This is a genomic window from Sphingomonas sp. SDUR79, from assembly GCF_056821745.1.
The window spans coordinates 1693565-1747394 of record NZ_JBPDIN010000001.1; the positions used below are offsets into that span (position 1 = coordinate 1693565).

Here is a 53830-nt window from a genome sequence, read left to right on the forward strand (position 1 = left end):
GGCCAGCACCGCGCGGGCGACGGCGGAATCGTCGACGATCAGGATACGAACGACATCGTCGCGCGGATCCGGCTGGATGCCGGCCGCCAGGGAGCTGCCAGACATTGGGACGTGTTCCTTAAGCGACGCCGACGATCTGGAGCTTGCTCTCCAGCGTTTCGCGGTCGAACGGCTTCATCACATATTCGTCGGCACCCGCCTCGATCGCTGCGCGGATATAGGCCATGCCGTTTTCGGTGGTGCAGAACACGACCTTGGGCTTGCTGGCGATGCCGCTGTCCTTGAGCGCGCGCAGGAAATCCATCCCGCTCATCACGGGCATGTTCCAGTCAAGCAACACCACATCGGGCGATGCCTCAAGGCACGCCTCGAGCGCCTCACGTCCGTCGCCGGCTTCGCGTACTTCAAAATTGAGCGTCTCGAGGATGTGCCGGGCGACCTTTCGGATCACCTTGGAGTCATCGACGACGAGGCAGGTTTTCATACGAGACACTTCCCGGTTCTGCGGAACTGATGCCAATATGGAAGAAATACGTAAGTAGGTCGTTAATTGCGGATCATGTGGTCGGCGCAACCAGTCCGGGGACCAGCGCCGCCAGATCGATGGTCAGGATCGGTTCGCCGTCACGCTCGATCAGCCCGCGGCCGGCCTGAGCCCACATGCCCGACAGCGGAACCCCGGCGGCAAGCGGCTGCGACACGAACGGCGCGACATCGTCGAGCGCATCGACCAGCATCGCATAATGATGGCCGTCGACCGGCGTGATCACCGCGCGACCGCCGGCGCCCTCACCTGGCTCCAGCCCCAGCGCCGCGCGGGTGTCGATGACCGTCACCACCCGGCTGCGCAGCGCCGCAAGCCCGCGGACATGGCCCTGCGCCCGCGGAACCGCGACGATATTGCCGATATCGACCACCGATTCGACCTGATTGGCGTCGATCGCGACCGACTGCCCGGCGATCTGCGCGATCAGGAACAGGTCTTCGCTCATCGCATGCCTCCCTGCGCCGCTGCGGCAATGGCGCCGAGCAGCGCCGCGCGATCATAGCGATAGATGGTTCCGTCGTTCCCGCCCCGCTTGCGGCTGCGCAGCCGCACGACCGGTGCCGCTGCGCCAATTTCCGGCTCTGCGTCCAGCGTGAGCACGACTTGGGCCGTCTCACCCGGCGGCAATGTGCTGACGACGCGATAGCCCGCGCCCTCCAGCAACGGCTGGACGAAGGTACCAAGCCACCCGGTGTCACCACCGCCCAACAGGCAGAGCGGCGCGATCGCGCCATCGGCATCGGCCTCACCATGTTCGCCAAACAGCCACATCGGATCGAGCAGCTCGACCGGCTCGCCATCGATCAACGCCACGCCCGCCACGGGACCCGGCGTCATCGCCGGCGCAATCTCCGCCGGCATCGGCACGATATCGGTCGGTTCGGCGATGGCATAGGCAATCTCGCTGATCCCGTCGCGCAGGCGCAGGATCGACCCGGTGCGTTTGAGGTCGGCGCCATCGACCGCCGCGACTGGCACGATCCGGTCATCCATGGTCAGGCGGAGGCGGCCCGCGCTACGATGGATCGCACCCGCGCCGACCTTCTCGATCCGGTCGACAACCTCCAGCGGTACGGCCCGTCGCGCGCCGTCCAGGTCGGCGAACACCAACGCCAGTGCGCCGTCGTCGAGCGCCGCATTCTCCTCCTCGACCTCGACCTCGCGGACCCGTTCAAAGTGCAGCCCGGCGTCGCGCGCGAGCCCCGCGCAATCGAGCAGCAGCATCGGGCAGCCGCTATCGGGCAAGGTCTGCCCGGCATAAATCCCCGTCGCCATGATCGCGGGCGCGGCGGGCTTGATCACCAATTCCTCATTGTCGAGCACATCGTCGACGCGCAGCGCATAGCTGCCCTCGCCCATGCTCACCACCGCAACCATCGGATGCGTGCCGGTCGGGACCGGCTTCAGCCCCAGCTGGTCGGCGAGCACGATCATCGGCAGCCGCCGGTCGCGCAACGTGACCACCCAGGCGCTGCCGATGCGATCGACGCGGATCGCGTCGCTCCGCTCGCTCACGATCTCCTCGATCGCCTGACGGGGGATCGCGAAGGACTGGCCGCCTGCCCCGACCACAATCGTCGGAATGATCGACAGGGTCAGCGGTACATGGATCAGGATGCGCAGGCCGTTGCCCGGATCATTGTGCAGCTCGACCCGCCCGCCAATCTGCTCGATCGCCGCGCGCACCACGTCCATGCCGACGCCGCGCCCGGAAATCTCGGTAACCACGTCCTTGGTCGACAGGCCAGGTTCGAAGATCAGCGCCAGCCTGGCACGCTCGCCCAGCGAGCGCAGTTCGCGCTCGTCGCGGCCATTGTCCGCCAGCTTGCGGATCACCCGCTCGACATCGATCCCGCGTCCGTCGTCGGTCACTTCGACCACGATCTGGTTGCCCGATTGGCGCGCGGAGACGGTCAGGCGGCCATTTTCGCGCTTGCCCGCCGCGCGGCGCTCGGCCGGATGCTCGATGCCATGGTCGATGGAATTGCGGATGATATGGACCAGCGGATCGCGCAGCACCTCGATCATCTCGCGGTCGAGCTCGACCTCGGCGCCCTCGACATGCAGCAGCACCGATTTGCCCAGACCCGCCGCCGTATCGCGCACCATGCGCGGCAATGCGGAAAACAGCGCATCGATCTTCTGCATCCGCGTGCGCGTCACCGTGTCGCGCAGGTCGGCAACGGTGGCCGACATGCGCTCGAGCGCGGCCTCAACCTGCGGATCGACTTCGGCGCTGCGCAGCCGGCGCGACAGTTCGTTGCGCGCGAGCACCATGTCGGACATGCCGCTCATCATGCGATCGAGCAGGTCGACATTGAGTCGCACGCTGCGGCTCTGCGCGCGCTGCGGCACCGGAGCCGTCGGCTGCGCCACCTCGGCGGTCCCGCCCGCCAGCGCGGCGATCAACAAATCCTCTTCGGTATCGTCCAGCGCGGCACCCGCGTCGATCGCCTCGACGATCTCGCCGATCCGGTCGACCACGCCCAGCACGGCATTGACCAGTCCACGGTCCGGCACACGTTCGCCCGCCCGCACATCGGCCAGCACATCCTCAGCCGCATGGCTGAGCCGCGCCAGCCGTGGCAGATCGAGAAAGCCGCAGCTGCCTTTTACCGTATGGACGAAGCGGAAAATGGCATCGAGCCGCTCGCGGTCCTGCGGCGACGCCTCCCAGGCGACGATCTCGCCCGACAGCGCCTCCAGCGTTTCGCGCGTCTCGGCAATGAATTCTTGTAGCAGATCGTCCACAGCCGCCCCCACACGTCCCTGCGGTCATGGCACCGGCACGGTTAACAGGCGGTTAGGACGCAACCCGTGCAGACCGAATATCCTCGGGCCGGACGCGCCAAGTAACGGATGCAACCAACGCGGTCGCCGAGCCGCATTTCCGCGTTACTCCCGTATTTGCACGGAGTCCCCACTCCGCAAAAATGCCTATACTCAAAATAGGATCAAGAGTGTCACGAGGTCGGCAAGGCTTCATCTCTTGCCGGAGGGGGATGACGATGTCGACGCGACTTGACCGGATGCGTCTCAATTGCCGACTGGTCACGCGCGTGCTTGGTGAAGAGGTGTTTGCCGCAACCCTCGATCTGGGTAACCGGCTCCCGTCCGAACTTGCCCGTGCGCGCATGGTGTGCATCCCGATCCTGATTTCGGTCACGCGCGACATGATCGATCGCAAGATGCGCGGCCCGGCGGTTGCGCGCGGCCCGTCGATCAACGCCATCGCCGCGTCGCTCGATCTTCCCTTTGAAACGGCGCGGCGCAATGTTCAGCGCATGGCCGATCTGGGCTGGCTCGCCATCGGCCCGAGCGGCGGAGTTGCGCTGCCCGAACCGATGCCCCGCGCGCTGGCCGAATGGTGCGTCGATCTGGGCCGAAGGCTGCGCCGTGCCGCCGCGACGATGGCGGCGCTGGGCGCGACCGACGCAGCATCGCTGGGTTTTGCGACCTGCGACAATGGCTGCACGCTCGCCGCGCTCGACCTGTTTCTGATCATGGCGGGCACGTCGAACCATTTCGGGCTGCGCTACACCGAGCTGCTGCTGGTCCATTTCGTCTGTTCGGCCAGCGTCGCGCATCTCAACGAACAGCCACCGGGCACGGCCCCCTTCGCGCGGGTCGATACGGTGCCCGACGATACCGAACGCGCATTCGTGCCGATGGCGGAGTTGGCGCGGCTGCTCGGCATTTCCCGATCGACCGTCTACCGGCTCGTATCCGATGCGGAGCAAGCCAATCTGTTCGAGCGCCGCGGCAACGGCGTGCGGGCATCCGACCAGTTTCTCACCAGCGCCCCCTATGTCGAGGCGCTGGAGCTGGTCGCAGGACGCACTGCGACCCTGTTATCGCGGGTCGAGCGGCACCGCTGCGGCATTGGCTGCACCGCGCTGGACCATGTCCTGCGCCGCCCCCGCCCCTGGCGTCAGATTCCGACCCTTTCGAATTGCGCCCAGATCGGTTAATGGCTCGCTTCATGAGCAAACCCGCAACCCTCAACGCAATCGTCGTCGGCCTGACGACCTGACCTGCGGGCAAGCTGTGCCCGCCGGGGCGCAGCTTCATCGGCACCATTGCTCATTGGTCCCCTGAATCGGCGTCCCTTCCCTCTGAAGGAATACTCCGATGTCTCAGTTTTCTATCCACCCGACGCACCACGCGCCGCTCAAGCTGTGGGACAGCGCCGGACCGTTCGAGGCCGGCGCGATGCAGCAGCTGCGCAATGTCGCCTCGCTGCCGTTCATCTTCCGCCATGTCGCGGGGATGCCGGACGTCCATTGGGGCATGGGCGCGACCGTCGGTTCGGTGATCGCGACGCAGCGCGCGATCGTGCCCGCTGCGGTGGGCGTGGACATCGGTTGCGGGATGATGGCGGTGCGCACGTCGCTCACCGCCAGCCAGCTGCCCGACAGCCTCGCCGCGCTGCGTGCCGAGATCGAGCGCGCCGTGCCCAAGGGGATGGAGTCGAACCAGTCGGCCAACCACGCCAAGGGCGGCTGGGCGAGCACGCCGAACAGCGTGTCGCGCACCTGGTACGACCGGTTCGAGGACCGCTGGCGCAAGATCGTGGCGAAGAACCCCAAGGTCGACGGCAAGACCAGCGACCAGCTCGCCTCGATGGGCGGGGGGAACCACTTTATCGAGGTCTGCCTCGATGAAGAGCAGCGCGTATGGGTGATGCTTCACTCCGGATCGCGCGGCACGGGGAACCGGATCGGGACGTACTTCATCAATGCCGCGAAGGAAGCGATCGTGAAGGAGACGCTCGACTTCCATCTGGTCGACAAGGACCTGGCGTTCCTGACCGAGGGGTCGCAGCTGTTCGATGACTATATCGAGGCGATGCACTTCGCGCAGGATTATGCGATGGCGAACCGTGAGCTGATAATGGTCCGCGTGCTCGACGCGCTGCGCAAGCACGCTCCCGGCTTCAAGACCGACAAGGCCGCGATCAACTGCCACCACAATTACGCGACCCGGGAGCTGCATTTCGGGGAGCAGGTGTGGGTGACCCGCAAGGGCGCGGTGAGCGCCCGGGAAGGCGAGCTTGGGATCATCCCGGGTTCGATGGGCACGGGCAGCTTCATCGTCGAGGGGCTGGGCAATCAGGAGAGCTTCTGCTCCTGCTCGCACGGTGCCGGTCGCGTGATGTCGCGTGGGGCAGCGAAGAAGCTGATCAGCCTGGAGGACCACAAGGCGGCGATGCGCGGCATCGAGGCGCGGGTGGACGAAGGGGTGCTGGACGAAAGCCCGGCCGCCTACAAGGACATCGGCGCGGTGATGGACGCGCAACAGGACCTGGTCCGCATCCGCCACCGGTTGCGGCAGGTGGTCAATGTGAAGGGCTGAGGTTCTGCAAGGCCGTCACCCCGGCGTGAGCGCCGGGGTGACGGTCGAGCCATCAGAACAGCGACGGATAGGGAATCGGTCGTTTCAATTTGACCGCCGCTTCGTTGAGCTTGGCCTTCGTAAGGCGCAGTTCATCGGCCTTCAGCGCGATTGCGGCGCTGTCGCCGCTCGCGACTGCGGCGTCATATTCGCGTTGCTTGGCATAGACGGCGTTGAGCGCCTCAACATAGGCACTGTCATCCGGCGTCCAGGCAGGCTTTGCTGTCATCGCTTCAGTGAGCGCGGTCCCGACAGCGGTACCAGTCGCTGCGGATCGGGCCTTGAGCGCCTTCCCCAACGCCAGGCCGAACTGGTTGGGTTGGCGGATGACGACGAAGCGCAGCTTGACGTTGGTGGCACCGGCACGCTGTTCCTTGAACCCGTTCCGCGCCGTTTCTGCGGCGATCCGGTCCTGTTGCGCGTCTTGATAGACGATCTCCGCTGCGGCCAACGCCTCGCGCGTCTCGTCGGTGGACTTCGCGGCATCCCTGCGTTGCGCAGTTTTTAAGGACCGTTCCGCCGTGCGCTCCTCCGCTATGCGTGTCTCGACGGTGGTATACAGCGTGCTTGCGGCAGTGACTTGGGCGTCGACATAGCCTGTGGTCGGCCGACTTGGCATTACCACCGACGTGCTGGCGTACAGTGTTTTCCAGTCTAGCAACGTTCCCGGCTCCACCTTGGGCAGGATCATCCGGGCGCCCCCGAAGACCGTTCCGATGTCGCTTGCCGACGGCGCGGCGGGCGTCGCGAGCGAGACATGGAGTTCGGATGCCGCCAGCTTGTCCGGTGCCCCTTTCATTTTCTCGCGATACCAGACGAGCACGGGGCGCACGACAATGCCCTCCCGCGACCCCCACACCTGCGCTTCGATGTAGAGCGCGGGCATCTCGCGGATCCCAAAGCCATCCAGAGTATTCAAAAGATCCTTGGAGACGACGTTGTCACCGTCAGCGATCGGATCCTTGCCGGTGGCAGACACGATCGTGGTCCGAAGCGTCTCGATGTTGCGATCCGTGCCCAATTCAGACAGCTGCCCCTGTCCGGGGCTGTAGAGTATCAGGCATGTCGATTCTGCTGGCTCGAAACGTGGAGTGCTCACTTTCGGGCCCACCGGTTTGATATGGCCCAGCATGAAATGACTGGTGCCTTCGGCGACGATCCCCTTTTCCTTCGACGCTTCCTCCAGCGCCTCACCGATCGCATTAAGCCCGGAGCCGACCAGATCGCCGACGACCCCACCCACCAGCGTGGCGACGATACCGGCACTTTCCAGGGTCTTCGTCCGCTCCGTCTCGAGTGCGTCGGCGGGCGTGATCGGACAGGTCGGCGCGGTGAACATGCGAACCGACTGCACAGCTTCCGCGCGCGACGTCTGTGCCGCAACCGGCGTTGCGAACAGCGCCGCGATGGTCACTGTCGCCGATGTAGTCAGGCGAGCGGTAATGGGTCTCACGATCTTTCTCCTGAAAAACGTCCGGTCACCGAATCACACCCGCCGGAACCGCCAGTGTGTAGAAAACGCCGTTCATTCCGCACCCGGCGGCCAGTTGCTGGGGCCGACTGACCAATCCGACGACGTGCAGCGGCGCATCGGGCCGGGCAGGGTCGATCTGAAAGATCGGCGTGCCAGAGAATCCTTTCACGGTCTGACACGCGATCTGGACGCAGCGCTGAGACGAACTGACCGTCACGCACAGGCCCGCCCGTGGGAAGCGCAACCCACGCCGCCATTCGGAAGGAATGGCGATCGGGCCCGAGGCATGCCGATATGGCGCAAAATGCCCAACCAGCGTGACCGGCCCGATCGGGGGCTGTGCCACCATGGTGACCTCTGCAGCGCCGATCGCGTCCGCAGTCTCAATGCGGAGGCGGATCCAGTCGCCCGCGACGGTCCCTTCCGGCCCGGGTTTGTTTTCCACCGGTTCCAACCCGATTTTCCAGGGTCCGCCGGAACCCGACAGCGGACGCACGGTAACCTTTCCAGCGGCCAGATAGGGATAGACATCGTCATAGCAGTGCCGTGCCGTCGCCAGCGTCCGGTCGTTCCGCAACAGCGCGCCGCAAAAAGGTTCGCCCTTCACTTCAATGAGGCCGATCACCGTCAGGGCACCCTGCGGCCCGCCCATTGCGCCGCCAGTGTCAAAAATGCGCGGCTGAAGCGGTTCGGGGCCGCTTGCGCTCGCTCGCGGCAACAGACTGCCCAAACATTCCAGATCGAATGCGCGCGCGACCGCCTCGGATGGCAACAGATCGTCCAGATGCGCCTTAAAGGCGTCGGCCGCCGCGTTGCATCCGGGCGCGTCCTTCGCCCCCTGCTGGATAATCGCCTGTGCAGCCCGGAGGTCGTCGCGCCGTCTGCACGCAGCAGGCACGGTCGCACACTCCTTCCCCAATTTAACAATTTGGACATTAAGCGAGTTGATTGCCTGCGCTGGTTCGAATGTCCGCTGCATGGTCTTTAGGCGGTTTAGAATGCGTTCGATCAGCGTTCCCCCTTCGGGAACCGGCATTTGCTCCAGATCGAGCTCAGGAAATTGCGGCCGCCCGCCATCGAACCCTTTTGGCAGCGACAGCCCCTTGGGCAAATTCAAGTCCTTGGGAAGCTGCAAATCTCTCGGCACACCGCGGTCGGAGTCCAGGCTCAACCCGGTGGTTTGCGCACCAATTGCCGTCCACGCGAAAAGAAGGGTCGCGGATACGAAGGCAATGAATGCGATGATTCCGCGCACTGAGCTTCCCCGAATTCAGAACGCTGGTACGCGGGGCGATCATTGCCAGATTGGGTATGACAGTCAACCAGGAACGGCGCGGCTGCCGGGGAGAGTGAACCGAAATGGCGCGAACCGTCAGTCGGTCGGAAACACTGCCCCGACATGCGCCTCGCCGCGCTGTTCCGCCAGCAGCGCCTGGCGGTGTCGCTCGGCATAGCTGGCGCGCTGTTCATCGGTGCGGGTGCCGATACATGCGGGGCAGCTGACGCCCTCGACATAGTCCGCCGACGCTTGTCCCTCCGGGCTCACCGGCATGCGGCACGCGCGGCACAGGACATGGTCGCCGACCGCAAGGCCATGCTTCACCGCCACCCGCTCGTCGAACACGAAACATTCGCCGTCCCACAGGCTGCGATCCTGCGGCACCTGTTCGAGATAGGCGAGGATGCCGCCCTTGAGGTGATAGACCTGCTCCACCCCTTCGGCCTTGGCAAACGCCGTGGATTTCTCGCAGCGGATGCCGCCGGTGCAGAACATCGCGATCTTCGGCGTCCGCCCCGCCGCCTCGATCTCCGCGCGTTTGGCGCGGAACCAGTCGGGGAACTCGCTGAAGCTGCGCGTCTGCGGGTCGATCGCGCCACGGAACGTGCCGATCGCCACCTCATAATCGTTACGCGTGTCGATCAGTACCGTGTCGGGATCGGCGATCAGGTCGTTCCACTCGGTCGGCGCGACATAGTGCCCGACCCCCGCCAGCGGATCGATGTCCGGCTGGCCCATCGTCACGATCTCGCGCTTCAGCCGCACCTTCATCCGGTGAAACGGCATCGCGGCGGCGTGCGAGAATTTGACGTCGATGCCGGCACATCCGGGCAGCGCGCGGACATGCGCCAGCACTTCGTCGATCCCCGCATCGCTCCCCGCGATCGTGCCGTTGATGCCTTCGCGGGCAAGCAGCAGCGTGCCCTTTACCCCCTGCGCGACGCACAGGTCGAGCAGCGGACCCTTGATGGCCGCCGGATCGTCGAACCGGGTAAACTGGTACAGCGCCGCGACGCGGACTTGGCTCATCAGGCGACCTTGCCAATCACTGTACTTTAAACGCTGCCCCGAACAGCAGCACGTCGGCGTCGGGCGGCGACACCTGCAGCTCGCCCCCGCCCTGAGTCACCAGCTGGTGCACCAGATACGCCGCCGCCGCGCGCGGGGTCACCGGCGAGTCGCCCGTGTCACCGCTCAGCGCGCCGCGCAGCTCGCCGTCCAGCACGATGCGCGGCCCCTGCGCGCGCACCACGATCTCGACCATGTCGTCGCGCGCCTCGGCACCGATATCCAGCTGCCCGCCGCGCACCAGCGCATCGCCGCCGATCAGCGCGAGGTTGAGCAGCACCTTGATCACCTGCTTGGGCAGCACCGGATCCTCGACCATCCAGCCGATCGACACGCGGTGATTGTCGCCGAACAGCCCGTCGATCGCTGCCTGCGCCTCACGCGTATCGACGGTGTCGCCAAAGCCGCCCGCCGCGCCGAACGCCAGCCGGAAGAATTTCAGCTTGTTCGCACTCGCCTTCGCGCTTTCCGCCAGCAATTCAAGGCAGCGCGCGCGCATCTCGGGATCATGCTCGTCGGCGAGCAGCTCAAGGCCGTTGTTGAGCGCGCCCACCGGGCTCAGCAGATCGTGGCACAGGCGCGAGCAGAGCAGGCTGGCAAAATCGGTCGGCGAAATGTTCATGGCTCCCCTTTGGCCCAGCCGCGCCGCCGCTGCAAGCGCACCCTCTTCGCAAGCGGACCATTCGCAGCTAGCGTCCGCCGCAAATCGATTGGGAGATTCTGGATGCGGCATTGGATGACAGCGTTGACGGCACTAGCACTCACCACGACAGCGGCCCCCGCGCTCGCCCAGACCCGCGCTGCCCCCGCCGACGCGGTCAAGCTCGACACCAAGCGGATCGACGCGATGCTGGCGAAAATGGTCGGCGATGGCCGCGCGGTCGGCGGGTCGGTGCTGGTGTGGAAGGAGGGGCGCGAGGTGCATTTCGCCACGCGAGGCGTCGCCGATCGTGAGGCAAACCGCCCCTTCGCCCGCGACACGCTGGTGCAAATCTATTCGATGACCAAGCCGGTGACGGGCGTGGCCCTCATGCAGTTGTGGGAGCAGGGCAAGTTCCGCCTCGACGATCCGCTCGCGCGCTACCTCCCCGATTTCGCGAACATGCAGGTTCAGGACGGTACCGGCCCCGATGGCAAGCCGCTGTGGCGCGCCGCGAGCCGTCCGATCACGATCCGCGACGTGCTGCGCCACACCGCCGGTTTCGCCTATGGCGACGGCCCGACCGCAGCGCACAAGGCGTTCGCCGCCGCCGATCCGCTCAACCCGCAGAATACGCTGGCCGAATTCGGCCGCCGCCTGGCCAAGGTGCCCCTGCTCTCCGAACCCGGGACCGAATGGCATTACAGCGTGTCGGTCGATGTCCAGGCGCTGCTGGTCGAGCGCCTGTCGGGCATGAAGTTCACCGACTATGTCCAGAAGCACATTTTCGACCCGCTCAAGATGCGCGAAGCCGGTTGGCACCAGCCGATGGACCGCCTCCCCCGCTTCGCCGCCACCTATGTGAAGGGCGCGAACGGCATGACCCGCCAGCCCGAGGCGGCGATGCGCGAGCGCAACTTCCCCGGCGTGCCGCTGACGATGGGCGGCGCGGGCATCGTCGCGCCGATCGACGATTATATGCGCTTTGCCCGGATGCTGCTGAACGGCGGCGAGCTCGACGGCGCGCGCCTGCTCAAGCCCGCGACGATCCGCCTGATGGCGACCGACATGCTCGACCCGGCGATCAAGGAACGCGAGTGGCTGATGGGCAAGATCGACGGCGGCTTCGGCGTCAACTTCGCCGTCCGCACCGCCCGCCCAGCGACACCCGACCGCAATCGCGGCGCGGTCGGCGAATTCTTCTGGGATGGCGCGGCGAGCACGCTGTTCTGGGTCGATCCTGCCAACAACATGGCGGTCGTCTTCTTCGTCCAGACCTTCCCGTTCGACGGGACGCTTCACACCGATATCCGCAAGGCGGTCTATGGCGCGGACTATCTGGGGCCGAAGGGGGATTGAGTGCCCGTAAATCCTCCCCCGCAAGGGGGAGGTGTCAGCGCAGCTGACGGAGGGGGAGGAAGGGAGGCAGCAAGAGGCTCAATCACAAAGCCGTCCTCCCCCTCCGTCGCCTTCGGCGCCACCTCCCCCTGGCGGGGGAGGATTATCGTTGATCAAACCCCTCCCGCGCCTTGGCCACCGCGTCGAGGTTCGCCTCGGCCCAATGCCACACCCCGCAAAACGCCTCGCCCAGACTCTCGCCCAACGGGGTCAGCCGATAGTCGACGCGCGGCGGCACCACTGCATGCACCGTTCGTGTCACGAACCCATCGCGTTCCATCCGGCGCAGCGTCTGAGTCAGCATCTTCTGGCTGATCCCCGGAATCGCCTTCGACAGCTGCGTGAACCGCATCTCGCCGCCTTCATCGAGCGTTTCGAGCAGCAGCATCGTCCATTTGTCCGCGACCGCTCCGATCAGCTCATAAACCAGCGCATCGACCCGCGGATCGCTCGCATGCCATTCGCCATTGCCCATCCTCACACTCTCTTTTTGGTAAGTATAAATCTTTCGGGTGCCTTCTTTCGATACGATAGCGTGCCCCTAAATCCCCGTCACCACATCCCATGGAGACGCAGATGAAACAGTCCGGCAACACCATCCTCATCACCGGCGGCGGATCGGGCATTGGCGAGGCGCTTGCACATCGCCTGCACGATGCGGGCAACACCGTGATCGTCGCCGGCCGCCGCCGTGACGCGCTCGCCGCCGCCATCGCCGGTCGCGCGAACATGCACGCCATGACGCTCGACATCGACAGCGCCGAAGCGATCGAGACCTTCGCCGCCGAGCTGATCGCCGCCCACCCGGCGCTCAATGTCGTGATCAACAACGCCGGGGTCATGCGCTACGAGGATCTGTCCGCCAGCCGCGACCTCACCGATGCCGAGGCGACGATCACCACCAATTTGCTCGGCCCGATCCGTCTGACCAACGCGCTGGTCGATCGTCTGAAGGCGCAGGACGACGCGGCAATCGTCAACGTCACCTCCGGCCTTGCCTTCGTGCCGCTGGTTATCGCCGCGACCTACAGCGCGACCAAGGCGGCGGTCCACAGCTACACCCTCTCGCTCCGCGACGCGCTGGCGGGATCGGTGGAAGTGATCGAACTCGCCCCGCCCGCTGTCCAGACCGACCTCACCCCCGGCCAGCGCGAACGTCCCGCGTATCAGCCGCTCGACGACTTCGCAGACGAAGTGATGGCGCTGTTCGGGCAAAATCCGACGCCAAAGGAAATCCTGGTGGAGCGCGTAAAGCCGCTCCGCAATGCCGAGGCCGAAGGCCGCTTCGACGCGACGCTCGCGCAACTCACCGCGATGGTAAAGGCGGCGGCGGCCGAGCACGCCTGAACGCCGTTGGCGGGCGGGCTGCGGCGCGTGCCGATCGGGCACCACGCAGTCCGCCAGCCCCGGCGGCATCACCGCACGCAGGTCACCTCGGTCGCCTTTACAAACCCATATTCGGGTGGCCCGGCGCGCGAGACGACCCCAGTGCTGAATCCTGCGCGAACGCATTGGGCCTTGGCGATGCCGATGCAATTGCTGTCCGGGCGGCATTCGAAATTCACCACCATCCGAACCCCTTCGCCAGATCCGCCACCGCCGCCGCCCGATCCGGCGCGCAGCAACCGCTCGATCCGGTCGAGGCGCTGGACGATTTCCTGGTGCACGTCCTGCGCCTGCGCGGCCGGCGCAGCGGCCACGAGCAATATCGCCGCCATCGTCAAATTCCGTTGCATTCCTGCTCTCCCCTGCGACTCGAACACAGCCAAGCACGCCCGATGTGCAGGCACAACGGTCAGCACAGCTCCACCAACGCCTGCTCGAACCGTCCATGCAGTCCAGCATCCCCCGCACGCCATGCGGTGACCGCATCCCCCGCGACGATGACCCAGATCTTCCCGTCCGCCGCCGCCATTGCTGCATCGGTCGCGGACGGTGTCGCATCCCCGGACGGGTGCGAGTGCCAGTACCCGATCACCCGCTCCCCGCCCCCACGCTCGGCCTTCAGCGCCGCAATCAGCGCGCTCGGATCGATCTCGAACCGCCGCGTCGGATCGTCCGAAACATTGGCCTCGACGCTGGCCCGCTCGACCCCATCGGCCCCGAACAACAGCCCGCACGCCTCCAGCGGCGCGGCCTCCGCCGCCGCCTGGTGGAGTAGTGCGATAACACAGCTTGAAATCCGCAATCCCATTCCCATTTCTCTACAGCAATGAACCGGGGGGTAGCCACACTCGAAGCGCGGATCGCGGATGCAGCAGATGGCTGGCGGCTCGACCGGGCTTTGGCGGATGCGCTCCCCACGCTGTCGCGTGAGCGGATCAAGGCGCTGATCTCGACCGGCAACGTCACCGGCCCCGATGGCCTGATCCGCGATCCCAAGAAAAAGGCGCCCGGCGGCGCGCTGTTCACGCTCAACGTCCCCGACCCCGAACCCGCGCATAACGAGGCGCAGGACATCGCGCTCAACGTGGTGTTCGAGGATGAGCATCTGATCGTGATCGACAAGCAGGCGGGGCTGGTCGTCCACCCCGCTGCGGGCAATTTCGACGGCACCCTTGTGAACGCGCTGCTCCACCATTGCCAGGGCAGCCTGTCGGGCATCGGCGGGGTCGCGCGCCCGGGCATCGTGCACCGCATCGACAAGGACACGTCCGGCCTGATGGTCGCGGCGAAGACCGACCGCGCGCATGTCGGCCTTGCCCGCCAGTTCAAGGATCATTCGATCGACCGCCGCTATCGGGCGATCGTCTCGGGCCGACCGAAAACGTCAGGCGGATCCGTAGATGCACCACTTGCGCGCTCGCCGCAAAACCGCAAGAAGATCGCCATCCAGCCGGGTGGCAAGCGCGCGGTCACCCACTGGACGCTGCTTACGCCGCTGTATGAGGCAGCACTGGTCGAATGCCGGCTCGAAACCGGCCGCACGCACCAGGTGCGCGTGCACATGGCGTCGCTCGGTCACCCGTTGATCGGCGACCCGGTTTATGGTAGAACGAAGAAAGAACACCGGGAGGTATTGGAAACTATGGGTTTCCGCCGTCAGGCCTTGCATGCCGCCCGGCTGGGGTTCATCCATCCTATCAGTAGTAACGCTTTGGCGTTCGATAGCGAAATGCCTGCGGACATGCAGGAACTGATGGATAAGCTCATCGTATAAGTATCTGACTCGTCCAAAAGGAGGGTCGACCGGCATCCCCGCCTATAAAGGGGGGAAGCCCAGACAAAGGGAGTAAGTGACCATGGCCCGCGGAAGCAACGTCCCGGCGACGATCCCCGCCCTAGGTGGTGAGGCAAGCCTCAACCGCTATCTGGCGGAGATCAAGAAGTTTCCGATCCTCGCGCCCGAGCAGGAATATATGCTCGCGAAGCGCTTTCAGGAGCATGGCGACCCCGAAGCGGCCGCGCAGCTGGTCACCTCGCATCTGCGCCTCGTGGCGAAGATCGCGATGGGCTATCGCGGCTATGGCCTGCCGGTCAGCGAACTGATTTCCGAAGGCAATATCGGCCTGATGCAGGGCGTGAAGAAGTTCGAGCCCGATCGCGGCTTCCGCCTCGCCACCTATGCGATGTGGTGGATCCGCGCCTCGATCCAGGAATTCATCCTGCGTTCGTGGAGCCTCGTGAAGATGGGCACCACCGCCGCGCAGAAGAAGCTGTTCTTCAACCTGCGCCGGATGAAGGCCAAGCTCGACGCGTTCGAGGATGGCGACCTCAAGCCCGAGGATCTGGCGAAGATCGCCACCGATCTCGGCGTGACCGAGGAAGAGGTCACGTCGATGAACCGCCGCATGGCGATGGGCGGCGACACGTCGCTCAACGTGCCGATGCGCGAGGATGGCGAAAGCCAGTGGCAGGACTGGCTGCAGGACGACAGCGCCCTGCAGGACGAAGTCGTCGCCGAAGCGCAGGAAGCGGATGTCCGCCACTCCATGCTGATCGAGGCGATGGACGAGCTCAACGAGCGTGAGCAGCACATCCTGACCGAACGTCGCCTGACCGACGATCCCAAGACGCTGGAAGAGCTTTCGCAGGTCTATGGCGTCAGCCGCGAGCGCGTCCGCCAGATCGAGGTGCGCGCGTTCGAAAAGCTGCAAAAGGCGATGATGCGCCTGGCGGGTGACCGCCGGTTGCTGACGGTCGGCTGAGCGATCGACCGGGGGACGGGTGTCGCAGGACGATAGCGGAACGGGCGGATCGGCGCCGGGTTCGCCGCGCCCGGGCCCTCCGCTCGGCCCGCGCCCACTCCCCGACCTTGGCCATCTCGACGGAATCGGCATTCAGCCCGTGAAGCCCGCCAAACCCCGCAAACCGATCGGCCGCCGCATCCTCGGCTGGCTGTTCAAGGGTGCGCTGGCGTTCGTGCTGGTGTCGGTGGGGATGGTCACGCTCTACCGCTTCGTCCCCCCGCCCTTCACGCTGACGATGATGGGCGACATCTTCACCGGCCATGGCGTGACCAAGAAATGGGTGCCGCTCTCGCGCATCGACGCGGACATGGCCCGCGCCGCGATCGCAGCGGAGGACAGCAGCTTTTGCAGCCATGCGGGCTTCGACTATGACTCGATCGCCGCCGCCATGCTGCGCAACGCCCAGGGTGGAAAGGTGCTGCGCGGGGGATCGACGATCAGCCAGCAGACGGCGAAAAACGTGTTCCTGTGGCAGGGCGGCGGTTATTTCCGCAAAGCGCTGGAGGCGTGGTTCACCGTCCTGATCGAACAGATCTGGGGCAAGCGGCGAATCATGGAAGTGTATCTGAACGTCGCCGAGACCGGCATCGGCACCTATGGCGCCGAAGCGGGTGCGCGCCGCTATTTCAAGAAAGGCGCGGGCAACCTGACCCGCGCCGAGGCAGCGCGTATCGCCGCCGTCCTGCCTTTGCCCAAGAAGCGCGCGGCCACCGCCCCCAAGGGCTTTACCCGCCGCTATGGCAATTCGATCGCGGCGCGTATCGGCGTCGTCCAGCGCGACGGTCTGGACGCCTGCGTGCGCTGAACGCCCCTCCCTGAACGGGAGGGATTGGGCGTGGCGCGCGCATCTGGACGCCCAAAACGCCTTCAGGGAGAGGGCATGACGGATCGCCGAAGTGGCAAACGTCTGTCGACCCGCCATGCCCTCCCTGCGCCCCTCCTACACGGAAGAAGGGCGATTGGGTCTTATTTCTTTTCGGCAGGAACCGCCTCGTCGATCGCGTCGCCGGCCTTCTCGGCGGTTTCGCCCACGGCCTGAGCCGCTTCGGTGATCGCCGCGTCCTTGCGCGTCTCGGAATTGTTGCTCAGGAAGTAGAACGCGCCGACGACCACGATCACCAGCGCGATGATCCCCAGGATCAGCCCGCCGCCACCGCCGCGCCGTTCGATCACCGTGGTCGTGCCGCCGCCATTACGCTCGGTCACGCGCTCGGCAGTCACGCCATCGGTGCGTTCGACAATCCGTTCTTCAGCCATCTCTCATCTCCCAACAGGAACATTGGCGGCCCAACGCCGGGGCAAAAGCCATTGTTCCCGTTGTGAAATGTTCAGGTGTTATTTGAAGAGGTTACGGTGCAGCCCGCTCCCCCACAAACCTCAGAACGGCAGCTTGAACCCCGGAGGCAGCGGGATGCCGCTGGAAAGCTTCGACATTTCCGCCGACGCCGCCGCATCCGCCTTGGCCCGCGCATCGTTGAGCGCGGCGGCCACCAGGTCTTCCAGCATCTGCTTTTCCGACGGGGCGAGCAGCGATTCGTCGATGGTCACACCAATGATCCGGCCCTTGGCGCTCGCCTTGACCTTGACCAGCCCGCCGCCCGACGCGCCCTCGACCTCGATCCCGTCAAGGTTCGCCTGCGCCTTGGTCAGCTCGTTCTGGACGTTCTGCGCCATTGCCATGATGTCTTCGATACTCTTCACCCAAACCTCCTGTTTTCGCGGGTCCAGCCGATCAGCTCGGCATCGGGAAAGGCTTCGAGCGCGGCGGCAACCACGGGCGAGGCCAGCACCGCATCGCGCTCCGCCGCCTCGCGCTCCGCGCGCTCCTCGTTCAACGTCTTCTGGCCCGGCGCATCGGTGACACGCAGCGACCAGCGCTTGCCCAGCACGCGCCGCAGCGTGCTCTCGAAATCATGCACCAGATCGGCGGGCAACCCATGGCTGCTGACCTCAACCACCGGTTCCTCCAACCGGATCGGGCGGACAAGGTTCCGCACGCGCGCGGCAAGATGCTCCTCATGCGCCGCCGCCAGTCGTTCGACCAGTTCGGCCATGCTCCGCGGCGCGGGTGCCTCGGCGGGGGCTGAAGGCGTGGCAGCCGGAGCTGGGCCACCCATCGGCGCGCCCTCGGCAATCTTGCGGGCCAGCTCGCCCGGATCGGGCAGGGTCGAAGCGTGGATCACCCGCAGCAGCGTCATCTCGCACGCTTCGATCGGCAGCGCGGCGCGGATCACCTCGTCATGCCCCTTGAGCAGCAGCTGCCACAGCCGATGCAGCGCCGGGAAGCCGAGCTTCCCCGCCCATTCGGCCAGCGCCGCGCTCTCCTCGGTCGCCTGTCCCGGGATCACCGCATTGCCGAGCTTCGCCAGCGTCACGCGATGCACCATCTCCAGCAGCGACTTCAGCACCGCCTGCGGATCGACGCCCAGATCATATTGCCCGCGCAGCGCCGCCAGCGCGCCCGCTGCGTCGCCCGCGATCACAAGGGCGAACAGGTCGCGGATCGCATTGCGGTCGGACAGGCCGAGCATGTCGCGCACCGCATCGGCAGTGACCGCCCCGCCCTCCATCCCGGCATGCGCAATCGCCTGATCGAGGATCGACAGGCCATCGCGCGCCGACCCTTCCGCCGCGCGCGCGATCATCGCCAGCGCCTCGGGCTCGGCCTGGGCACCTTCCTTCTCCACCACCTCGCCGAAATGCGCGGCGAGCTTGTCCGCCGGGATGCGCCGCAGGTCGAACCGCTGACAGCGCGACAGCACCGTCACCGGCACCTTCTGCACCTCGGTCGTCGCGAACAGGAATTTCACATGCCCAGGCGGCTCTTCCAGCGTCTTGAGCAACGCGTTGAACGCGTTTTTCGACAGCATGTGGACTTCGTCGATAATGTAGATCTTGTACCGCGCACTCACCGCCGAATAGCGCGACGCATCGATGATCTCACGCACATCGTCGACACCGGTATGGCTGGCGGCGTCCATCTCGATCACATCGATATGCCGCCCCTCGGCAATCGCGCGGCACGGCTCGCACACCCCGCACGGATCGATCGTCGGCCCGCCCTGACCGTCCGGACCGATGCAGTTCAGCGCCTTGGCGATCAGTCGCGCGGTCGACGTCTTGCCGACCCCGCGCACGCCGGTCAGCAGGAACGCATGCGCCAGCCGGTCGCGTTTGATCGCGTTCCCCAGCGTCTGCACCATCGCATCCTGCCCGATCAGCTGGGCAAAGGTCTGCGGCCGGTATTTGCGCGCAAGCACGCGATACACGCTGTCGCGCGGCTGAGGCGGTTCGTCGAGGCCAAGGAATGAATCGGACATTGCGAAGGACCCTAGCGGGTCATGCGGCGCGCGTCATGTGGGGAAGGTGGGAGCCGGGACGACCCGACACGAAAATCGTTACGGCTGCTTCCTTCCGGATCTGACCGGGTTGGCGACGGTATCGTCCGCCCGACTCCCGCGGCGCAGATAGGCGCAGGCGCGCGTGAATGCAATGCCGTCGCTCGAGACCATATTGTCCGGCTGAAGTCGAAACTGCTCGCTAAAGCTGGACTGTAGCTGCGAAAACCGAAACCCAGGACCACCAATTTTATTGGCCTTGGTCACCGCTCGGGTTCGCTACAGGGGAGGTTATGGGAGGCGATGTGTCGGACGCAAACGAGACAGTTCTGAACAGACTGAGCGACGGCGAGCGCGAAATCCTGCGACTGCTAGGCGAAGGACACACCGCGAAGAGCATCGCGCAACGCACACGACGCTCTCTTTCTTCGGTCAACGAGCATTTGCGCCGCGCACGCCGCAAGACCGGTGCCAGCAGCAGCCGCGAGCTCGCCCGGTTGCTGCGCGACGAAAAATTCGTTGACGAGAAAGTCGGTCTACCTCTGACCGGGCCGACCTTGCAAAGCCAACGCCCCCGCCTCATTCGCAAGGGAGCCTTGGCCATGACCGTTCTGTTCTCCGCCGCAATCGCTGCGGCAGTGCTTCTACAACCAACAACGCAGTCGGAGCCCCCCGTCCGCGATCCGCTCCTTGAAAGGCTTTACCCCTACTCCGACACCGAACCGCGCGCGCTAGCGAAGCGGCTTCGCGGGGAAGGGCGTGCCGTTGCTTGGGCAGAACCGTCCGAAGCTGCGCTACGCGCATATTATGCCACGCTGTTCCGCTCAGGCGACGTCGAGCTGATCCAGATCGTCTGCGGATCGACGGTGTGTGAGGTCGTCGGCAAGCTCAAGGCAAGCGAACCAAAGGCGATCAACGCGGCAATGATGACATTGCAGGATAGCCGCGGCGGACCGGCGGGCTTGAGACATACGTCCGTGAGCTTCAGTCGCGAACTGTTCGCCATCCACTGGCTTCGCAAGCAGTGATCCCGCTTTGCTAAGGTGGCGCGCCAGCGACCAAGCGAGAGAGCGGTGACTCGCCATCAGGGCGCTGCTAAGCCGCTGCACGATGCGCATTTTGTTGCTGGGCGCCGGGGGGTTCATCGGCCGGCATATCCTGTCCGAATTGCTGGCGAGCGGGCATCAGGTGCGCGCGGTCGCTCGCGATGTCGCGCGGCTGCGCGAGGCCGAGCCGGGCGCGGAGTGGGTCGGACTCGACCTCGCCCGCGCTACCGATCCTGAGGGGTGGCGCGCGCATCTTTCCGGTATCGACTGCGTGGTCAATGCGGCGGGCGTGCTGCGCGGGCCGGAGATGCAGGCGGTGCATGTCGACATGCCGCGCGCGCTCCACGCCGCGTGCAAGCGCGCGGAAGTCCGCCGCGTCATCCTCATCTCCGCCGTCAGCGCGCGGCCCGATGTCGCGACCGACTATGCCGCGACCAAGCTGGCGGGCGAAGCGGCGTTGCGCGACTCGGGCCTGCGCTGGACGATCTTCCGCCCCTCGCTGGTGATCGCGGAGGGCAGCTATGGCGGCACCTCGCTGCTGCGCGGCCTCGCCGCCCTGCCCTTCGCACAGCCGCTCGCGGGGGACGGCGACTTCGCCTTCTCCCCGATCCATGCCGATGATCTCGCCCGCTCGGCCCGCCTGGCGTGCGAGGATTTGTGGTTCGTCGGCCAGAGCTTCGAGCCCGCCGGACCGGAAACGCTCACCCTGCGCGAGCTCATGACGCGCTACCGCACCTGGCTCGGCCTCGGCCCCAGCCGCTTCGTCCGTGTGCCGATGCCGGTGATGCGCGCGCTCGGCCGGATCGGCGACCTTACCGGGTCCGGCCCGGTATCGACCAACAGCCTCGCCCAACTCGTCGCCGGCAACGCCGCCGACGGCGCTGCCTTTGCCCAGGCAGTCGGCTTCCGCCCGCGCAGCGTGGCGCAGGCGCTGCGCGACCGCGCCGCCGGGGTGCAGGACCGCTGGCACGCGCGCTTGTTCTTCCTCGCCCCCGCGATCCGCTGGGGCCTCGCCTTGCTCTGGCTCGCCTCCGCGCTGCTCGGCCTGTTTGCAGGACGCGCGCAGACGCTCGAATGGCTCGCCGCGATCGGAGCACCGGAGGGTGCAGCACTCCCGCTCCAGATCGGCACCGGCCTGCTCGACCTCGCCATCGCCGCAATCGTTCTGCGCGACCGCACCGCGCGCACCGCGACCGCCGTCCAGCTCGCGGTCGTGACCGGCTACACGCTGGTCCTCACCCTCGGCCTGCCCACGCTCTGGGCCGATCCGCTCGGGCCGCTGCTCAAGAACCTCCCGATCCTGCTGCTGATCCTCGTCCATGGCGCGATCGGAGACCGGCGATGACCTATCTGCTGGTCAAATGGGTGCATATCCTGAGCTCCACCGTCCTGTTCGGCTTCGGCGCGGGGACGGCCTGGTATCTGTGGAACGCACACCGCAGCGGCGATCCCGCGACGATCGCCAGCGTCGGCAATATGGTGGTCCGCGCCGACTGGATCTTCACGGGCACCAGCGGCGTGGTTCAGCCGGTCAGCGGCCTGATCCTGCTGCACCTGCTCGGCATCTCGCTGACCGAAAGCTGGGTGCTGGCCAGCGTCGCGCTCTACCTGCTCGCCTTCGCCTGCTGGGTGCCCGTCGTCGGCCTGCAAATCCGCGCCCGCAACCTCGCCCGCGCCGCACTCGCCAGCGGCCAGCCGCTCGGTGCCGAGTATCACCGCGCGATGCGGCTATGGTTCATCCTCGGCTGGCCCGCCTTCCTCGGCCTCACCGCGGTCTTCTGGCTGATGGTCGCCAAGCCGCAATTATGGTGAGCGGTCAGGCGAACAACGCCCCGACCAGCTCCCCCACCTTCGCATGCGCGGCATTCGCCTTCGCCGTGTCCAGCCCCGGCGCGTCGAGGTAGCAGGCGATCAGGATCGGCTTGCGCCCCGGCGGCACCGCGATCGCGATCGTGTTGAAGTAACCCTCACCACTCGTCCCGGTCTTGTCGCCGACGCGCCAGTCCTTGGGCAGCCCGGCGCGCAGCCGCGCCTTGCCGGTGGGCGACGCCTCCATCCAGCCGGTCAGCTTCGCCCGCGACGCCGCCGACAGCACATCGCCCAGCAGCAACCGGTTCATCAGCCACAGCATCGCATCGGGCGTGGTCGTGTCGCGCACCTCGCCGTTGCGGACATTGTTGAGCGACGGCTCGTCGCGGTCCGACCGGGTGAGCTGATCACCCGCGTCGCGGATGAACTTGGTCAGCCCGCGCGGCCCCGAAACCTGCCCGAACAACAGGTTGGCGGCGCTATTGTCGCTCATCACCACGGCGGCTTCGCACAAAGCGTCGATCGACAGCGCGCCCTTGGCCAGGTTCGCCTTCACCACCGGCGCATAGTCGAGCAGATCGGCCTCACCGAACCGGATCTCGTTCGCGAGGTTCAGCTCGCCGCGATCGACCCGCGCCAGCACTGCGGCCACCAGCGGCACCTTGAACGTCGAGCACATCGCAAAGCGCGCCTCCGCCCCGTCCGAAAAGCGTCGCCCGGTGCCACTGTCATAGACCGCAACGCCCAGCCGCCCGCCGGTCTCGGCACGGATGCGGTCGAACGGCCCGACCTTTTGCGCAAAGGCAGGCAAGGCAGCGAGCGCGCTGGCGCCCGCAATCACGGTGCGGCGAGTCGTCATGGTCATCGTCCCTGCATATCACGATGTTCTGAAGGCAGGCTGACCGTCAGCCCGTCCAGCTCCGGCGTCAATACGATCTGGCACGACAATCGGCTGGTCCGTGTCGCCCCGACGGCCAGGTCGAGCATATCCTCTTCCTCCTCGCTCGCACGCGGCAGCCGCGCGAAATCCTCCGTAGCGACGATGACGTGACAGGTGGAGCACGCCATCTGCCCCTCGCACGTCCCCTCCAGCGGCATGCCCCGCGCCTGGCCGACCTCAAGCAGCCGGTCGCCCGCAGCCGCCTCGGCCTCGGCGGCGACAGCCCCATCGGGCGTCAGGAACCGCACCTTGATCATGCGGCGATCCGCTGCGCGCGGGCGGCGGCGTCAATGCGCTGGATGGCGTCCAACAGTTCCTCCTCATTGGTGTAGCGGCCAAAGCCCAGCCTGATGCTCGACCGCGCCTCGGCATCGGCCAGGCCCAAAGCCTGCAACACATGGCTCGGCCGACCCGATCCGCTGGCACAGGCCGACCCGGCCGAAAACGCGATGTCGCGCAGTTCCGACATCAGCCGCGCCACGTCCAGCCCCGGATAGCGCAGGTTGAGATTGCCGGGATAGCGCTCATCCCTAGACCCGTTGAGCGTCCAGCCCGCGCTGCCCAGCGCCTGAAACCCCGCGCGGAACAACTGCGCCGCATGCGCCCGATCCGCCCCAAACCGCTGCTTGGCCAGCGCCGCCGCCGCCCCAAACCCGGCACACAGGGCCGGCGACAAGGTCCCCGACCGCCCCCCCGGCTCCTGCCCGCCACCGTGCAGCAACGGCTCCAACGTCACGCCATCGCGCACCCACAAAGCGCCGACGCCCTTCGGCCCATGCACCTTGTGCGCCGACACCGCGACCAGATCGGCGCCGTCGGGGATCGCCACCCGCCCAAAGCCCTGCACCGCGTCGGTCAGCATCAGCGCGCCCGCCGCCCTGGCCAGTTCCGCCAGTGCCTCGACCGGCTGGACCACCCCGATCTCGTTATTGACCAGCATTGCCGCGACCAGCCCGGTCCCCGGCCCGATCGCGTCGCGCGCGGCATTGAGGTCGACCAGCCCCTCCGGCCCGACCGGCAGTACCGTCACATCACGCCCGCGCCGCGCCTCTGCCGCCACCGTGTCCAGCACCGCCGCATGTTCGGTCGCGATCGTCACGATCCCGCCGGTCGTGCCCTTGATCGCCCAGTTCAGCGCCTCGGTCGCGCCTGAGGTGAAGCTCACCGTCCCGCCAGCGGGCATCAGGCCCGCGACCTGTTCCCGCGCCACCTCGACCGCCGCCTTCGCCTTGCGCCCGGCGGCATGGGCCGAATGCGGATTGGCGAAATTCTCGGTCATCCACGGTGCCATTGCGGCCAGCGCCTCGGGCGCCAGTGGCGTCGTCGCCTGATAATCGAGATAGATCATGCCGCCCGCGCCCGCGCTTCCTCGGCGATCGTGCGCCACAATGCCGCGAACGCATCGACGTCAGCCTCGCTCGTCCCGCGCCCAAAACTCACCCGCACCACCTCACGCAGCGCCGGCTCGTCCCAGCCCATCGCGGTCAGCACATGGCTGGGGCGCAGACTGCCCGACGCACACGCGCTGCCCGCCGACACCGAAATCCCGGCGAGATCGAAGCGGATCAGCTGCGCCGCCGACGACACGCCCGGCATGCGATACGCGCCGATCAACGGGCTGCGCGGACTTGCCGCCCCGACCACCTCTACACCCGGCAACGCCGCCTCCAGCCGCGCGCGCAGTCGCGCCATCGCGCCCAAATCCTCCGGCACCGCCAGCGCGGCGGCGTAGCCCAAAGCGCCGGGCAAATTCTCGGTCCCCGCGCGATAGCCCTTTTCCTGCCCCCCGGTCGGGATCAGCTTGGCGAAATCGCGCACCAGCAGCGCCCCCATGCCCGGCGGCCCGCCGCGCTTGTGCGCCGACACCACCACCAGATCGGCCTGCTTGATCGCGGGATCGACCCCGGCCGGCATCTGCGCCGCATCGACGATCAACATGCCGCCCGCCGCATGGACGATGTCGGCAATCTCTGCGATCGGCTGACGCACGCCGGTTTCGCTGTTCGCCCATTGCACGCACAAAGCCGTGTCCGCCCCGACTACAGCCTTCAGCGCCTCGCGATCGATGGTGCCATTCGCATCGACCGGCAGCGTCCGCGCCCCCTCCGCCAGCCGCAGCACCGCATCATGCTCGACCGCCGTGATCAGCGTCGCCCGCGCCATGCTCCGCCGCAGCGCGATGTGCAGCGCCTCGCTCGCCCCGCTGGTGAAGATCAGCTCGTGCGGCCAGCCATAGGCGCCCGCCACCGCACGCCGCGCGCCTTCCAGCGCCGCACGCGCCGCGCGTCCCTCGGCATGCGGCGACGATGGGTTGGCCCAATGCGCCATGCCCGCGATCACTGCGGCCTGTGCCTGGGGCAGCATCGGCGTGGTCGCTGCGTGGTCCAGATAGATGCGGTCGGTCAGGAGAATCGTTCCAATTGCTTGTCGGGGCGTGAAGTCTATATAGCCTGCACCCGTTTCCGCGCTACCGCGCGCCCATCATAGAGCAGGTCCACTTTGCCCGAAGTCATCATTCCCGGTCCCGAAGGCCGCCTCGAAGGGCGTTTCGCCCCCGCCCCCCGTCCCCGCGCACCGGTCGCGATGATCCTTCACCCGCATCCCAATGCGGGCGGCACGATGAACAACCGCATCGTGCAGGAGCTGTACAAGACGTTCCAGCGCCGCGGCTTCGCGACGCTGCGCTTCAACTTCCGGGGCGTCGGCAAGAGCCAGGGCACGTTCGACAACGGCATCGGCGAACTGAGCGACGCGGCCTCCGCGCTCGACTGGGTGCAGAGCTTCCACCCCGAAGCCTCGACCACCTGGATCGCGGGCGTCAGCTTCGGCGCATGGATCGGCATGCAGCTGCTGATGCGCCGCCCTGAAATCCGGGGCTTCATCTCGGTCGCGCCGCCCGCGAACATGTACGACTTCACCTTCCTCGCCCCCTGCCCCAGCTCGGGCATCATCATCCAGGGTGAGGGCGACGAAGTGGTGACGCCGAACGCGGTGCAAAAGCTGGTCGACAAGCTGCGCACGCAAAAGCACATCACGATCCACCACGACACGATTCCGCACGCCAACCATTTCTTCGAACATGAAATGGACCAGCTGATGCGCAGCGTGGACAATTATCTCGACATGCGCCTCGACCCCAATTCGCCGATCCGGTGAGCGGGCCGGACCCAGCGACGATCGACAATGGCCTGGGCGCCTTGCTTGGACTTGCTGTTGGCGACGCGCTGGGCACGACTCTTGAATTCTCCGCACGCGATTCCCGGCCGCCGCTGACCGACATGGTTGGCGGCGGCCCGTTTTCGCTCGAACCCGGCCAATGGACCGACGATACCGCGATGGCGCTTGCGTTGGCGGAGACGCTTGCCGGGCATGACGTGTTCTATCCCCAGGCGTGCATGAATCGCTTTGTGGATTGGTACCGCTGGGGCGCACATAGCTGCACCGGAACCTGTTTCGACATCGGCATCACGACGCGGACCGCGATCGAGGTCGCTGAAGAAACTGGCGACCCATTTTCCGGGCCGACCCATTCACGCAGCGCCGGAAATGGATCGCTCATGCGACTTTCACCGGTCGCGCTGTGGGGCTGGGATCGTGACGCCGCGCTGGTCGCTCAGGTCGCCCGAGACCAGAGTCGCCTTACCCACGGCGCGGATGAATGCCTCGCCGCATGCGAAGGCTTCGCCGCGCTGCTCGTCCGGGCAATCCGTGGCGAACCGAAGGCCGAGCTACTCGCGCCGCAACAGGTCGATGCGCCCCGTGCCGTGGCGGAGATATTCGGCGGCGCTTGGCAGGAAAAGGCACGATCACAGATCAGCTCGAGCGGCTACGTCGTTCACAGCCTCGAGGCGGCGTTATGGTGTGTCGGCAACTCCGATGGGTTCGACGAGGCGGTCCTGCTCGCCGCGAATCTTGGGGATGACGCCGATACCGTCGCGGCGATCACCGGACAGCTGGCTGGCGCAATCTACGGGGCCGGGGCCATTCCCGCGACATGGCGCGCTCGGCTTGCGTGGCAGGATGAAATCAGCGCGGTCGGTCTGCGCCTCCTCACTGAGCGCTGACCGCCCGGGGCCTCTATCCTTTTGAACGCGACCGAAGCATGATCGCCCCATGAAGCAATCCACCGCGATCAAGATCGCCGCCGGCGTCGCCGCTGCCACCATCGGTGGCCTGTTCCTCTACTCCCGCGCCACGCGCCCGCCGGTGATCAACCCGACCGTGCCGCAACCGGCCAAACCGGTCGACCTCACCCGCTACACCGGCACCTGGTACGAACTCGCGCGGCACGAGAACCGCTTTCAAAAGGGCATGGATTCGGTCACCGCCGACTATGGCCTGGAACCGAACGGCAAGGTCAGCATCGTGAACAGCGGCATCCGCGCGGGCGAAACTGACCGGGACGTCAGCGAAGGCACCGCGATCGTCGTCGATGAAGACTCCAACGCCAAGCTCAAGGTCTCGTTCTTCGGCCCGCTCTACACCGGCGATTATTGGGTGCTCGACCATGGCGACGACTATGATTGGTCGATCGTCGGCGAACCGTCGGGCCGCTATCTCTGGCTCCTCGCCCGCGATCCCCGCCCAGACCCGGCGCTGCTCCAGACGCTGCTTACCCGGGTCGAGGAACTCGGCTACGACCGCTGGGCGCTGCGCATAACCCAGCAGGGGTGAGCACTACACCATCCAGATCAGCACGTTCCCGACCAGCACCACCGCGCACATGATCATCAGCACCCCCTTGGTGCGGTCCCTCTTGCGGATCATCGTCACCCCGCCCCACACCAGCACCACCGCCGCGATCAGCAGCAGCGACAGGGTCATGTTGGCGGCGGTCGATAATTCGGGGCGCATGCCCGCTTTCTGCCGTTCTTTCCCGCGCCCGTCGAGTCGCAGGGTGGTTAATGCGATTGACTCGCAAAACCCCGCCTGCCAAGGGCGCTGAAAGTTTAGCCTTTCCCCGCCCTAGCCAGAAAAGGTTGCGCCGCGCACCGCTGGCATCTAGCCGAGCCCGCAATGTCTGACCGTAACGCCATCCCCCTCGCCCCGTCCGCCGCGCTCACCGTGGAGACCGTGCTCAGCGTCCGTCACTGGAACGAGCATCTGTTCAGCTTCACGATCACGCGCCCGCAAAGCTTCCGCTTCCGCTCGGGCGAATTCGTGATGCTCGGCCTGCCCGGCGAAGGCCGCCCGTTGCTGCGCGCCTATTCGATCGCCAGCCCCGCCTGGGCCGAAGAGCTGGAATTCCTCTCGATCAAGGTGCCAGATGGCCCGCTGACGTCGAAGCTCCAGCTGATCCAGCCCGGCGACCAGTTGTTCCTCGGCCGCAAGCCGACGGGCACGCTCGTCACCGACGCGCTGCTGCCCGGCAAGCGGCTGTTCTTCCTCTCGACCGGCACCGGCCTCGCCCCGTTCTTGAGCCTCGCGCGCGATCCCGACGTGTACGAGATGTTCGATCAGGTCCAGCTGGTCCACTCGGTCCGCCGCGTCAGCGACCTCGCCTTCCGCGAAGAGCTGGAGGCGCAGCTCGCCGGCGATCCGCTGGTGCAGGATCAGGCGCTGGTCCAGTTCAGCTACCTGCCCACCGTGACGCGCGAGCCGTTCCCGACCAGCGACCGCATCGGCACGCTGATCGAAAACGGCGCGCTGTTCACGGGCCCCAACATGGCGGGCGAGAAGCGCCTCGACCCCGAAACCGACCGCATCATGCTGTGCGGCAGCATGGAGATGATCAAGGATCTCTCCGCGATGCTCGACGGCATGGGCTTCGAGGAAGGCTCGAACAGCAAGCCCGGCCACTACGTCATCGAACGCGCCTTCGTCGGCTGAGCCATAAAAATCCTCCCCCGCCAGGGGGAGGTGGCATGCGCAGCATGACGGAGGGGGAGGACGGCTGTGTCCCCTCGAATGTCGTGCTTCCTCCCCCTCCGTCGCCTTTGGCGCCACCTCCCCCTTGCGGGGGAGGATTGTTGGCGATCCCCGATTGCCGACCCAGCAATGGTAACGCTATCACCTCTCCGAACGATCATTCGGAGAGGACGGCGATGCCCCACACCCCCATCTCACGACGCAGCTTCATTGAGAGCACCGGTGCCCTCGCCGCCACGTTGACCGCGTCCGCCAGCGTCGCGACGCCCCTCCAATCCAGCACCGCCGCCCAGCTCAAGGGCCTGCCCCTGCCCCCGGGCGTGCGCCTCCCCGCCACCCCGCCACGCCGCAGGCGTGAGGACAGCGTCGGCGTCGCCATCGTCGGGCTGGGCGGCTATGCCCTCAACCAGATCATGCCGCGCATCGATCAGGCCGAGCGCATGCACATCACCGCGCTCGTTTCCGGCAATCCCGAAAAGCTCGCCCAAGTCGGCGACGCGTACGGCGTTCCCCCAGACGCGCGCTATTCCTATGCGGATTTCGACAAGATCGCGGCCGACGACCGCATCCAGGCGGTCTACATCATCCTCCCCACCGCCTTCCACGCCGACTTCACGATCCGCGCCTTTGCCGCGGGCAAGCACGTCCTGTGCGAAAAGCCGATGGCGCTCTCCAGCGCCGAGTGCGAAGCGATGATCGCCGCCGCCCGCCGCGCCAATCGCAAGCTGATGATCGCCTATCGCTGCCATTTCGAGCCATACAATATCGAAGCGATGCGGCTGATGCGCGAGAAGGCCGTCGGCACCATCCGCCTGATCCGCACCGACCAGTCCTACCGCGCCGGCCCGACGACCCCGGCCCAGAACTGGCGCTTCAACCGCGCGCTGGCCGGCGGCGGCCCGCTCGAGGATTACGGCATCTATGGCCTCCAATCCGCGCTCTATCTCAGCGGCGAGATGCCCGACAGCATCAGCGCCACGACCTTTCAGCCCAAGGGCGACCCGCGCTTCACCGAAATCTTCGCGCATGTCGCGACGCAGCTGACCTTCCCCTCGGGCGCAGTCGCCCAACTCGCCACCGCCTATGACAGTGCCGGAGCCAATTTCGCCCAGGTGCGCGGCACCGACGGCACCCTCATCATGGACCCCGCCACCGCCTATGCCGGGCACAAGATGCGGATCGAGGGCCGCAATGCCCGCGACTTCACCCCCGGCGATCCGACCACCCAGTTCGCCGGCCAGCTCAACCATTTCACCAATGCCATCCGGGATGGGTCCCCGATCCTCACCGGCGGCGAGATGGGCCTGCGCGACCTGCGGCTGATCGAGGCAATATACGCCTCGGCCCGCACCGGCCGGACGGTGAAGCTGATGCCCGATGGGCGGATGCGGGGGTAAACTGCCCCCCGCCAGGCTTTCACAGCCGCGTCACGATGGGCCGCTATCCGGGCTGGATGGCATCGCGAGATATTCGGCAGCGGTCTGAACGCCGCGCAATCCACATCCTGCGCCGCCATCGCTGGTAAAGAAGCGCGGCGCACCGGTGCTCTTTATCCCGCCAGCCAGCCACGCCCCTGAATTGCTTGAGGGGGGCACGCTTCTTACGCATGCGCCGGGCACATTGGCCGCGTCCTATGTCGCGCGCCTTGCCACGGACGGCACTCGCAAACTCGTCAGCAACGCCGCCAGCCAGATGCTCCTGCTGCGCTCCGGCCCCCTCGATCTGCCGGTGACCGTCGACGATGGAACGCTGGGCCTCTCCTATGTCAGCAGCCCGCACAGCGCCTATGTCCTCTATGCCCGTGATGAGATCGCGCTGCTCGGCCTCGGGCGTGCGCGGTTTGCAGCCGAGGCCGTGCTGCGAACGCTGAGCGGCTTGTTGCGAACAACACGGCTCAACCGCGCGGTGCATCTCGACAATTGGCTGCTCTCGACCAATCTGCACGGGGCATGGGAAGGCGGCGGCCTTGCCCAGATGCGCACGCTGCTGTCGGCGCGCTTTCCCGATCACTTTCTGATCATCCGTTCGCTTGATCCCTGGACCTGCCCGGCATTGCTGGACGCCGTCAGACAGGATGGCTGGACCCTGCTCCCCGCGCGGCAAGTCTGGGTGACAGATGATCTGGCGACGCAATGGCTCCCCCGCGGCCAGACGCGCGCCGATGCCAAGGCGCTGCGCCGGTCGGGATTGCAGACCGGACGCGCCGACAATCTCAGCGAACGCGACTGCGCGCGGATCGCTGATCTGTATCACCAGCTCTATGTCGGGCGTTACTCGGCGATCAATCCGATCTTCACGCCCGAATTTGTCCAGCTATCGTCCGCAATCGGCCTGCTGGCCTACCTCGTCGCGCGCGATGCTCAGGGTCAGATCATGGCATTCTCGGCGCTGCGCATCGCGGCCGGTGTTGGGACGGTGCCGCTGATGGGCTACGACATGACGCGCCCCCACACCGAGGGACTGTATCGGATCGCCAGCTATATGGCCACCGAAGCCGCGATGAACGCGGGTCTGCGCTTTCACGGTTCGGCCGGAGCGGGCGAGTTCAAGCGCAACCGCGGCGCGCGTGGGGTGATCGAATATATGGCGGTAGACGCGCGCCACCTCTCCCCCGGGCGCCGCGCCGGCCTTGCGGTGCTGGCCGCCGGATTGAATGCAATCATGAAGCCGATGCTGGAGCGGAATGGGTGGTAGCGGGCTGCGGGTCAGCGCTTGGTGAATGCACTAGCCGCTCCGATAGCGCGCGGACCACGACTGCGCGTCAGGGGCGCCGAACACGCCGGTGCCCCTGATTGCGGTTTCGTGATACGTACGATGCTACGCCGCGATCCGTGACATATGCCGAACAGATGCGCTGCTAGCGGCCCGCCTCTCCTCGACCGTGAACCGGGCGGCCTGTTCGGTGAGCGCCGCAACTTCACCGGTCAGGTTGCGCGCTGCGGCCGACGTTTGCTCGACCATCGCGGCATTTTGCTGAGTTGAATGGTCCATTGCGCCGATCGCGGCGGCGATCTGGGTGATCGCGCTGGACTGCGCCTGGTTGTCGCTCGCGATATCGCCGAGCAGCGTGTGGACCTCGCTCACATCGCCCGAGATATCGACCAGTGCCGCGTCCACCTTTTGGACCATCTCGACCGCTGCACCGATATCGGTCTGGGTGGCGGTCAGCTGGTCGCGCGCGCGTCCGGCCTCTTCCTCGGCCCGCATCGCCAGCGCCGAGACCAGATCGGCTACGACCGCGAACCCGCGCCCGGCTTCACCGGCACGCCCAGCTTCGACCGCGGCGTTCATCGCCAGAACGCGGGTCTGGAATGCGATCTTGTCGAGGCCTTCAATTACGCTGTCGATCCCCTTGGCCGAATCCGACACGCGGGTCATCGCCTGCACCGCCTCGTCCGCGACCGAACGCCCGCTGCTCACGGTGGCGATCGCGCCATCGGCACGCTCGACCGTCCGGGTTGCGGCGGCGGCGGTGGCCTTCAGCCGATCGTCCATCTGCGACACGGCGGCAGAGGTTTCCTCCAGGCTCGCGGCATTGGCTTCGGTGCGCCGCGCCAGATCCTCCGACGCATGGGTGATTTCATCGGACCCGGTCCGAATCGCATGCGTAGTTTGGGACACAGAGCCGATCAGCTCGCGCAACGACGCCAGTGCCGCGTTGAAATTGGTCTTCAGCTCCTGATAGCCGGCCGGAAAATCGGCCTTGATCGATGCCGTCAGGTCACCCTTGGTCATCGCCGACAGGCTGTCGCGCAGCGATGTGGTGACGATCTGCTGCTCGGCGGCAACGCGCGCATCGGCCTCGGCACGATGAACGGCGGCCATGCGGAACTGCTCCACCGCCCCGGCGATGTCGCCCAGTTCGTCGCCACGGTCGCGGAAGGGCACGGTCTGCTCACCGCCCTGCGCCAGCGTGGTGGTGACATCGGTCAGTTCGCGCAGCGGCGTCGCAATCGTGCGGGTCAGCAGCCACCCCATCAGCATCGCGACCAGCGCGGTGAGCGCGGCGCCGCCCCAAACCGCGATATTCGCGATCGTGGACATGCGATCCTGCGCGGCGTGCCGCTCGGCGATCACCTCGCCCTGACGCATCAGCATCTCGGCAGCCAGCTCACGAACGACCGGCAACTGCTTGCGCCCCGAAATCTCCTGCGCCCGCATCCGCGTTTCCGGGTTGGCGGCCAGGGTGATCAGCTCGGCAAAGCGGCGGTCGTTGAGGTCCTTCACTTCGGCCCGCAGCTTGGCGAAGCGCTCACGCTGCTCGGGCAGTTTGACGCGTTCGTCAAACTCCTTTGCGGCGGCCTCAAACGCGCCTTGATTGGCCCTATATTCATCGAGCAGTTCGCCACGCCCGAGCATGGCATAGCCGCGCAGCGCATTCTCCTGCTGGATCACGCTCTCAAGCATGGTCGAAACCAGTTCCTTGACCCGCAGGCTGTTCACATTCTCGTCCGCGCTACTCCGCATCGCGCCCAGCGACATGGCAATGACGCCGCCAGAGGCGCACACCATCAGGATCGCAAGCGTGAACGACAGCACGATCTTGCGCGCCATTTTCAGGTTCGAGAAATAGGTGATCAAGGCGCCCTCTACGGTTGAATGGCCGGAACGACCAGCTGCACACAGGCGCCGGCCGGGGGGCGCTCGCAAAGCACAACCCGCCCTTGTTATAGAAAAGAGCTAAAAGCCTCGGTCGCGAGCATACTGAAATAAAGCCAAACGTTACGATGGATGGGCACGACGGCGATGGGTAAACGACCCGGACAAGACGGCAAACCGCCCCCTTCCAATGTTGGAAATTCCCTGATCTAAACTGATCGGTGAACCCCAACCCGCCGCATCCCCCTCCCAAAGCCCCCGCGCCTGACACCAGTCGCGCAGGTGTCGCGTCGTCGTCGCGCGCGTATCGCCCGCGCGTCGCGCCAGTGTCGCGTCGTCGTCGCGCGCGTATCGCCCGCGCGTCGCGCCAGTGACGCGTCACAGTCGCGTCGCAGGTGTCAGGCGGTCGCAAACCTGTCCACTCAGCCCAAAAACCGGCATTTTTCGTCAGCTTCGTCGGAACACCCCCGCCCCGCCGTCAGTCATCCCCGCTCAGCACCCGGGCATAGGCTGCCGGATCGGCATTGCCGCCGCTCAGCACCACCAGCAGGTCGGGCCGCGCCTCGACCTTCCCGGCCAGCAGCGCCGCCAGCGCTACCGAACCACCCGGTTCGATCACCAGCCGCAGCCGCCGCGCCGCCCAGCGCTGTGCCGCCCGCACTTCCGCCTCGGTCACCCGCACGCCCGTAGCCCCGCGCCGCGACAGGACGTCGAAGGTCAGCGGGGAGACGCGCAGCGTCTGCAGCGAATCACAGGCCGTTGGCGGCGGGTTGTCGCCGACCGGCTCGATCCACCCCGCCTCCAGGCTGCGGCACATATCGTCCCAGCCCTCGGGCTCGACCACGGTGACCTGTGCCTCGGGCAGCGCCAGCGTGACCCCGGCGGCCAGCCCCCCGCCGCCGCACGGCACCACGACCCGCGCCGGATCGGGCAGCTTCATCTCGGCCGCTTGCGTCAGGACCTCTATCCCCAGGCTCCCCTGCCCCTCGATCACCCATGGGTCGTCGAACGGCGGGACCAGCGTGGCGCCACGAGCATGGGCGAGGTGCGCGGCGATCTTGTCGCGATTCTCGGTCATCCGGTCATAGCTGACCACCTCGGCACCCAGCGCCAGCGTCGCCTCCCGCTTCAGCGCCGGGGCGTCGCTCGGCATCACGATCACCGCCGGAACCCCGAGTCGCTTCGCGGCCCAGGCAACGCCCTGGGCATGGTTGCCCGACGAAAATCCGACCACGCCCCTGGCGCGGACGTCCGGGTCGATCGCAGTCAGCCGGTGCCAGGCACCACGGATCTTGAACGCGCCGATCGGCTGGAGCGATTCGGCTTTGAACATCACCGGCACGCCGCGAATTTCGGCCACAAACAAGGGCGTTGGCGGCAGGATCGCCGCCACCTTGGCTGCCGCGTCGCGCACCCCTGCCCGGGTCGGCTGTCGCAAAATCGTCACATCTCACCCCGCATCAATACGATAGTCCCGAAACTACTTTACAGGGGGGACCCCCGACCCTAAATGACCCCTCCGCTGCCCCATGGGACTTCCACCGCAAGGCAGTGTTTTTATCGTCTGCCGCAAGGCAATTGGAGGTCCCTTGAGTTGCACAAGCATCATAGCGCGCTGGGGCTAGCGAAAGCCCTTCGTCCCGTCGAGCCGGTAACGCTCGTTCGTCCGCACGCTGCAAAGCGCGCCGCCCGCTTCTTTGTCGAGAAGTTTCCGGGAACGGTGCTCTACGCGGTCAAGGCGAATCCGTCTCCTGAATTGCTCCAGATCCTCTGGGACAGCGGTGTGACGCATTATGACGTCGCGTCGATCGGCGAAGTGCGCATGGCGCGCCGTGCCCTGCCCAAGGCGACCCTGTGCTTCATGCACCCGGTCAAGGCCGAGGAAGCGATCGAGGAAGCCTATTTCGTTCACGGCGTCCGCACCTTCAGCCTCGACACGATGGACGAGCTGGAGAAGATCGTCCGCGCCACCCGTGGTGCGCAGGATCTGAACCTGTGTGTCCGCATCCGCGTGTCGTCCGACCATTCGAAGCTGAGCCTCGCGGCGAAGTTCGGTGCGGAGCCCGAGGATGTCGCCGACCTGCTGGTTGCGACCCGTCAGGCCGCCGACGCGCTGGGCATCTGCTTCCATGTCGGTTCGCAGGCGATGACGCCGGCTGCCTATGCAGAGGCAATGGAGCGCGTCCGCGCGGCGATCGTCGCCTCGTCGGTCACGGTCGACATCGTCGATGTCGGCGGCGGCTTCCCGTCCAGCTATCCGGGCATGGAACCGCCCCCGCTCGAAACCTATTTCGGGGTGATCCACAATGCGTTCGAGAATCTGCCGATCTCGTACAGCGCCGAATTGTGGTGCGAACCCGGTCGTGCGCTGTGCGCCGAGTATAGCTCGCTGATCGTCCGCGTCGAAAAGCGCCGCGGGGATGAGCTGTACATCAACGACGGCGCCTATGGCGCGCTGTTCGACGCGGCCCATGTCGGCTGGCGCTTCCCGGTCCGCGTCCTGCGCGACGATGCCGATGAAGCGACCGAGATGACCGAATACAGCTTCTACGGCCCGACTTGTGACGATCTCGATCACATGGCCGGCCCGTTCGAGCTGCCGTCGGACATTCAGGCGGGTGACTATATCGAGGTGGGCATGCTGGGCGCCTATGGCTCGGCGATGCGCACCGCGTTCAACGGCTTCGGCTCGGACAGTGTCCATGTCGTCACCGACGAACCGATGGCGACGCTCTATTCGGGCATCGCGATCGAGCGTCCGACCAACGTCGTCAGCCTCGACCAGTTCAAGCGCCGCGCGCGCCGCTGAACAGGCTCAACGAATAAGGAAAGGGCCGCTGTCCGAAAGGAGAGCGGCCCTTTTCGTTGGGACTATTTCCGCGCCTTTCGCGCCGCATAGCGCGCATCCCGCGCCGCTTTCATCTCCGCCGCGCTGGGCGGCTTGAGCCGCGCCTCCTTGAGCGCTGCAGCCGCATCGGCCTCAGCCCGCTCCGCGGCTTTCCGATCGGCCTCAGCCTGCTTCTTCGCCAGCTTCTCGGCCTTGGCCGCTGCCAGCGCCTCCGCCTTGGCTGCCCGCTCCGCTGCCAGCGCCTGGTCGCGTTCTTCCTGCGCCTTGCGCCGCGCTTCAAGCTCAGCCGGATCTACCGCCGGCTTGGCGCGCAACAGATCCAGCGCCTTCTGCTTTGCCTTGGCGGCGGCGGCAGTGCGATCCTGAAATGACGGTTCTTTGTAAGACATGGCTCGTTCCAATAAGCTAACGGGCACCCAAACGCTCGCGACCACGTCGCGTGCCGGATGCGAAGAATATGTTTCGCCGGGGACCCGCGACAAGGGCGCTCCCCGGTCAATCGATCAGCGCAGGGGACGTTCCCACCGCGCCGCGCGGCTTCAGCTGCGCCCGTCGAGGATCGCCGCGATCGCCGCAGTCACCTCGGCGATGTCCGCCATGCCATCGACCCGCTGGACCAGCCCGCGCGCCTCATAGATCGGCAGGATCGGCGCAGTCTTGGCCCGATACTCGGCCATGCGCGTGCGCACGGTCTCTTCATTATCGTCGGGACGCCGCTTGAACTCGGTGCTTCCGCACACATCGCACACACCCGCAACCGCCGGCTGCTTGAAGCTATCGTGATAGCCCGCACCGCAATTGGCGCAGGTGAAGCGACCGGTGATCCGCGCCACCAGCGCGTCTTCATCGACGACCAGCTCGATCACATGGTCGAGGTTGCGACCGCGTTCGGCGAGCAGGCTATCCAGCGATTCCGCCTGTGCGGCAGTGCGGGGATAGCCGTCGAAGATCGCGCCCTTGTCGCCCAGCGCGTCCAGGCTCTCCCCGATGATGCCGCTGACGATCGCGTCGGAGACAAGCTCGCCTGCCTCCATCACCGCTTTCGCCTGCAGCCCGACCGGCGTGCCCGCCTTGACCGCCGCGCGCAGCATGTCGCCGGTCGACAGCTGCACCATGCCGCGCTCGCTTTCCAGACGCGACGCCTGGGTCCCCTTGCCTGCGCCCGGAGGCCCCAACAGGATGATGTTCAACTGGCTTCCCCTTCCATGCCCCTGCTTAACGCAGGCGGCCGCCTTTCAGCTTCGCCTTCTTGATCAGGTCGCCATACTGGTGCGCCAGCAAATGCGACTGGATCTGCGTGACCGTGTCCATCGTCACGTTCACGACGATGAGCAGGCTGGTCCCGCCCAGATAGAAGGGGATCGCGAGCGCCGACACAAGATATTCCGGCAACAGGCAGATGACGGTCAGGTACGCCGCACCGATCACGGTGATGCGCGTGAGCACATAGTCGAAATAGGCTTCGGTGTTCTTGCCCGGGCGGATGCCGGGGATGAAGCCGCCATATTTCTTAAGATTCTCCGCCGTCTCCTCCGGGTTGAACACAACCGCGGTGTAGAAGAACGAGAAGAAGATGATGCCGGCACCGTAGAGCAGCATGTACACCAGGCTGCCATGCTGCAGATACTGGTTGAGCGTGATGATCAGATCGCCGCCCCAGCTTTCACCCGCCTGCGACTGACCGGCAAACTGGCTGATCGTCAGCGGCATCAGCAGCAGCGAGCTGGCGAAGATCGGCGGGATGACGCCGGCCGTGTTGATCTTGAGCGGCAGGTGGCTGCGCTCGCTCTGCACGCCGCGCTGGGTCTGGCGCTTGGGATACTGGATCAGAATGCGGCGCTGGGCGCGCTCCATGAAGCAGATGAACAGGATCAGGCCCGCCACCGCCGCGAGGATCGCCAGCAGCGTTACCGGGTTCATCGAGCCCGAACGGCCGCCTTCGAACAGCTGCACCAGCGTTGTGGGCAGATGCGCGACGATGCCCGCCATGATGATCAGCGAGATACCGTTGCCGACACCACGGCTGGTGATCTGCTCACCAAGCCACATCAGGAACATGGTGCCACCGATCAGCGAGATCACTGCCGCGATGCGGAACAGCATGCCCGGCTCGACCACCGGCGCCAGCCCCTGGCTCGCGCCGAGCGTCTCGAGGCCGACGGCGATGAAATAGCCCTGGATCGCGGTCAGCGCGACGGTGCCGTAGCGGGTATACTGGTTGAGCCGCTTGCGCCCGCTCTCCCCGTCCTTCTTGATCGCGGCGAGCGTTGGCGACAGCGACGTCGCGAGCTGCACGACGATCGACGCGGTAATATAGGGCATGACACCCAGCGCGATCACCGACATGCGCTCCAGCGCACCGCCCGAAAAGGTGTTGAAGAAGTCGAGCACGCCGCCCTGGGTGCGGTCGGCCAGCAGGCCGAGCTGCGTCGGATCGACGCCGGGCAGCGGCACGAAGCTGAGCATCCGGAAGATGATCAACGCACCAAGCGTGAACCACAGGCGCTTCTTGAGTTCGGTGGCCTGTCCGAACTTGGACAGGTTGAGGCCGGATGCCATTGAATCGGCTGCGGATGCCATTGAAATTCTATCCCGGAAACCAAAGCGGCGGAGAAGCGTTTGCCGCTCCCCCGCCGCCCATATAGGTTACTGTCGGAGCAGGGCAATGCACATACATCGCCCCGTCCACAGCTAAAGTCAGGCCTTACCGGCCTTCTTCGCGGCGATTTCCTTCTGCTTCACGCGATGCTTGGCAGCATGCTTGTCAGCAGCGGGGACGATCGTCGGGATGGTGACGGTGCCGCCAGCCTTCTCGACCGCCTCGATCGCGCCCTTCGACGCGCCGGCAACGGTGAAGCTCAGCTTCGCCGTCAGCTCACCCTTGGCGAGCAGACGGACGCCGTTCTTCCCGCCACGGGCGAGGCCGACGGCCTGCAGCGCAGCGTGGTCGATCTCGGTCGTGGTCAGCTTGCCGGCATCGATCAGCTTCTGGACCATGCCCAGATTGACCTCGGCATAATCCTTGCCGCGCGGGTTGTTGAAGCCGCGCTTCGGGATCCGCATGTGGAGCGGCATCTGACCGCCCTCAAAGCCGTTGATCGCGACGCCCGAACGCGCCTTGGCGCCCTTCTGGCCGCGGCCTGCGGTCTTGCCCTTGCCCGAACCGATGCCGCGTCCGACGCGCATCCGGCCCTTGCGGGCACCATCATTATCGCGGATTTCGTTGAGATTCATGTCGTGCACTCGCTTTCGCTTTAGTCGCGCTGGTCAAATTCCCGACGGGGCCGGGAAAATCGGAAAGGGGGCCGATAGCCCCCTCCCCTCATATTGTCACCTGGAAAAGATGCCGGGGGCTCAGCCCTCGACGATCTCCACCATGTGGGGCAGCTTCCGGATCATGCCGCGAACTTCGGGAGTGTCCTCCAGTTCGCTGACCCGGTGCATCTTGTTGAGGCCCAGACCGATCAGCGTTGCGCGCTGGTCCTTGGTCCGACGGATCGGCGAACCGATCTGCTTCACCTTGATCGTTGCCATGTCGCTTACTCCACGATCGCCGCGGCATCAGCCTCGGCGGTCTGCGAACCGCCACGGCCAAGCAGGTCGGCAATCTTCTTGCCGCGACGCTGGGCCACTGCCTTCGGGGAATACTGGTCGCCCAGTGCCTCAAAGGTCGCGCGGATCATGTTGTAGGGGTTGGACGTACCGACCGACTTGGTCACCACGTCGGCAACGCCCAGGCTTTCGAACACGGCGCGCATCGGACCGCCGGCAATGATGCCGGTACCGGCAGGTGCCGAGCGGAGGGTCACCTGGCCAGCGCCGAAATGGCCCTTGCCGTCGTGATGCAGCGTCCGGCCCTCGCGCAGCGGCACGCGGACCATCTTCTTCTTGGCAGCGGCGGTCGCCTTGCTGATGGCTTCCGGCACTTCGCGCGCCTTGCCATGACCGAAACCGACCCGGCCCTTGCCGTCGCCGACAACGACCAGCGCTGCAAAGCCGAAGCGCTTGCCGCCCTTCACGGTCTTGCTGACGCGGTTGATGTGGACCAGCTTTTCGATCAGCTCTTCGCCCTGCTCGTCGCGCGGGGTGCGATCGTCGCGGCGACCACGGCCGTCACGGCTACGACCACCACCGCCACGATTGTCGCCACCACGGCCACCACGGCCACGACGGTTCTCGGTGCCGGCTTCGGCTGCTGCGCCCTCGACGGGCGTCTGGTTCTGTTCGTCAGCCATCTTAGAACTCCAATCCGCCTTCACGCGCGGCATCCGCCAGCGCCTTGACGCGTCCGTGGAACAGGAAACCGCCACGGTCGAACACGACCTGCGTCACGCCGGCCTGCTTGGCGATTTCCGCGATGCGCGCACCGACCGCCTTGGCCGCATCGACGTTGCCGCCGTTCGTGCCACGGACATCCTTGTCCAGCGTCGAGGCGGCGGCCAGGGTCTTGCCCTGGGCGTCGTCGATCACCTGCACATAAATGTGCTTGCCCGAGCGATGCACCGACAGCCGCGGACGGCCGCCCGAACGCGCGCGGAGCGCGGTGCGGTTGCGGCGACGCCGCTTCTCGAAGAGAGAGAGACCCTTGCTCATTACTTCTTCTTCCCTTCCTTGCGGAAGATGAACTCGCCCTCGTACTTGATGCCCTTGCCCTTGTAGGGCTCAGGCTTACGCCAGCGACGAATTTCCGCGGCAAACTGGCCGACGGCCTGCTTGTCGTTGCCCGAGATTTCGACGGTCGTCTGGTCGGGAGTCTTGACCTCCACACCTTCCGGCACGTCGAGATCGACGTCATGCGAATAGCCGAGCTGCAGCTTCAGCTTGCGGCCCTGTGCGTTCGCACGATAACCGACGCCGGTGATCAGCAGCTTCTTGGTGAAGCCCTCGGTCACGCCGGTCACCAGGTTCTGGACCAGCGTACGCTGCATGCCCCAGAACGCCTTGGCGCGCTTGGTGTCGTTGGCGGGCTTAACCGTGATGGTGCCCTCGCCCACCTCGTACGAGATGTCGTCCGACGCAGGCATGGTCAGGGTGCCCTTGGGGCCCTTGACGCTGACGACACCGCCCTCGACGCTGGCGCTGACGCCGGCGGGAACGGGGATCGGCTTTTTACCGGTGCGGCTCATCAGAACACCTCCGCGAGCACTTCGCCACCGACATTCTGCTCGCGCGCTTCGGCGTCCGACAGAACGCCACGCGGCGTCGAAACGATGGTGATGCCCAGGCCGTTGCGCACCTTCGGCAGTTCCTTCGAACCCGAATAGACGCGGCGGCCCGGCTTCGAGACGCGCGCGATCGACTTGATCGCGGGCTGGCCCTCGAAATATTTCAGCTCGATGCGGATGCCGGCTGCGGGGCCCATCTGCTCTTCGCTGTAGCCACGGATATAGCCCTCGCGCTGGAGCACGTCGAGGACACGCGCACGCAGCTTGCTCGCCGGCGTCAGGACAGAGTCCTTGCGGGCGCGCTGGCCGTTGCGGATGCGGGTGAGCATATCACCCAGAGGATCGGTCAATGCCATCTTCGTGATCCTTACCAGCTCGACTTCGTGACACCCGGGATCAGGCCCTTGTTGGCCAGATCACGCAGCATGACACGTGCGAGACGGAACTTGCGGTAGTAACCGCGCGGACGACCGGTCAGCTCGCACCGGTTGCGGATGCGGGTCGGGTTCCCGTTGCGGGGAATCTCGGCCATCTTCAAACGCGCGATCAGACGCTCGGTCTCATCGAGCGACTTGTCGTTCGCAATCGCCTTCAGCTTCGCATAGCGGCCGGCATATTTCTTCACCAGCTGCTTGCGACGCTCGTTCTTGAGCACGGAACTCAGTTTCGCCATGACTTAAGTTCTCTTTCCCTTACGCTGCCTGCTTCGCTTCGCCGTCCGCCTCGATGGGGAACGGGAAACCGAAGAGACGGAGAAGCTCGCGGGCTTCTTCGTCCGTCTTGGCGGTGGTGGTCACGATCACGTCCATGCCGCGCACCTTGTCGATGCGGTCATAGTTGATCTCGGGGAACACGATCTGTTCCTTGATGCCGCAGGCATAGTTGCCACGGCCGTCGAACGACTTGTCGTTCAGGCCGCGGAAATCGCGAACGCGCGGCAGCGCGATGGTGATGAAGCGGTCGAGGAACTCATACATGCGCTCACGACGCAGCGTCACCTTGCAACCGATCGCCATGCCTTCACGCAGCTTGAACTGCGCGATCGACTTCTTGGCCTTGGTCACGACAGGCTTCTGGCCAGCGATCAGCTCCATTTCGGACGCTGCCTGCTCGACCTTCTTCTTGTCCTGGGTCGCTTCGCCGACGCCCATGTTGAGCACGATCTTCGAGATCTTCGGCACTTCCATCGCATTCTTGTAGCCGAACTTCTCGGTCATCGCCTTGGCGATTTCCGCGTCGTACTTCGACTTCATGCGGGGGGTGTAGGTATCAGCCATCAGATGACATCCCCGGTCTTGACCGCAACGCGGACCTTCTTGCCGTCACGCTCTTCGAAGCGTACGCGGGTCGCCTTGCCGTCCTTGGTCACATGCGCAACCTTCGACACGTGCAGCGGAGCCTCGGCGCGCTTCAGGCCACCCTGCGGGTCGCCCTGGCTCGGCTTGGTGTGGCGCACGGCGATGTTCACGCCCGAAACGACGACCTTGTCGGCCTTCGGCATCGACTTGACGACTTCACCGGTCTTGCCCTTGTCCTTGCCGGACAGGACGATGACCTGGTCGCCCTTCTTGATCTTGGCAGCAGCCATCACAGCACCTCAGGGGCGAGCGAAATGATCTTCATGAAGCCCTTCGAGCGAAGCTCGCGGACCACCGGGCCAAAGATACGGGTGCCGATCGGCTCCTCGTTCTTGTTGACCAGGACGGCAGCATTACCGTCGAAGCGGATCACCGAGCCATCGGCGCGGCGGACGTCCTTGGCGGTGCGGACGATGACGGCACGATGCACGTCACCCTTCTTCACCTTGCCGCGGGGCTGTGCTTCCTTGATGCTGACGACGATGACGTCGCCGACGCCGGCGAAGCGACGCTTCGACCCGCCCAGCACCTTGATGCACTGCACCCGCTTCGCGCCGCTGTTATCTGCGACGTCGAGATTGGACTGCATCTGGATCATTGATCCGGTTCCTTCTCTCTTGGCCTACCGGGACACGTCCCGGGGGTTCCAGTTGAACTCTTGAGACCCTGACGGATCTTAAGCGATGTCGGCCCGCTCGGGGGTCGCGTGGGTGTTCACCCGCTCGATCACCTTCCAGGTCTTCAGCTTGCTGATCGGCGCGGTCTCTTCAATCCGCACGGTCTCGCCCGCCTTATACTCGTTCGCCTCGTCATGGGCGTGATACTTCTTCGAGCGCCGGATGATCTTGCCGTAGAGCGGGTGCTTGACCTTGCGCTCCACGTTCACGACCACCGTCTTGTCGCCCTTGTCGGACACGATCTGCCCGGTCAGCACGCGCTTCGGCATGTTCGTTGTCCTCTTACTTCGCAGCCGAGCGCGAACGCTCGTTCTGCAGCGTCTTGATGCGGGCGATGTCCTTGCGGACTTCCTTCACGCGGCTCGGCTTTTCGAGCTGGCTGGTCGCCGCCTGGAAGCGCAGGTTGAATGCCTCGCGCTTCAGGTTGCCCAGCTCGTCGCCCAGCTGATCGTCGCTCTTGGCGCGCAGATCACTTGCCTTGGTCATCTCTTAACCCTCCAGGTGCGACGTGTCGCCGAGGCGGGCCACGACCTTGGTCTTGATCGGCAGCTTCATCGCCGCACGCTCGAACGCTTCTGCAGCGAGCGGGCCGGGAACGCCGTCCAGCTCGAACAGGATGCGGCCAGGCGCAACGCGCGCTGCCCAATACTCAGGGGCACCCTTGCCCGAGCCCATGCGGACTTCGGCAGGCTTGCTCGACACCGGCAGATCCGGGAAAATGCGGATCCACAAACGGCCCTGACGCTTGATGTGGCGCGTGATCGCACGGCGAGCCGCCTCGATCTGACGTGCGGTGATCCGCTCCGGCTCCATCGCCTTCAGGCCGTACGACCCGAAGTTCAGCGTCGCGCCGCCCTTGGTCTCACCCTTGATCCGGCCCTTGAAGGCCTTGCGGAACTTGGTGCGCTTCGGTTGCAACATTGTCTCTAACCCTTAGCGACGGTCATCGCGCGCAGGGCGAACGCCCGACGTCTGCGATTCCATGTTCAGGCGATCGGTCGCCATCGGATCATGGCCCAGGATCTCGCCCTTGAAGATCCAGACCTTGACGCCGCACACGCCATAGGCGGTGTGCGCTTCGGCGGTGGCGTGATCGACATTCGCGCGCAGCGTGTGCAGCGGAACGCGGCCTTCACGATACCATTCCGAACGCGCGATTTCCGCGCCGCCCAGACGGCCACCACAGTTGATCCGGATGCCTTCCGCGCCCAGACGCATCGCCGACTGAACGGCGCGCTTCATGGCGCGACGGAACGCGATGCGGCGCTCCAGCTGATCGGCGATGCCCTGCGCGACGAGCTTTGCATCGACTTCCGGCTTGCGGATTTCGACGATGTTCAGCGACACGTCCGAGCTGGTCATCGACGCGAGCTTCTTGCGAAGCTTTTCGATGTCCGTGCCCTTCTTGCCGATGATCACGCCGGGACGTGCAGCGAAGATGCTGACGCGGCACAGCTTGGCCGGACGCTCGATCACCACCTTGGAGATCGCGGCCTGCGGCAGCGTCTTCATGATGAACTGGCGCATCTTGAGGTCTTCAAGCAGCAGGCGGCCGTAATCGGCGCCTTCTGCGAACCAGCGGCTGTCCCAGGTGCGGTTGATCTGCAGGCGCAGACCGATCGGGTTGCTCTTGTGACCCATTATGCTTCTTCCTGCACTTCGCGCACCACGATGCGCAGACGGCTGAACGGCTTCAGGATGCGCGTCGACTTGCCGCGACCACGGGTGTGGAACCGCTTCATGGTGATCGACTTGCCGACCGACGCCTCGGCGACGACGAGTGCGTCGACGTCGAGATTGTGGTTGTTCTCGGCATTGGCGATGGCCGAAGCCAGCACCTTGCGCGCGTCAACCGCCATCGCCTTCGTGCTGAAGGAGAGGATGTTGAGTGCGTCACCGGCACGCTTGCCGCGGATCAGGCCAGCAACCAGGTTCAGCTTCTGCGCCGAACCACGGATCTGCGTGCCAACCGACAGCGCCTCATTGTCGCCGACGCGACGGGGAGCCTTGGGCTTCGACATGTTAGCGCTTACCCTTCTTGTCGGCCGCGTGGCCCGGGAAGAACCGGGTCGGGGCGAACTCGCCGAGCTTCATGCCGACCATGTCTTCGTTGACCGACACCGGCACGAACTTGCGGCCGTTGTAGACGCTGAAGGTCAGGCCGACGAACTGCGGCAGGATGGTCGAACGACGCGACCAGGTCTTGATCGGACCGCTACGGCCCGAGCTCTCCTGAGCGACTTCCGCCTTCTTCAGGAGGTGGAGGTCCACGAACGGACCCTTCCAAACGGAGCGAGCCATAGGTTAGCCCTTCTTCTTCGCGTGGCGGCTGCGGATGATGAACTTGTCCGTCGCCTTGTTGTGACGGGTGCGCGCACCCTTGGTCGGCTTGCCCCACGGGGTGACCGGATGACGGCCGCCCGAGGTCCGGCCTTCACCACCGCCATGCGGGTGGTCGACCGGGTTCTTGGCAACACCGCGGGTCAGCGGGCGGATGCCCTTCCAGCGGTTGCGGCCAGCCTTGGCGAGGTTGGTGTTGCCATTGTCGGGGTTCGACACGGCGCCAACGGTGCCCATGCAGTCCGCACGGATGTAGCGCTGCTCGCCCGAGTTCAGGCGAACGATCACCATGCCGCGGTCACGACCGACGACCTGCACATAGGTGCCAGCCGAACGTGCGATCTGACCGCCCTTGCCCGGCTTCATCTCCACATTGTGGACGATGGTGCCGACCGGCATCTGACCCAGCTCCATGGCGTTGCCCGGCTTCACGTCGGTCTTCTTGCCCGCGATCACCTTGTCGCCAACGCCAAGGCGCTGGGGAGCGATGATATAGGCATAGTCCGGCGTTTCGGCGGTGCCATAGTTGATCAGCGCGATGAAGGCGGTGCGGTTGGGATCATATTCGATCCGCTCCACGGTCCCTTCGACGTCCCACGTACGACGCTTGAAGTCGATGATGCGGTAACGCTGCTTGTGGCCGCCCGCGATGCCGCGCGAGGTCACATGGCCCTTGTTGTTGCGGCCACCGGTCTTGCGCTTGCCTTCGGTCAGCGCCTTGACGGGGCCGCCCTTGTGCAGACCCGAACGGTCCACCAGGATCAGGCCACGCCGCGCCGGCGAGGTCGGGTTATAATTCTTCAGAGCCATGTCAGTTGACCCCCTGCGTGACGTCGATCGAATCGCCGTCCTTCAGCGTGACGATCGCCTTCTTGATGTCGCTGCGCGTGTAGGGCTTACCCTTCCAGCGCTTCGTCTTGCCCTTCTGGACGATGGTGTTCACCGCGGTGACACCGACGCCGAAGATCGCCTCGACCGCCGCCTTGATCTGCGGCTTGGTCGCATCGTTCGCGACCTTGAAGACGACGGCATTGGCTTCAGAAACCAGCGTCGACTTCTCGGTGATGTGCGGCGCGACGATCACGTCATAATGACGGATGTCGATCTGCTCCTTCTTAGCCATTGAAGCGCGCCTCCAGCTTTTCGACGGCAGCGCGGGTCAGGACCAGCGTGTCGTGCTTCAGGATGTCATAGACGTTGGCACCAACCGCCGGCAGGACGTTGACGTCCGTCAGGTTGCGCGCGGCGAGGAAGCCGTTGCCGGCATCCGCGTCGATCACCAGCGTCTTGCGGCCGACCTTCAGACCAGCGAACTGATCCTTCAGCGCCGACGTCTTGCTCGCCTCGAACCCGTCGAGGACGATCAGCGAACCGGCCTTGGCGTGGCTCGACAGCGCCATCTTCAGACCCAGCGCGCGAACCTTCTTGTTCAGCGAGATGTTGAAGTCGCGCAGACGGGCGCCATGGGCCTTACCACCGCCGATGAAGATCGGAGCAGCGCGATCGCCGTGACGGGCCGTGCCGCCACCCTTCTGGCGACCGAACTTCTTGCCGGTGCGCGAGACTTCCGAACGCTCGCGCGTCGGACGGGCGGTGCCGCGGCGGTTCCACAGCTGCCAGGTGACGACGCGGTGCAGGATGTCGGCGCGCGGCTCAACGCCGAACACGGCATCATTGAGCTCGATGTCGCCCGATTCCTTGGCGTCGAGGGTTTGAACCTTGACCTTCACGTTCAGCCCTCCTGGCCTTCGGTCGCCTCAGGCGCCTCGACCGTATCGGCCGGGGTGTCCGCTGCGGCGGTGTCGTTGCTGTTGGCGGCAGTCTTGATGCCGGCGGGGAACGGCGCGTCGGCGTGACGCGCGACCTTCACCGCATCCTTGACGAACAGCCAGCCACCCTTCGAGCCAGGGACCGAGCCCTTGACGAAGATCAGGCCGCGCTCGACGTCGGTGCCGACGATTTCGAGATTCTGCTGCGTGCGGTTCTTGTCGCCCATGTGGCCGGCCATCTTCTTGTTCTTGAAGACCTTGCCCGGATCCTGGCGGTTACCGGTCGAACCCAGTGCGCGGTGGCTGATCGACACGCCGTGCGTTGCACGCATACCGCCGAAGCCCCAGCGCTTCATGCCGCCCGCAAAGCCCTTGCCCTGCGTACGACCCTGAATGTCGACGAACTGGCCCGCGACATAATGGTCGGCCGAAATCTCGGCGCCCACGTCAAGCAGACCGTCCGCATCCACGCGGAACTCCGCGAGGATTGCCTTGGGCTCCACCTCGGCCTTGCCGAACTGGCCGCGCTGCGGCTTGGCGACGTTCTTCGCCTTGGCGCTGCCCGCGCCCAGCTGCACGGCGGTGTAGCCGTCCTTGTCCATTTCGCGACGGGCGACGACCTGAACGCCTTCGAGGCTCAGGACGGTGACCGGCACGTGGCGGCCGTCGTCCTTGAACAGGCGGGTCATCCCCAGTTTCTTCGCGATCACGCCAGTGCGCATGATCTGTTGCTCCTCAATACAGAGGCACCCCGCGGACCATTCCGAAGGGTGCATGCCTCAGCCCGTAGATATGATGCGAGCCCCCGTCCGGGCTGAATTCCGACCCGAAGGCAGGAAAGACGGGGGACGCAGCCCGGACCGAAGTCCGGCGGTATCCCTATGTCGTTTAGAGCTTTCGCTCCGGGGCGGTTCATCGGATCGGGATCGATCCGGCCAGCCCTGCGCGACTCCAGTGGAATCGCGAATCTCGTTGGGAGAGCGCGGCCTTTAGGCCAGCTTGATCTCCACGTCAACGCCAGCGGCCAGGTCGAGCTTCATCAGCGCGTCAACGGTCTGGGCGGTGGGCTGAACGATGTCGAGCAGGCGCTTGTAGGTGCGTGTCTCGAACTGCTCACGCGACTTCTTGTCGATGTGCGGGCCACGGTTGACCGTGAACTTGTCGATATGGGTCGGGAGCGGGATCGGGCCACGGATCATCGCGCCGGTGCGGCGCGCGGTGTCGGCGATGTCGCTTGCGGCCTGATCGAGCACGCGGTGGTCGAACGCCTTCAGGCGGATGCGGATATTGTTGTCCATGTCCCTACCAATGCGAAAGAGCGGGGCGCGTGAAACACGCCTCTTGCTGGTTCATACGCTAAAACGAAGGCGGGCCACTACAGCGGAAGCGGGGAGTTGGCAAGGGGTGCGGAGGAGAAATTTCGCCCTCCCCCGCCCCCGCTTCGTCACCCCGGTCTTCAAACGGGTGCGCCCTGCCCATCTTCGGCAAGGCGGGCGCCCATCTCTGTAAAATGCTCCTCGTCCGAAAACCCGCCTCCCTCATCGTACAAGAAGAGCGTCACGGGACCGCGCTGGCCCATCGCCCACGCCACCGCCTCACTCACGGAAACCGCCTCCAGGGCGCCATAGAGGACATAGGTCGCCGAATCCTGTTCGGGGGCCTGGTCTGAGTCCTTGCAGCTATTGTCGTGCTCCACCGCCTCGACGATCGCATTGATCGTCTTCCAGCGGTATTTGCGCGTGCGGTTGTCGACGATGTTCCAAATCATCTGCCGACGATATCGCTTCCGGCGCAACCGACAAACAAAAAGCCCGGCCTCCCCTGGGGGAAGCCGGGCTCTTCATTCTCAGCCCCGCAGGGCGTCGATTACTTGTCGATCGAAGCGACGACGCCTGCACCGACGGTGCGGCCGCCTTCGCGGATCGTGAAGCGCTGGCCGATGTCCATTGCGATCGGCGCGATCAGCTTCACGCCCAGCGCGACTTCGTCGCCCGGCATGACCATCTCGGTGCCCTCGGGCAGCTCGATCGTGCCGGTGACGTCGGTGGTGCGGAAGTAGAACTGCGGGCGATAGTTCGCGAAGAACGGCGTGTGACGGCCACCCTCGTCCTTCGACAGGACGTACACCGACGACTGGAAGTCGGTGTGCGGGGTGATCGAACCCGGCTTGGCCAGAACCTGGCCGCGCTCGACTTCGTCACGTGCAACGCCGCGGATCAGCGCACCGATGTTGTCGCCGGCCTGGCCCTGGTCGAGCAGCTTGCGGAACATTTCGACGCCGGTCACGGTGGTCTTGCGGACGGTCGGCTGGATGCCGACGATCTCGACTTCCTCGCCAACCTTCACAACGCCGGTCTCGACGCGGCCGGTCACCACGGTCCCGCGACCCGAGATCGAGAACACGTCTTCGATCGGCATCATGAACGGCTTGTCCAGCGGACGCTCCGGCTGCGGGATCGACTCGTCGACAGCGGCCATGAGCGCGAGGATCGCGTCCTTGCCCAGCGTGTCGTTCGAACCCGACAGGGCGCAGGTTGCCGAACCACGGATGATCGGAATGTTGTCGCCGTCGAACTCGCGCTTGCTGAGCTCTTCACGGATTTCCATTTCGACCAGCTCAAGGATTTCCTCGTCGTCGACCAGGTCGACCTTGTTGAGGAAGACGACCATGGTCGGAACGCCGACCTGCTTGGCGAGCAGGATGTGCTCCTTGGTCTGCGGCATCGGGCCGTCGGTGGCCGACACGACCAGGATCGCGCCGTCCATCTGCGCCGCGCCGGTGATCATGTTCTTCACATAGTCGGCGTGGCCGGGGCAGTCGACGTGCGCGTAGTGGCGCGTTTCGGTCTCATACTCGACGTGCGCGGTCGAGATGGTGATGCCGCGCTCGCGCTCTTCCGGAGCCTTGTCGATGTTGGCGAAATCGACCGCAGCGTTACCTGCGACGTTCTCTGCCAGAATCTTCGTGATCGCGGCGGTCAGCGAGGTCTTGCCGTGATCGACGTGACCGATGGTGCCGATGTTGAGGTGCGGTTTGGTCCGCTCAAATTTTGCCTTCGCCATTATTTCCTACCTTCTGAGTCAATTTCCCGGACCGCCATGGGACTCACGAGAACGCGGCCCCATAGCGATCAATTTCGTTGAACGCCAGCCTTAGGCCAGCTTCGCCTTCACTTCCTCGGCCACGTTCGGCGGCACTTCGTCGTAATGCGAGAACTGCATGCTGTACTGCGCGCGTCCCTGCGTGAACGAGCGGAGCTGGTTCACATAGCCGAACATGTTGGCCAGCGGGACCATCGCGTCGACAGTCTGCGCATTGCCACGGCTGTCGGTGCCCTGGATCTGGCCACGACGGCTGTTGATGTCGCCGATGACGTCACCAAGATAGTCCTCGGGGGTCACGACCTCAACCTTCATCACCGGCTCGAGCAGCGTGATGCCCGACTTCTGCGCCGCTTCGCGCATCGCGGCGCGGGCACAGATTTCGAACGCCAGCGCCGACGAGTCGACGTCGTGATACGCGCCGTCATACAGCAGCACTTCGAAGTCGATGATCGGGAAGCCGACCAGCGAACCGGTCAGTGCGGTCTCGCGGAAGCCCTTTTCGATCGCCGGGATATATTCCTTCGGAATGTTACCGCCCTTGATCTCGTCCTTGAAGACGAAGCCCGAACCGCGCTCACCCGGGGTCAGCTTGACCTTGACGCGGCCGAACTGGCCGGTGCCGCCCGACTGCTTCTTGTGGGTATAGTCGATGTCGACCGGCTTCTTGAGATATTCGCGATACGCCACCTGCGGCGCGCCGACATTCGCCTCGACCTTGAACTCGCGCTTCATGCGGTCGACCAGGATCTCGAGATGGAGCTCGCCCATGCCCTTGATGATGGTCTGGCCCGATTCATGGTCGGTCGAAACGCGGAACGAGGGATCCTCGGCAGCCAGGCGGTTGAGCGCGAGGCCCATCTTTTCCTGGTCGGCCTTGGTCTTCGGCTCCACCGACAGCTCGATCACCGGCTCGGGGAATTCCATCCGCTCGAGGATGATCGGGTTGGCCGCGTCGCACAGCGTGTCGCCGGTCGTCGTTTCCTTCAGACCCGCGATCGCGACGATGTCGCCCGCACGCGCCTCATCAATGTCCTCACGCGAGTTCGCATGCATGAGGAGCATACGGCCGATCTTTTCCTTCTTGTCCTTCACCGAGTTCAGGTACGAACCCTTGCTCAGCGTGCCCGAATAGATGCGGGTGAAGGTCAGCGAGCCGACGAACGGGTCGTTCATAATCTTGAACGCCAGGCCCGAGAACGGCGCATTGTCATCCGCCGGACGCGAATCCGGGGTCTCGCCGTCGAGCTTCACGCCCTGAACGTCGGGAATGTCGAGCGGCGAGGGCAGGTAATCGACCACTGCGTCGAGCAGCGGCTGAACGCCCTTGTTCTTGAACGCAGAGCCGCACAGGATCGGCACGAATGCCATGTCCAGCGTGCCCTTGCGGATCAGCTTCTTGAGCGTCGCGACGTCGGGCTCATTGCCCTCCAGATAGGCTTCCATCGCCTCGTCGTCCTGCTCGACCGCCATTTCGATCAGCTCGCTGCGATATTTGGCGGCCTTTTCCTTCAGGTCATCCGGGATGTCCTGATATTCGAACTTGGCGCCCAGCGACTCTTCGAGCCAGACGATCGCACGGTTGTTGACCAGATCGACCAGGCCCTTGAAGCCGCCTTCCATGCCGATCGGCAGATACAGGACCGCCGGACGCGCGCCGAGGCGATCGACGATCGTGTCGACGCAGAAGTAGAAATCGGCGCCGGTGCGGTCGAGCTTGTTGACGAAGCACATCCGCGGAACCTTGTACTTGTCCGCCTGACGCCACACGGTTTCCGACTGCGGCTCAACGCCGGCAACGCCGTCAAAGCACGCAACCGCGCCGTCGAGCACCCGCAGCGAACGCTCGACCTCAATGGTGAAGTCGACGTGGCCCGGCGTGTCGATGATGTTGATCAGATGCTCGGGGCCATTGCCGTCCTCGGCCTTCCACTTGCAGGTGGTCGCCGCCGACGTGATCGTGATCCCGCGCTCCTGCTCCTGCTCCATCCAGTCCATCGTCGCGGTGCCTTCATGCACTTCGCCGATCTTGTAGGACTTGCCGGTGTAATAGAGGATGCGCTCAGTCGTCGTCGTCTTGCCGGCGTCGATGTGCGCCATGATGCCGATGTTGCGATAGCGATCGAGCGGATGGCTGCGGGCCATGATCGTGGTTCCTTAAGGGTATGGGGAGCCGCCAGAAGCGACTCCCCGGGATATAGGTAAGAATGTTACCGGAAAAAGACCGGCAACGCCGTCTTTACCAGCGGTAGTGGCTGAACGCGCGGTTCGCTTCCGCCATGCGGTGCGTATCTTCGCGCTTCTTCACCGCGTTGCCGCGATTGTTCGAAGCGTCCAGCAGCTCACCCGACAGGCGTGCCGACATCGTGTTTTCGCTGCGGTTGCGCGCAGACGTGATCAGCCAGCGGATCGCCAGCGCCTGAGCGCGCTCGGGGCGCACCTCGACGGGGACCTGATAGGTCGCACCGCCGACACGGCGGCTGCGCACTTCGATGCCCGGCTTGATGTTGTTCAGCGCTTCGTGAAAGACGCCGATCGGGTCCTTCTTCGCCCGCTGCTCGACAACCTGAAGCGCCGAATAGACGATGCCTTCAGCGACGGCCTTCTTGCCGTCCAGCATCACGCTGTTCATGAACTTCGACAGAACCTGATCCCCGTACACGGGATCGGGCAGGATTTCCCGCTTTTCGGGACGACGACGACGAGCCATCTTGAATTTCCTTCTAAAACTTCAGCCGGTTCCGGAACCTGTCCGGGGCTTACTTTGGCTTACTTCGGACGCTTCGCGCCGTACTTCGAACGGCTCTGCTTGCGATCCTTGACACCCTGGGTATCGAGAACGCCGCGCAGGACGTGATAGCGGACGCCGGGAAGATCGCGAACGCGACCGCCGCGGATCAGGACCACCGAGTGCTCCTGAAGATTGTGGCCCTCACCCGGGATGTACGAAATCACTTCGCGCTGGTTGGTCAGGCGAACCT

Annotated in this window: 67 protein-coding genes and 1 other RNA gene (2 of these 68 cut by a window edge); 17 read left to right on the forward strand and 51 right to left on the reverse strand. The window is 65.4% G+C overall.

The features are described 5' to 3' along the window. From ACRYLO_RS08210 to ACRYLO_RS08225, 4 genes are all read right to left on the reverse strand, one after another. On the reverse strand, positions 1-105 hold the start of the coding sequence (locus tag ACRYLO_RS08210) for a chemotaxis protein CheB (RefSeq protein WP_482659714.1). Its footprint begins 954 nt before the window's first position; only the first 105 of its 1059 coding nucleotides appear in the window; its start codon is at positions 103-105; its stop codon lies beyond the left edge, outside the window. A 13-nt stretch (positions 106-118) separates the two neighbouring features. Further along, complete coding sequence (locus ACRYLO_RS08215; protein ID WP_066655511.1) at positions 119-484, reverse strand: response regulator; 366 nt, start codon at positions 482-484, stop codon at positions 119-121. 73 nt (positions 485-557) lie between these two features. Further along, positions 558-992, reverse strand: a complete 435-nt coding sequence (locus ACRYLO_RS08220) for a chemotaxis protein CheW (protein WP_294017336.1) — start codon at positions 990-992, stop codon at positions 558-560. Continuing rightward, positions 989-3298 carry a chemotaxis protein CheA gene (locus tag ACRYLO_RS08225; protein ID WP_482659715.1) on the reverse strand — a complete coding sequence of 770 codons (2310 nt, stop codon included), beginning with the start codon at positions 3296-3298 and terminating at the stop codon, positions 989-991. The genes ACRYLO_RS08220 and ACRYLO_RS08225 overlap by 4 nt, the downstream gene beginning before the upstream one ends. Positions 3299-3555: 257 nt before the next feature. On the opposite strand from ACRYLO_RS08225, the gene ACRYLO_RS08230 reads away from it, so the two are divergent. Together ACRYLO_RS08230 and ACRYLO_RS08235 are read left to right on the forward strand one after the other, a co-directional pair. Continuing rightward, positions 3556-4518: a helix-turn-helix transcriptional regulator gene (locus tag ACRYLO_RS08230; RefSeq protein ID WP_482659716.1), complete on the forward strand. Its 963-nt coding sequence runs from the start codon at positions 3556-3558 to the stop codon at positions 4516-4518. A 160-nt stretch (positions 4519-4678) separates the two neighbouring features. After that, on the forward strand, positions 4679-5902 hold the full coding sequence (locus ACRYLO_RS08235) for an RtcB family protein (protein WP_482659717.1): 1224 nt from the start codon (positions 4679-4681) through the stop codon (positions 5900-5902). A 52-nt stretch (positions 5903-5954) separates the two neighbouring features. Here the strand turns inward: ACRYLO_RS08235 and ACRYLO_RS08240 are convergent, their stop codons facing one another. The 4 genes from ACRYLO_RS08240 to ACRYLO_RS08255 all read right to left on the reverse strand — a co-directional run bounded on the left by ACRYLO_RS08240 (position 5955) and on the right by ACRYLO_RS08255 (position 10384). Continuing rightward, positions 5955-7355: a hypothetical protein gene (locus tag ACRYLO_RS08240; RefSeq protein WP_482659718.1), complete on the reverse strand. Its 1401-nt coding sequence runs from the start codon at positions 7353-7355 to the stop codon at positions 5955-5957. Between the two features lie 64 nt (positions 7356-7419). Beyond that, the gene (locus ACRYLO_RS08245) at positions 7420-8670 is read right to left on the reverse strand and encodes a hypothetical protein (protein ID WP_482659719.1); all 1251 of its coding nucleotides are present in this window, start codon (positions 8668-8670) and stop codon (positions 7420-7422) included. A 117-nt stretch (positions 8671-8787) separates the two neighbouring features. After that, a complete protein-coding gene (gene trhO, locus ACRYLO_RS08250) occupies positions 8788-9723 on the reverse strand; it encodes an oxygen-dependent tRNA uridine(34) hydroxylase TrhO (RefSeq protein ID WP_482659720.1) in 936 nt (311 codons plus the stop codon). A gap of 16 nt (positions 9724-9739) precedes the next feature. Beyond that, positions 9740-10384, reverse strand: a complete 645-nt coding sequence (locus ACRYLO_RS08255; protein ID WP_482659721.1) for a histidine phosphotransferase family protein — start codon at positions 10382-10384, stop codon at positions 9740-9742. A gap of 123 nt (positions 10385-10507) precedes the next feature. On the opposite strand from ACRYLO_RS08255, the gene ACRYLO_RS08260 reads away from it, so the two are divergent. Continuing rightward, positions 10508-11761 (forward strand): serine hydrolase domain-containing protein, encoded by a 1254-nt coding sequence (locus ACRYLO_RS08260; protein ID WP_482659722.1) that lies wholly within the window; start codon positions 10508-10510, stop codon positions 11759-11761. Between the two features lie 142 nt (positions 11762-11903). On the opposite strand, the gene ACRYLO_RS08265 is transcribed toward ACRYLO_RS08260, so the two are convergent. Then, complete coding sequence (locus ACRYLO_RS08265; RefSeq protein WP_482659723.1) at positions 11904-12275, reverse strand: winged helix-turn-helix transcriptional regulator; 372 nt, start codon at positions 12273-12275, stop codon at positions 11904-11906. 101 nt (positions 12276-12376) lie between these two features. Here ACRYLO_RS08265 and ACRYLO_RS08270 point away from each other — a divergent pair, with 101 nt between their 5' ends. Further along, positions 12377-13147, forward strand: a complete 771-nt coding sequence (locus ACRYLO_RS08270; RefSeq protein ID WP_482659724.1) for an SDR family oxidoreductase — start codon at positions 12377-12379, stop codon at positions 13145-13147. A gap of 68 nt (positions 13148-13215) precedes the next feature. Here ACRYLO_RS08270 and ACRYLO_RS08275 read toward each other — a convergent pair whose 3' ends face one another. Both ACRYLO_RS08275 and ACRYLO_RS08280 read right to left on the reverse strand, forming a co-directional pair. Continuing rightward, positions 13216-13536: a hypothetical protein gene (locus ACRYLO_RS08275; protein ID WP_482659725.1), complete on the reverse strand. Its 321-nt coding sequence runs from the start codon at positions 13534-13536 to the stop codon at positions 13216-13218. Between the two features lie 59 nt (positions 13537-13595). Further along, positions 13596-13994, reverse strand: a complete 399-nt coding sequence (locus ACRYLO_RS08280) for a M67 family metallopeptidase (RefSeq protein ID WP_482659726.1) — start codon at positions 13992-13994, stop codon at positions 13596-13598. Positions 13995-14012: 18 nt separating this feature from the next. On the opposite strand from ACRYLO_RS08280, the gene ACRYLO_RS08285 reads away from it, so the two are divergent. From ACRYLO_RS08285 to mtgA, 3 genes are all read left to right on the forward strand, one after another. After that, on the forward strand, positions 14013-14960 hold the full coding sequence (locus tag ACRYLO_RS08285) for an RluA family pseudouridine synthase (protein WP_482659727.1): 948 nt from the start codon (positions 14013-14015) through the stop codon (positions 14958-14960). An 82-nt stretch (positions 14961-15042) separates the two neighbouring features. Further along, the gene (gene rpoH / locus ACRYLO_RS08290) at positions 15043-15948 is read left to right on the forward strand and encodes an RNA polymerase sigma factor RpoH (protein ID WP_294017326.1); all 906 of its coding nucleotides are present in this window, start codon (positions 15043-15045) and stop codon (positions 15946-15948) included. Between the two features lie 166 nt (positions 15949-16114). Continuing rightward, the gene (mtgA, locus tag ACRYLO_RS08295) at positions 16115-16795 is read left to right on the forward strand and encodes a monofunctional biosynthetic peptidoglycan transglycosylase (RefSeq protein ID WP_482661702.1); all 681 of its coding nucleotides are present in this window, start codon (positions 16115-16117) and stop codon (positions 16793-16795) included. A gap of 161 nt (positions 16796-16956) precedes the next feature. On the opposite strand, the gene ACRYLO_RS08300 is transcribed toward mtgA, so the two are convergent. The 4 genes from ACRYLO_RS08300 to ffs all read right to left on the reverse strand — a co-directional run bounded on the left by ACRYLO_RS08300 (position 16957) and on the right by ffs (position 19451). Further along, positions 16957-17247, reverse strand: a complete 291-nt coding sequence (locus ACRYLO_RS08300; protein WP_482659728.1) for a hypothetical protein — start codon at positions 17245-17247, stop codon at positions 16957-16959. 120 nt (positions 17248-17367) lie between these two features. Beyond that, a complete protein-coding gene (locus tag ACRYLO_RS08305) occupies positions 17368-17691 on the reverse strand; it encodes a YbaB/EbfC family nucleoid-associated protein (RefSeq protein WP_482659729.1) in 324 nt (107 codons plus the stop codon). Continuing rightward, entirely contained in the window at positions 17688-19310 is a 1623-nt protein-coding gene (locus ACRYLO_RS08310; RefSeq protein WP_482659730.1) for a DNA polymerase III subunit gamma/tau, read from the reverse strand. Before ACRYLO_RS08310 ends, ACRYLO_RS08305 begins: the two co-directional genes overlap by 4 nt. A gap of 42 nt (positions 19311-19352) precedes the next feature. Then, an RNA gene (ffs, locus tag ACRYLO_RS08315) (signal recognition particle sRNA small type) lies at positions 19353-19451 on the reverse strand. A gap of 182 nt (positions 19452-19633) precedes the next feature. Between ffs and ACRYLO_RS08320 the strand changes: the two genes are divergently transcribed. From ACRYLO_RS08320 to ACRYLO_RS08330, 3 genes are all read left to right on the forward strand, one after another. After that, entirely contained in the window at positions 19634-20356 is a 723-nt protein-coding gene (locus tag ACRYLO_RS08320) for a helix-turn-helix domain-containing protein (protein WP_482659731.1), read from the forward strand. An 82-nt stretch (positions 20357-20438) separates the two neighbouring features. Beyond that, complete coding sequence (locus tag ACRYLO_RS08325; protein ID WP_482659732.1) at positions 20439-21719, forward strand: SDR family oxidoreductase; 1281 nt, start codon at positions 20439-20441, stop codon at positions 21717-21719. Continuing rightward, positions 21716-22186, forward strand: a complete 471-nt coding sequence (locus tag ACRYLO_RS08330) for a DUF2269 family protein (protein ID WP_482659733.1) — start codon at positions 21716-21718, stop codon at positions 22184-22186. Before ACRYLO_RS08325 ends, ACRYLO_RS08330 begins: the two co-directional genes overlap by 4 nt. 4 nt (positions 22187-22190) lie before the next feature. Here the strand turns inward: ACRYLO_RS08330 and bla are convergent, their stop codons facing one another. Genes bla through ACRYLO_RS08350 form a run of 4 tightly spaced genes read right to left on the reverse strand, consistent with a single transcriptional unit; the run spans position 22191 to position 25529 of the window. Continuing rightward, a complete protein-coding gene (gene bla, locus ACRYLO_RS08335; protein ID WP_482659734.1) occupies positions 22191-23048 on the reverse strand; it encodes a class A beta-lactamase in 858 nt (285 codons plus the stop codon). Continuing rightward, on the reverse strand, positions 23045-23380 hold the full coding sequence (locus ACRYLO_RS08340; protein WP_482659735.1) for a 2Fe-2S iron-sulfur cluster-binding protein: 336 nt from the start codon (positions 23378-23380) through the stop codon (positions 23045-23047). The genes bla and ACRYLO_RS08340 overlap by 4 nt, the downstream gene beginning before the upstream one ends. Continuing rightward, positions 23377-24471, reverse strand: coding sequence for a cysteine desulfurase family protein (locus ACRYLO_RS08345; protein ID WP_482659736.1), 1095 nt, complete (start codon positions 24469-24471; stop codon positions 23377-23379). Before ACRYLO_RS08345 ends, ACRYLO_RS08340 begins: the two co-directional genes overlap by 4 nt. Next, positions 24468-25529: a cysteine desulfurase family protein gene (locus tag ACRYLO_RS08350; RefSeq protein WP_482661703.1), complete on the reverse strand. Its 1062-nt coding sequence runs from the start codon at positions 25527-25529 to the stop codon at positions 24468-24470. The genes ACRYLO_RS08345 and ACRYLO_RS08350 overlap by 4 nt, the downstream gene beginning before the upstream one ends. A gap of 93 nt (positions 25530-25622) precedes the next feature. Between ACRYLO_RS08350 and ACRYLO_RS08355 the strand changes: the two genes are divergently transcribed. The 3 genes from ACRYLO_RS08355 to ACRYLO_RS08365 are packed head-to-tail and all read left to right on the forward strand — an operon-like array spanning position 25623 to position 27797. Then, positions 25623-26279 carry an alpha/beta hydrolase gene (locus tag ACRYLO_RS08355; RefSeq protein ID WP_294017318.1) on the forward strand — a complete coding sequence of 219 codons (657 nt, stop codon included), beginning with the start codon at positions 25623-25625 and terminating at the stop codon, positions 26277-26279. Beyond that, positions 26276-27187: an ADP-ribosylglycohydrolase family protein gene (locus ACRYLO_RS08360; RefSeq protein ID WP_482659737.1), complete on the forward strand. Its 912-nt coding sequence runs from the start codon at positions 26276-26278 to the stop codon at positions 27185-27187. The genes ACRYLO_RS08355 and ACRYLO_RS08360 overlap by 4 nt, the downstream gene beginning before the upstream one ends. Before the next feature lie 49 nt (positions 27188-27236). Next, the gene (locus ACRYLO_RS08365) at positions 27237-27797 is read left to right on the forward strand and encodes a lipocalin family protein (RefSeq protein WP_482659738.1); all 561 of its coding nucleotides are present in this window, start codon (positions 27237-27239) and stop codon (positions 27795-27797) included. Positions 27798-27800: 3 nt separating this feature from the next. Here ACRYLO_RS08365 and ACRYLO_RS08370 read toward each other — a convergent pair whose 3' ends face one another. Beyond that, complete coding sequence (locus tag ACRYLO_RS08370; protein WP_482659739.1) at positions 27801-27977, reverse strand: hypothetical protein; 177 nt, start codon at positions 27975-27977, stop codon at positions 27801-27803. Positions 27978-28139: 162 nt separating this feature from the next. On the opposite strand from ACRYLO_RS08370, the gene ACRYLO_RS08375 reads away from it, so the two are divergent. The 3 genes from ACRYLO_RS08375 (at position 28140) to ACRYLO_RS08385 (ending at position 31685) form a co-directional block, all read left to right on the forward strand. Further along, positions 28140-28952, forward strand: a complete 813-nt coding sequence (locus tag ACRYLO_RS08375; protein WP_439540086.1) for a ferredoxin--NADP reductase — start codon at positions 28140-28142, stop codon at positions 28950-28952. A 215-nt stretch (positions 28953-29167) separates the two neighbouring features. Continuing rightward, positions 29168-30388, forward strand: a complete 1221-nt coding sequence (locus tag ACRYLO_RS08380; protein WP_482659740.1) for a Gfo/Idh/MocA family protein — start codon at positions 29168-29170, stop codon at positions 30386-30388. A gap of 223 nt (positions 30389-30611) precedes the next feature. After that, complete coding sequence (locus tag ACRYLO_RS08385) at positions 30612-31685, forward strand: hypothetical protein (RefSeq protein ID WP_482659741.1); 1074 nt, start codon at positions 30612-30614, stop codon at positions 31683-31685. A 123-nt stretch (positions 31686-31808) separates the two neighbouring features. Here the strand turns inward: ACRYLO_RS08385 and ACRYLO_RS08390 are convergent, their stop codons facing one another. Both ACRYLO_RS08390 and ACRYLO_RS08395 read right to left on the reverse strand, forming a co-directional pair. Further along, a complete protein-coding gene (locus ACRYLO_RS08390; RefSeq protein WP_482661704.1) occupies positions 31809-33545 on the reverse strand; it encodes a methyl-accepting chemotaxis protein in 1737 nt (578 codons plus the stop codon). Positions 33546-34068: 523 nt separating this feature from the next. Further along, complete coding sequence (locus tag ACRYLO_RS08395) at positions 34069-35037, reverse strand: threonine ammonia-lyase (protein WP_482659742.1); 969 nt, start codon at positions 35035-35037, stop codon at positions 34069-34071. Between the two features lie 147 nt (positions 35038-35184). On the opposite strand from ACRYLO_RS08395, the gene ACRYLO_RS08400 reads away from it, so the two are divergent. Continuing rightward, positions 35185-36399, forward strand: coding sequence for a type III PLP-dependent enzyme (locus tag ACRYLO_RS08400; protein ID WP_482659743.1), 1215 nt, complete (start codon positions 35185-35187; stop codon positions 36397-36399). Between the two features lie 62 nt (positions 36400-36461). On the opposite strand, the gene ACRYLO_RS08405 is transcribed toward ACRYLO_RS08400, so the two are convergent. The 29 genes from ACRYLO_RS08405 to rpsL all read right to left on the reverse strand — a co-directional run. Further along, complete coding sequence (locus ACRYLO_RS08405) at positions 36462-36827, reverse strand: DUF6481 family protein (RefSeq protein WP_482659744.1); 366 nt, start codon at positions 36825-36827, stop codon at positions 36462-36464. A gap of 150 nt (positions 36828-36977) precedes the next feature. After that, positions 36978-37628 (reverse strand): adenylate kinase, encoded by a 651-nt coding sequence (locus tag ACRYLO_RS08410; RefSeq protein WP_482659745.1) that lies wholly within the window; start codon positions 37626-37628, stop codon positions 36978-36980. Between the two features lie 25 nt (positions 37629-37653). Further along, positions 37654-39018, reverse strand: coding sequence for a preprotein translocase subunit SecY (gene secY, locus ACRYLO_RS08415; protein WP_294019482.1), 1365 nt, complete (start codon positions 39016-39018; stop codon positions 37654-37656). A gap of 117 nt (positions 39019-39135) precedes the next feature. Then, positions 39136-39672, reverse strand: a complete 537-nt coding sequence (rplO, locus tag ACRYLO_RS08420; protein WP_482659746.1) for a 50S ribosomal protein L15 — start codon at positions 39670-39672, stop codon at positions 39136-39138. Between the two features lie 120 nt (positions 39673-39792). After that, on the reverse strand, positions 39793-39972 hold the full coding sequence (gene rpmD, locus ACRYLO_RS08425) for a 50S ribosomal protein L30 (protein ID WP_294019486.1): 180 nt from the start codon (positions 39970-39972) through the stop codon (positions 39793-39795). A 5-nt stretch (positions 39973-39977) separates the two neighbouring features. After that, entirely contained in the window at positions 39978-40673 is a 696-nt protein-coding gene (gene rpsE / locus ACRYLO_RS08430) for a 30S ribosomal protein S5 (RefSeq protein ID WP_482659747.1), read from the reverse strand. 1 nt (position 40674) lies between these two features. After that, positions 40675-41031, reverse strand: coding sequence for a 50S ribosomal protein L18 (gene rplR / locus ACRYLO_RS08435; protein WP_294019489.1), 357 nt, complete (start codon positions 41029-41031; stop codon positions 40675-40677). Then, a complete protein-coding gene (gene rplF / locus ACRYLO_RS08440) occupies positions 41031-41564 on the reverse strand; it encodes a 50S ribosomal protein L6 (protein WP_482659748.1) in 534 nt (177 codons plus the stop codon). The genes rplR and rplF overlap by 1 nt, the downstream gene beginning before the upstream one ends. Next, positions 41564-41959 (reverse strand): 30S ribosomal protein S8, encoded by a 396-nt coding sequence (rpsH, locus tag ACRYLO_RS08445; protein ID WP_066664429.1) that lies wholly within the window; start codon positions 41957-41959, stop codon positions 41564-41566. Before rpsH ends, rplF begins: the two co-directional genes overlap by 1 nt. A gap of 11 nt (positions 41960-41970) precedes the next feature. Beyond that, entirely contained in the window at positions 41971-42276 is a 306-nt protein-coding gene (rpsN, locus tag ACRYLO_RS08450) for a 30S ribosomal protein S14 (protein WP_224920549.1), read from the reverse strand. A 19-nt stretch (positions 42277-42295) separates the two neighbouring features. Continuing rightward, positions 42296-42880 carry a 50S ribosomal protein L5 gene (gene rplE, locus ACRYLO_RS08455; protein ID WP_224920548.1) on the reverse strand — a complete coding sequence of 195 codons (585 nt, stop codon included), beginning with the start codon at positions 42878-42880 and terminating at the stop codon, positions 42296-42298. Beyond that, complete coding sequence (gene rplX, locus ACRYLO_RS08460; protein ID WP_294019494.1) at positions 42880-43191, reverse strand: 50S ribosomal protein L24; 312 nt, start codon at positions 43189-43191, stop codon at positions 42880-42882. The genes rplE and rplX overlap by 1 nt, the downstream gene beginning before the upstream one ends. After that, complete coding sequence (rplN, locus tag ACRYLO_RS08465; protein ID WP_066574426.1) at positions 43191-43559, reverse strand: 50S ribosomal protein L14; 369 nt, start codon at positions 43557-43559, stop codon at positions 43191-43193. The genes rplX and rplN overlap by 1 nt, the downstream gene beginning before the upstream one ends. Before the next feature lie 78 nt (positions 43560-43637). After that, positions 43638-43907, reverse strand: coding sequence for a 30S ribosomal protein S17 (gene rpsQ / locus ACRYLO_RS08470; protein WP_066574429.1), 270 nt, complete (start codon positions 43905-43907; stop codon positions 43638-43640). A gap of 13 nt (positions 43908-43920) precedes the next feature. After that, the gene (gene rpmC / locus ACRYLO_RS08475) at positions 43921-44124 is read right to left on the reverse strand and encodes a 50S ribosomal protein L29 (RefSeq protein ID WP_482659749.1); all 204 of its coding nucleotides are present in this window, start codon (positions 44122-44124) and stop codon (positions 43921-43923) included. A gap of 3 nt (positions 44125-44127) precedes the next feature. Then, complete coding sequence (gene rplP, locus ACRYLO_RS08480; RefSeq protein ID WP_224920545.1) at positions 44128-44559, reverse strand: 50S ribosomal protein L16; 432 nt, start codon at positions 44557-44559, stop codon at positions 44128-44130. A 12-nt stretch (positions 44560-44571) separates the two neighbouring features. Continuing rightward, positions 44572-45279, reverse strand: a complete 708-nt coding sequence (gene rpsC, locus ACRYLO_RS08485) for a 30S ribosomal protein S3 (protein WP_224920544.1) — start codon at positions 45277-45279, stop codon at positions 44572-44574. Continuing rightward, on the reverse strand, positions 45279-45659 hold the full coding sequence (gene rplV / locus ACRYLO_RS08490; protein ID WP_294019501.1) for a 50S ribosomal protein L22: 381 nt from the start codon (positions 45657-45659) through the stop codon (positions 45279-45281). Before rplV ends, rpsC begins: the two co-directional genes overlap by 1 nt. A 1-nt stretch (position 45660) precedes the next feature. Next, positions 45661-45939: a 30S ribosomal protein S19 gene (rpsS, locus tag ACRYLO_RS08495; protein WP_224920542.1), complete on the reverse strand. Its 279-nt coding sequence runs from the start codon at positions 45937-45939 to the stop codon at positions 45661-45663. A 3-nt stretch (positions 45940-45942) separates the two neighbouring features. Further along, the gene (gene rplB, locus ACRYLO_RS08500) at positions 45943-46788 is read right to left on the reverse strand and encodes a 50S ribosomal protein L2 (RefSeq protein WP_482659750.1); all 846 of its coding nucleotides are present in this window, start codon (positions 46786-46788) and stop codon (positions 45943-45945) included. Between the two features lies 1 nt (position 46789). After that, positions 46790-47101, reverse strand: coding sequence for a 50S ribosomal protein L23 (locus ACRYLO_RS08505; protein ID WP_294019504.1), 312 nt, complete (start codon positions 47099-47101; stop codon positions 46790-46792). Beyond that, positions 47094-47708, reverse strand: a complete 615-nt coding sequence (gene rplD / locus ACRYLO_RS08510) for a 50S ribosomal protein L4 (protein WP_482659751.1) — start codon at positions 47706-47708, stop codon at positions 47094-47096. Before rplD ends, ACRYLO_RS08505 begins: the two co-directional genes overlap by 8 nt. Before the next feature lie 2 nt (positions 47709-47710). Next, positions 47711-48469, reverse strand: coding sequence for a 50S ribosomal protein L3 (rplC, locus tag ACRYLO_RS08515; RefSeq protein ID WP_300494706.1), 759 nt, complete (start codon positions 48467-48469; stop codon positions 47711-47713). Positions 48470-48736: 267 nt separating this feature from the next. Then, positions 48737-49045 (reverse strand): 30S ribosomal protein S10, encoded by a 309-nt coding sequence (rpsJ, locus tag ACRYLO_RS08520; protein WP_066664400.1) that lies wholly within the window; start codon positions 49043-49045, stop codon positions 48737-48739. 158 nt (positions 49046-49203) lie between these two features. Then, positions 49204-49515: a hypothetical protein gene (locus tag ACRYLO_RS08525; protein ID WP_482659752.1), complete on the reverse strand. Its 312-nt coding sequence runs from the start codon at positions 49513-49515 to the stop codon at positions 49204-49206. A gap of 98 nt (positions 49516-49613) precedes the next feature. Next, complete coding sequence (gene tuf / locus ACRYLO_RS08530; RefSeq protein ID WP_482659753.1) at positions 49614-50810, reverse strand: elongation factor Tu; 1197 nt, start codon at positions 50808-50810, stop codon at positions 49614-49616. Between the two features lie 90 nt (positions 50811-50900). Beyond that, the gene (gene fusA, locus ACRYLO_RS08535; RefSeq protein WP_482659754.1) at positions 50901-52994 is read right to left on the reverse strand and encodes an elongation factor G; all 2094 of its coding nucleotides are present in this window, start codon (positions 52992-52994) and stop codon (positions 50901-50903) included. Between the two features lie 94 nt (positions 52995-53088). Then, positions 53089-53559, reverse strand: a complete 471-nt coding sequence (gene rpsG, locus ACRYLO_RS08540; protein WP_224920535.1) for a 30S ribosomal protein S7 — start codon at positions 53557-53559, stop codon at positions 53089-53091. Between the two features lie 59 nt (positions 53560-53618). Continuing rightward, positions 53619-53830 carry the 3' portion of a 30S ribosomal protein S12 gene (gene rpsL, locus ACRYLO_RS08545; protein WP_129523976.1) on the reverse strand. Its footprint extends 160 nt past the window's final position, so the window shows 212 of its 372 coding nt (coding positions 161-372); its start codon lies off the right edge, out of view — the gene reads right to left on this strand; the stop codon is at positions 53619-53621.

Bases quoted from the DNA above. Each gene is read 5' to 3' on its own strand.
- ACRYLO_RS08215 (WP_066655511.1), bottom strand. From the start codon at position 484: ATGAAAACCTGCCTCGTCGTCGATGACTCCAAGGTGATCCGAAAGGTC.
- ACRYLO_RS08220 (WP_294017336.1), bottom strand. From the start codon at position 992: ATGAGCGAAGACCTGTTCCTGATCGCGCAGATCGCCGGGCAGTCGGTC.
- ACRYLO_RS08230 (WP_482659716.1), top strand. From the start codon at position 3,556: ATGTCGACGCGACTTGACCGGATGCGTCTCAATTGCCGACTGGTCACG.
- ACRYLO_RS08235 (WP_482659717.1), top strand. From the start codon at position 4,679: ATGTCTCAGTTTTCTATCCACCCGACGCACCACGCGCCGCTCAAGCTG.
- trhO (WP_482659720.1), bottom strand. From the start codon at position 9,723: ATGAGCCAAGTCCGCGTCGCGGCGCTGTACCAGTTTACCCGGTTCGAC.
- ACRYLO_RS08255 (WP_482659721.1), bottom strand. From the start codon at position 10,384: ATGAACATTTCGCCGACCGATTTTGCCAGCCTGCTCTGCTCGCGCCTG.
- ACRYLO_RS08265 (WP_482659723.1), bottom strand. From the start codon at position 12,275: ATGGGCAATGGCGAATGGCATGCGAGCGATCCGCGGGTCGATGCGCTG.
- ACRYLO_RS08270 (WP_482659724.1), top strand. From the start codon at position 12,377: ATGAAACAGTCCGGCAACACCATCCTCATCACCGGCGGCGGATCGGGC.
- ACRYLO_RS08275 (WP_482659725.1), bottom strand. From the start codon at position 13,536: ATGCAACGGAATTTGACGATGGCGGCGATATTGCTCGTGGCCGCTGCG.
- ACRYLO_RS08280 (WP_482659726.1), bottom strand. From the start codon at position 13,994: ATGGGATTGCGGATTTCAAGCTGTGTTATCGCACTACTCCACCAGGCG.
- ACRYLO_RS08285 (WP_482659727.1), top strand. From the start codon at position 14,013: ATGAACCGGGGGGTAGCCACACTCGAAGCGCGGATCGCGGATGCAGCA.
- rpoH (WP_294017326.1), top strand. From the start codon at position 15,043: ATGGCCCGCGGAAGCAACGTCCCGGCGACGATCCCCGCCCTAGGTGGT.
- ACRYLO_RS08300 (WP_482659728.1), bottom strand. From the start codon at position 17,247: ATGGCTGAAGAACGGATTGTCGAACGCACCGATGGCGTGACTGCCGAG.
- ACRYLO_RS08310 (WP_482659730.1), bottom strand. From the start codon at position 19,310: ATGTCCGATTCATTCCTTGGCCTCGACGAACCGCCTCAGCCGCGCGAC.
- ACRYLO_RS08325 (WP_482659732.1), top strand. From the start codon at position 20,439: ATGCGCATTTTGTTGCTGGGCGCCGGGGGGTTCATCGGCCGGCATATC.
- ACRYLO_RS08330 (WP_482659733.1), top strand. From the start codon at position 21,716: ATGACCTATCTGCTGGTCAAATGGGTGCATATCCTGAGCTCCACCGTC.
- bla (WP_482659734.1), bottom strand. From the start codon at position 23,048: ATGACCATGACGACTCGCCGCACCGTGATTGCGGGCGCCAGCGCGCTC.
- ACRYLO_RS08340 (WP_482659735.1), bottom strand. From the start codon at position 23,380: ATGATCAAGGTGCGGTTCCTGACGCCCGATGGGGCTGTCGCCGCCGAG.
- ACRYLO_RS08345 (WP_482659736.1), bottom strand. From the start codon at position 24,471: ATGATCTATCTCGATTATCAGGCGACGACGCCACTGGCGCCCGAGGCG.
- ACRYLO_RS08365 (WP_482659738.1), top strand. From the start codon at position 27,237: ATGAAGCAATCCACCGCGATCAAGATCGCCGCCGGCGTCGCCGCTGCC.
- ACRYLO_RS08370 (WP_482659739.1), bottom strand. From the start codon at position 27,977: ATGCGCCCCGAATTATCGACCGCCGCCAACATGACCCTGTCGCTGCTG.
- ACRYLO_RS08375 (WP_439540086.1), top strand. From the start codon at position 28,140: ATGTCTGACCGTAACGCCATCCCCCTCGCCCCGTCCGCCGCGCTCACC.
- ACRYLO_RS08380 (WP_482659740.1), top strand. From the start codon at position 29,168: ATGCCCCACACCCCCATCTCACGACGCAGCTTCATTGAGAGCACCGGT.
- ACRYLO_RS08390 (WP_482661704.1), bottom strand. From the start codon at position 33,545: ATGGCGCGCAAGATCGTGCTGTCGTTCACGCTTGCGATCCTGATGGTG.
- ACRYLO_RS08405 (WP_482659744.1), bottom strand. From the start codon at position 36,827: ATGTCTTACAAAGAACCGTCATTTCAGGATCGCACTGCCGCCGCCGCC.
- secY (WP_294019482.1), bottom strand. From the start codon at position 39,018: ATGGCATCCGCAGCCGATTCAATGGCATCCGGCCTCAACCTGTCCAAG.
- rplO (WP_482659746.1), bottom strand. From the start codon at position 39,672: ATGAATCTCAACGAAATCCGCGATAATGATGGTGCCCGCAAGGGCCGG.
- rpmD (WP_294019486.1), bottom strand. From the start codon at position 39,972: ATGGCAACGATCAAGGTGAAGCAGATCGGTTCGCCGATCCGTCGGACC.
- rpsE (WP_482659747.1), bottom strand. From the start codon at position 40,673: ATGGCTGACGAACAGAACCAGACGCCCGTCGAGGGCGCAGCAGCCGAA.
- rplR (WP_294019489.1), bottom strand. From the start codon at position 41,031: ATGAGCAAGGGTCTCTCTCTCTTCGAGAAGCGGCGTCGCCGCAACCGC.
- rplF (WP_482659748.1), bottom strand. From the start codon at position 41,564: ATGAGCCGCACCGGTAAAAAGCCGATCCCCGTTCCCGCCGGCGTCAGC.
- rpsH (WP_066664429.1), bottom strand. From the start codon at position 41,959: ATGGCATTGACCGATCCTCTGGGTGATATGCTCACCCGCATCCGCAAC.
- rpsN (WP_224920549.1), bottom strand. From the start codon at position 42,276: ATGGCGAAACTGAGTTCCGTGCTCAAGAACGAGCGTCGCAAGCAGCTG.
- rplE (WP_224920548.1), bottom strand. From the start codon at position 42,880: ATGGCTGATACCTACACCCCCCGCATGAAGTCGAAGTACGACGCGGAA.
- rplX (WP_294019494.1), bottom strand. From the start codon at position 43,191: ATGGCTGCTGCCAAGATCAAGAAGGGCGACCAGGTCATCGTCCTGTCC.
- rplN (WP_066574426.1), bottom strand. From the start codon at position 43,559: ATGATCCAGATGCAGTCCAATCTCGACGTCGCAGATAACAGCGGCGCG.
- rpsQ (WP_066574429.1), bottom strand. From the start codon at position 43,907: ATGCCGAAGCGCGTGCTGACCGGGCAGATCGTGTCCGACAAGGGCGAC.
- rpmC (WP_482659749.1), bottom strand. From the start codon at position 44,124: ATGACCAAGGCAAGTGATCTGCGCGCCAAGAGCGACGATCAGCTGGGC.
- rplP (WP_224920545.1), bottom strand. From the start codon at position 44,559: ATGTTGCAACCGAAGCGCACCAAGTTCCGCAAGGCCTTCAAGGGCCGG.
- rpsC (WP_224920544.1), bottom strand. From the start codon at position 45,279: ATGGGTCACAAGAGCAACCCGATCGGTCTGCGCCTGCAGATCAACCGC.
- rplV (WP_294019501.1), bottom strand. From the start codon at position 45,659: ATGTCGAAGCCCAAGGCTCCCCGTCGCGTCGGCGACAATGAGGCGCTG.
- rpsS (WP_224920542.1), bottom strand. From the start codon at position 45,939: ATGGCTCGCTCCGTTTGGAAGGGTCCGTTCGTGGACCTCCACCTCCTG.
- rplB (WP_482659750.1), bottom strand. From the start codon at position 46,788: ATGGCTCTGAAGAATTATAACCCGACCTCGCCGGCGCGGCGTGGCCTG.
- ACRYLO_RS08505 (WP_294019504.1), bottom strand. From the start codon at position 47,101: ATGGCTAAGAAGGAGCAGATCGACATCCGTCATTATGACGTGATCGTC.
- rplC (WP_300494706.1), bottom strand. From the start codon at position 48,469: ATGCGCACTGGCGTGATCGCGAAGAAACTGGGGATGACCCGCCTGTTC.
- rpsJ (WP_066664400.1), bottom strand. From the start codon at position 49,045: ATGGACAACAATATCCGCATCCGCCTGAAGGCGTTCGACCACCGCGTG.
- ACRYLO_RS08525 (WP_482659752.1), bottom strand. From the start codon at position 49,515: ATGATTTGGAACATCGTCGACAACCGCACGCGCAAATACCGCTGGAAG.
- tuf (WP_482659753.1), bottom strand. From the start codon at position 50,810: ATGGCGAAGGCAAAATTTGAGCGGACCAAACCGCACCTCAACATCGGC.
- fusA (WP_482659754.1), bottom strand. From the start codon at position 52,994: ATGGCCCGCAGCCATCCGCTCGATCGCTATCGCAACATCGGCATCATG.
- rpsG (WP_224920535.1), bottom strand. From the start codon at position 53,559: ATGGCTCGTCGTCGTCGTCCCGAAAAGCGGGAAATCCTGCCCGATCCC.